Source organism: Nostoc sp. FACHB-190 (assembly GCF_014696905.1).
Lineage (GTDB): Bacteria > Cyanobacteriota > Cyanobacteriia > Cyanobacteriales > Nostocaceae > Nostoc_B.
On sequence record NZ_JACJQW010000018.1, the window covers coordinates 115,344 to 158,289 of the forward strand.

Consider the following 42,946-nt stretch of genomic DNA (forward strand, 5'->3'; position numbering starts at 1 on the left):
CTTGGATTTATCGTCAGCGTCTGGTTTGGTATCGTATTCAAGCAGTATTAGAACAAAGTAGTAATGAATCATTGTGGGTGGTTTTTCATAAGTTCTTCCAGTGGTATATTCCATTTTTTGATGCTTATTCTTTTGAATTAGCTAGATTAAATGAATATGAAGTTGATAGATGTGCAGTGGAAATCACAGGCGTAGAAAATACAGCCAAGGCTTTGATGAATCGCAAGGTAAAAATTAGATTTTTAGAAAATTATTTTTGGTCTAATATTTATCATCAAGTCCAAACAGAAGTTGAGCCGCCAAAAACAAGTTATACCGCCATGCAAACAGCTTTAACTCAGGGAGTACCTCTGAGAGAAGCAAGCATTTATTTAGCGCAATCACTGACGGAAAAAACGAATCATACAGATACTCATCCTTCCCTAACAGAGAGATTACAAGCTTTAGGGTTTATTCCTGGTATTCAAGAAGAATTATCTGTAGCTGCACCAATGTTGATTAGTGCAGCACAAGAATATTTAGGTAACGCTTTTGAAAACATTAGAGATAATTTTAGTCAAGCTTGGTGTGAAAAAATTGCCACACCTTGGCGACAAAAATATGCTGAAGTACAACAATCATTAGCTATCTTAGATAAACTCAATGCCAAAGCTGAAAAACAGCCACTATCATTAGGAGAAGCAACGACAAGAGCGTTGTTAACATTTGAGCTAGAAGGTGAAGAAGCAGTAATACCATTGTTGCGCGAAGTTATTAAATTAGATCATACCCACGCTTCCGCCAATTACCTATTAGGACAAATACTCTTAAAACAACAAGATGCTAGTGGAATAGAACATATTGAAAGAGCGATCGCCAAAGATATCGACATTGCCATTGATGGTTATCAAATAATTTGTTCTTTCCTCAAAAAACAAGGACAAGATGATCGAGCCGAACTATATCATGAGCTTGCTGAAGAACATTATGATTTACTCTTACGTGGTCAAGAAGAACGCGCTAGTTTAAATATAACTGATGACTTTAAAGCTCATAGTCTTTCTGATGAAGAAATAACTCATCTACGTCAGCAATTATCTCGCTATCCCAATATTACAACTGCTTATTTAGTCCAAAAAGTTGTGCAGTATTTCCCCGAAAAACCACTTTATGTCCTGGGAGTAGTGCGAAAATTCAGCTTTTGGGAAAGCAATCACGAAACTGATAACGCACAATTGGTTGATGCACTGTTAAAAGAAATTGAATTGCCCGGAGCAGTATTTTGCTTTATTTTGAATAGTAATCTCAATTTTGAGAAGAAGTTTAAACCAATACCAGATGCTACTATTTACCAACAAAAAGTTAAAAAATGAAACTAAGAATTTAGAAATCAGGAGTCAGAATTCAGAATATTTAGTAACTCTTTGTCTCCTATGTCTATACAATAGGAATACTACAGATTTTTGCGTTAAGTCTAATGAATTCTGATTCTTCCTCATCGCTAATTATTGACGAACAGGTATTTTCTCATTTACCTGTGTTACCGCAAGAAGTAATTGCAGGTTTAGCGGTGTCTGGGGGAGGTCATTATCTGGATACAACTGTCGGTGGTGGTGGCCACAGTCGGTTGATTTTGCAAACTGCGCCGGATGTACAGTTAACGGCTATTGACCAAGATGAGGATGCGTTAGCCGCAGCCAAGAAAGAATTAGCAGAGTTTGGCGATCGCGTAAAATTTATTCAAAGTAACTTTGCAGCTTATCAGTTTCCCGACGCTACTTTTAATGGTATCCTCGCCGATTTGGGAGTAAGTTCTTACCAGTTAGATACTCCCGAAAGGGGTTTTAGCTTTCGCCACACTGCAAGTTTAGATATGCGGATGAATCAGCAAGCTTCCCTAACTGCGGCGGATGTAATTAATGAGTGGGAAGAAGCGGAACTTGCAGATATTTTCTTTAAATACGGTGAAGAAAGATTATCTCGACGTATAGCTAGACGCATTGTCGAACGTCGTCCATTTGATACAACAACAGCATTAGCGGAAGCGATCGCCTCTGCTGTTCCTCCCAAATACCGTTATGGTAGAATCCACCCAGCAACCCGCGCCTTTCAAGCTTTGCGAATTGTGGTCAATGATGAGTTAGAGTCTTTAGAAACTTTTTTAGCCAAAGCACCAAACGCCCTTGTCCCTGGTGGGAGAATTGCGGTAATTAGTTTTCATAGTTTGGAAGACCGCTTAGTTAAACATGGTTTACGCAATTCTCCATTGTTGCGAGTGATCACCAAAAAACCAATCACTGCACAAGAGTTAGAGATTAGTAATAACCCGCGATCGCGTTCTGCCAAACTGAGAATAGCCGAAAGAGTCAATTGAAGATTCAAGCATAATTAAACTAAAAAACCGAGTTAGGAACAATGCACACCCTCTCCCTACAATATCCTGATGACTTACTTATTACCTCTGGTAAATCACCCCAAGCTTTAGAAGCAGAACTCAGGTTTTTGCTTGCTGTTAAATTATTTGAGTTACGAAGACTCTCACTCGGTAAAGCTGCTGCTTTTTGCAATATGAACAAACCCCAGTTTATGTATGAACTAGGACGTTTACAAGTTCCTGTGATTAACCTTGATGATGACCAAATCGCTGATGAATTGAGTGATGACTAACTCTGCCATTGTTGCTGAGTTTCTACTCAGCACTCAGCACTCAGCACTTTTAATATCATTAAAATTTATCTCTCCTTTCATAACGGCGGCGATAGAGTAATTCTAACTGTCCACCATACTCTTGAATCCTTGCCAGTTGACGCTGGTAGAGTCCTCGGAAGGTATTTGCAAACAACAGGGTAAAAATAGCCACGACTAATCCTGATGCGGTGGATACCAAAGCCTCACTAATCCCCGCAGTCACACCTACTGTTGTTGTACCACCGACATCACCAATATTTAGTGAAGCGAAGGAAGTAATTAAGCCTAAAACTGTACCCAACAAACCTAATAATGGTGCAAGGCCGATAATCGTATCAAAAATGTTTTGAAAGCGTTTGAGTAAGGGTATTTCAGCTTGTGCTTCACTTTCTAGCGCCAAACGAAATTCTTCTGGTGTTGGTTCTTCTAATTCTAAAGCGGCGAGAAAAATTCGGGCGATGGGTAAATCTGTATTTTGCTGTAATTTATTTAAAGCACCAACCACATTATCTGAACGATAAAGCTTGAGTACTTCTTTGACAACAGGATTTTGGCGATGGGTAATTCTGATCCAAAATAAAATACGTTCAATAATCAAAGCCACTGCTAACACAGAGAACCCCAGTAGCGGCCACATCACCACGCCACCAGCAACAAATAAATTGCTAATTTGCATTTTAGTCAAGTGTCAATTGTCAATTTTTAATTGTCAATTGTCATTGGTCATTTGTCATTAGTTTTCTTTTTTCATAATTTAGTGCATTGTTGTTGCTACATCTACACCATCACTTTTGAGTATTCCATCTTCCATATAAATGATGCGATCGGCGATATCTAAAATCCGGTTGTCGTGGGTAACTAGCAAAATTGTACAGCCTTGTTCTTTGGCGAGTTTCTGCATTAATTCCACAACATCGCGTCCAGATTTTTTATCGAGTGCAGCTGTCGGTTCGTCTGCTAAGACAATTTTAGGATGACTGACTAAGGCACGGGCGATCGCTACCCGTTGTTTTTGTCCGCCAGACAGTTTCTCTGGGTAATAGTTTACACGTTCGCCTAAGCCTACTGTTTCTAGCATAGCGATCGCTTTGGCATTCATATTTTCATTCAGGTATTCATCATGTAATTCTAATGACATACGCACATTTTCTGTTGCTGTGAGAAATGTCATCAAATTATGCGCCTGAAAAATATAGCCAATCTGACGACGTAGTACAGTTAATTTGCGTTTACTAGCGCCGCAAATTTCTTGTCCTAAAATTTTTAAACTGCCTTCTTGGGCAGAACGTAGCCCTCCTAATAATGTTAATAAGGTGGTTTTACCGGAGCCAGATGGGCCAGTCATAATCACAATTTCACCAGCATTAATCTCTAAATTAATATCAAATAAAACCTGTTTTTTTAAATTACCTTCCCCAAAGTAATGGTTTAATTGATGGACAGTAATTACAGGTTCTAAATTAACCAGTGAGCTGGAAGAATTTACAGGCAGAGATTCTTGTAACATAAAATTTGGATAATTAGAAAATATCAGCAGGGTCAGCAGAAGTGAGTTTACGCATAGCGATCGCACCTGAGCCTGTACACATAATTACTGTTAAAATAAATACGGTGATTGCTCGTTGCGAGTTCATAAATATAGGCAACATAGTGGCGGTGTAGGCTAGTTGATACAGCCCAATAGACAAGAAAAATGCCGGAATAAAACCTAAAAAAGCCAGGAATAATGCTTCTTGGAACAATACTACTAACAAATAGCGATCTGTGTAGCCCATTGCTTTTAAAGTTGCATATTCGGGCAAATGATCAGAAACATCGGAATACAGAATTTGGTAAACAATCACGATACCAACAATAAACCCAACTCCCACACCTAACCCAAAAATAAAGCCAATACCTGTACCACTAGACCAGTAGGCTTTTTCAATTTGGGCAAATTCTTCTGGAGTCAAGACACTGATATCTTTGGGTAATCCGGCAATCAGTTGCGCTTGTAATTTTTTTGGATCTGCGTCGGGTTTGAGAGTAATTAACCCAACTTCAATACTCTCTGCTTTACGTTGGGGAAAGATTTGTAAAAAGGTAGAGTCACTGGCAATCACATTACCATCAGCCGCAAAAGACGCACCATTACTAAACACGCCCTTGACGCTGACATTTTTACTGTTCAATTCTGTTTCAAATTTGCCTGTTTTTTGAAAAATCTCCCCCACAGCGCCGTATTCTGGACGACCGGCTTGGTCGAACAGCACTTGATTTAATTGTTTAATCGGGTCTAGATTGTTTTGAATTTCGGGAAAATTAAACACAGATTTTGCTGGATCAATCCCCCAAACTAAAATGGCACGTTCTAATCTGGTTTCGGGATTGCGCCATTGTCCAGTGCCAATATAAACTGGGCTTACCGACTGTACACCCTCATAACCTAATGTTTGGTACAGTCGCTCTCTGGAAAAGCTTTTAACAGAAAACAGGGTTTGAAATTGGGGATTAATTAATACCAAATCTGCCTGTAAACTGCGATGTGGTTTGATAGCTGCATCAAACAATGCCCCTTCAAACCCCATCTGAATAAATATCAGCATATCGGCAAAGGTAATACCTGCGACTGCTACTAAGAGGCGAGTTCTTTCTTTTAATAATTGCCGCCATGCTAATGGCGTTTTGAGGAATAATTTCATATTTTTTATTTGTCATTTGTTATTTGTCATTTGTCATTGGTGTAACTTTCCCCCATTCCCTATTCCCTACTCCCTATTCCCTAAATTTCAATTGCTGTTTGCACTTGCAAGTTTGTTAAACCTGCAACTTTTTTACTATCTTCAGGATTAAGGCGAATTTTGACTTCTACAACTCGGCTATCTAAGTTTTCTCCGGGTTCGTTGCTAAATACGTTTTGGCGATTGACTTGTAAGCCAACATAGAAAACTTCACCGCGCAACTCGCCGTTAAATGCTGGACTGGTGATTGTGGCTGTTTGTCCGAGTTTGACTTTGCCGATGTCTGTTTGATAAACTTCGGCGACTGCAATCATCTGTTCGGTTTGCGCTAAGTCTGCAATGCCATTTTCACTCATTTTTTCGCCGACTCTGGTGTGAATCTTGAGGATTTGTCCGGTCATTGGCGCTCTAATATAAGCTGCTTGTAGGTCAGTTTGGGCGCGTTTGAGTGCGGCGATCGCATTTTCAACTTCCATTCTGGCGGCTTGCACATCCACAGGGCGGACTTCGGCAATACTGGTGAGTGTGGCTTTGGCTTCGGTAACTTGTTTGTTCCCAGTGGCGTTAATTCGCGCTAAAGAAACTTTCGCTTCTGCTAGTTGTCTGCTGGCGGTGGAGTTAATTCGCCCTAAAACTGCTTTGGCTTCGTCTAATTGTTGTTTGCTTGTCTCAACAATCAAGCGTTTACTGTCAAAGGCAGAGTTAGAAATTGCGCCTTCGGTATATAGTTTTTGATAACGTTCATATTCAGATTGGGCGTTGCGGAGTTCTGCTTCTAGTTTCCGAATGCTGGCGGCTTGGGCAATTCGATCGCCTTCCCATTGCGCTTCAATCCGGGCGATCGCTTCCCGTTGTCCGATAAAATCTCCTACAGATTGAGCCTGCAAACGCTCGATGTTGGCTCTTTGTGCTTGAATTTCCCCAGTTTTGGCACCAGCTTTAACTTGATCCAGTCTGGCTTGGGCGACACGCACTTGTTTCTCGGCTTGGAGTACGGCAGTTTCTAAGCGATCGCGCGAATCTAAAATGGCGATGATCTGCCCAGGTTTGACAATATCACCTTCTTGCACCCGAATTTCCTGGAGGCGATCGCCATCCAAAACCAAAGGCGCAGATAAGCTAATCACTTCTGCTTCTGGTTCGAGTCTGGCTAAAGCTGAAACCTTTGGTACTGAGGCGGTTACAGTCGCTGGTTCTTGAGAAGCTGTACGTCCAATTAACCCAAACTGAGAAACACCATAAACCACAATTCCCCCAGTAATAGCCGTAGCCCCAATCAATAAACCCAGTAATTTTTTATTGGCAGATTTCAATAGTAGATTTTGTCCCATATTCCCCTCTAAAAATTCAATTTACTAATTCTGACTCGTGCTGTTTTGTTGCAAATAAACTGTCAACATTTTTCCCAGCAACGTACATTGCTCAACAAAATCAATACTTTCATCTCCCCATAATTTCTCCAGAATTAATCCATTCACAAAGCTCAAGACAAAAGAAGCTAAAACCTGATCTTGAACCCCCAAAAATCTACAAGCAGCTTGCTGATAGCGTTGATTAGCACGTTTAAAAACACTGCTTTGATGTCGCAGTTTCTCTGAGTCTTGATGTTGACAAAAATCAACCCAAACAAATGTCCACTTAATAAAGTAATCCTCGTTTTTTACTAGATATTTCCCTAAAGCTGTCATTGCTTCTGACAGAGTTTCTTTCCCTTCTAGTTCTGCCAAAGCTGCACTCACATCTTGCTGTGAAATTTCCTCTACTAATTGTTCAAATAAGGCTTCTTTACTAGAAAAGTAGTGATACAAAGTCCCTGTCGAAACCCCCATCTCTTGAGCAATCTGCCGCATAGTCACGGAGCCATAACCTTTTTGAGCAAATAAATCAAAGCATTTGCTGAGAAGTTCTTTCCGGTATTGGTCATGGTCAACAATTTTGGGCATAAGTCAAATGATTATGGATTTGGGATTCTAGGGGCGAGCAAGCAATTTTATTTATATCGAACGTTCGTTATTTATAATTTACCACGTAAGAACATGCTTACACAAGGCATTGATCAAAACACAGACTACACAGACAAAAGAGAAATCTGTTGCTCTGTTGTAGTGTGGCTCAACTATGAATGTGTCGTGAATATGGTCAACCTGCTAAGTCACAGCAGACGATTATTAGTCAATGTTAAATTTACACTTATATACACTTCTTAATCTAAACTTGACTGTCAGTTTATGTCAAGCAGAATAATACTTACACCGAAATTACTCACAAAACTGGAGGCGACTGGCGTTGTCAGGCTTTAAGGGCTTCCCCGTGAGCGTCAGCCGAACGTTGTAGGGGCGTAAAATCACTTAATTCTGCTGATAATTCTTGTGATATTGTTTTTACTTATCCATTCAATTCCATTGCTTGGGTTAACTGTTGTACAAAAGCTTGATGCTCAGGCGAATTCAGCCCTGTCTGTAATACAGTTAATACCTGCTGCATATCACCTGCTAACAATGCCGACCTATCTAACCATAATCCTGGAAAGACTTGGCTTTGAAATATCCCTGCTGGATTTGGTTGCAGATTGACATATTCTCCTGCTTCCAAGCAGAACCAATCAATCTGCTGATCAAAGACTTGCCAGACAATATACTCTTTGATGCCATTACGTCGATAAGCACGCTTTTTGTCACCTAAATCAACTGTGGCACTACTGGCGGCAATTTCGGCGATTAATTCTGGTGCGCCTTCTATATAACCATCCTGGCTAAAACGTGATTGTCCCCCAGCTTGAGCATCAATCAATAACAGCGCATCGGGTTGGGGTTCATTGTCTAAATCAAGGCGCACAGTCGGGTTATCACCGAGGCGTACTCCTGGGGTTGCAATTTTGTAATTCCATAACCAGCCCATTAAGTCGGCGTGGGGTTCAGCATGGGGTTCAAAACGCAGAGGTGAAGCCATGTAGACAGTTCCTTCAATTAATTCAGCTTTTTTTAACTTAGGCATGGCATTGTAACGCCGTTCAAATTCAAAGCGACTCAAGCGATCGCCATTTTCTAAGGGAGGAACTGTCAAACGTAGAACCATAACTATGGCCGCAACCTTTATTTTTATCCTAATACCCTTTCACCCCCACACCCAATCCCTGACAGGTGTAGGTTTTTTACGTTATGCTCCAAAAACCTTGATTTAGGGTGTAAGGGTGTAGGGGTGTATGTATCTAGAACTCTTTCACCCCTAAACCCAACTTCCACAGACAATCTTGGTGCGTAAGTCCTATATATCTATGCAGTTACTTCTTCTGGCTGTTGCTTTGTTTGTAAGGATGCGTAAAGACGATTTAACGCATTAACATAAGCTTGCGCGGATGCAACTATGATGTCTGTGTTGGCTGCATGACCCGAAAATACTCTTGATTCGTAGCGCAGCCGAATTGTGACTTCGCCAATGGCATCAATACCAGCCGTGACTGACTGTACAGAAAATTCAATTAACTGATTGGGTACGTTGACAACGCGGTTAATTGCTTTGTAAACTGCATCAACTGGGCCAGTACCAATGGCGGCATCAGTTAATTCTTCGCCATCTGGAGTGCGGAGAGTGACTGTAGCTGTGGGACGAGCATTGCTACCGCAGGAAACTTGCACCAACTCTACTTTAAACAAATCGGGTGCTTGTTGAATTTCATCATTGACAATTGCTTCCAAGTCCCAATCAGAAATTTCTTTCTTTTTATCAGCCACTTCTTTAAAACGGACAAAGGCTTTGTTTAATTCGGTTTCGGATAATTCAAAGCCCAATTCTTTTAAGCGGGTGCGGAAAGCATTTCTACCGGAATGTTTACCCAAGACAATTTGATTGTCTGTTAAACCAATCAATTGGGCATCCATAATTTCGTAGGTGAGTTTATTTTTTAATACCCCATCTTGATGGATACCAGATTCATGGGCAAAGGCATTTGCGCCCACAATTGCTTTATTGGGTTGTACTAACATTCCTGTCAAACTCGAAACTTGACGGGAAGTTTTGTAAATTTGTCGAGTGTCAATATTTGTTAATGGTTCTTCGGAATCAACGTGTCTACCTAAGAAGGGATTGAAATATTGACGACGGACATGCAGCGCCATGACTAATTCTTCTAAGGCCGCATTTCCGGCACGTTCACCAATACCATTAATGGTGCATTCCAATTGCCTTGCACCATTTTTGACTGCTTCTAAAAAGTTAGCAACTGCTAAACCTAAGTCGTTATGACCGTGAACGGAGATAATTGCTTGATCAATGTTGGGGACATTTTCTTTAATGCCCTTAATTAACGCGCCAAATTCGCTGGGAGTTGTGTAACCTACAGTATCAGGAATATTAACTGTAGTTGCGCCTGCTGCGATCGCCCGTTCTAATACTTGATACAAAAACTCTGGATCAGAACGCCCTGCATCTTCAGGCGAAAATTCCACATCATCAGTAAAAGTCTTAGCATAAGCGACCATTTCTTCGGCGATCGCCACTACTTCTGGCCGGGTCTTTTTCAACTTATATTGCAAGTGAATATCAGAAGTTGCAATAAATGTATGAATTCTGCCCCGTGCTGCCCCTTTAATTGCTTCTGCGGCTGTTTTAATATCGTCGTGTCTGGCTCTAGCTAAACTACAAATAATTGGGCCATCTTCTGTCCCTACAGTTTGAGCAATTTTACTGACTGCTTCAAAATCTCCAGGACTCGCAAAGGCAAAACCAGCTTCAATTACATCTACGCCTAAGCGGGCTAATTGTTTAGCGATCGCCAGCTTTTCATCTATATTCAGCGTTGCACCTGGGCATTGTTCGCCATCGCGGAGTGTCGTATCAAAAATGATAATTCGCTCTGGTTTATTCATCTTTTTGGTTTTTTGTTTAGGTGTAGTTCTTTTATTTTAAATATTTGTAACCTTAGTTGTTTCGCTCTTATTTTTGTAAATAATTATTGCTAAGGTACTTGACCATCCACTTTTTCTATTTGGTCTCTAATATCATTCAAATCTATATATCTGTCCGTAGCATTACGCAGCTCTCGCGCAATCATTCCTTCTGTAGATACTACTGTAATATGTGTATTTTTAGAACGTAATAGTTCAATCGCTCGTTCAAAATCACCATCACCACTAAATAAAACTACCCGGTCATACTGGTCTACAGTATTAAACATATCTACGACAATTTCTATATCTAAATTTGCTTTTTGGGAATAGCGGCCGGAAGTATCATCATAGTATTCTTTGAGAATTTTTGTTCGGACTGTGTAACCTAGACTGATAAGAGCATCTCGGAAACCTCGTTGATCTTGGGGGTCTTTTAAGCCCGTGTACCAAAAGGCATTAATTAAAGTCGTCTCTGATTGCTCGTGTTTGAAATATTCTAATACTCGCCGAGGGTCAAAAAACCAGCCATTTTTTTGTTGAGCATAGAACATATTATTTCCGTCTACAAAAATAGACAGACGATTCATAGGGGAACCCATAAAAATTTACACCTAAAATATAGCAATGAATTTAGATTGAACAATAGATTATAGCAACTCTTAAATCATAAATTTGCTAATAGATGGGAACTAGTTTCCCATGTATAGCCTTTATCTTACCTCTTGCAAAGCATAAATTTGACGCAAACATCAACCCAAGCTGCTGGGTGTGGGATAGTTTAACCTCTAACACTATATAAATATGTCATACAATCAAAATCTACCAATAAAGCTGGCTGAGTAACAGCATTCTTAGTGATATAACTGTCAATTTTACTCCTAAAGAGGTAAGGTATATGTCTGAAAGGAGGATATTGGCTAATGCTCATATATACATACAGTTGAGTGAAGTAAAGTTATCTGTTCTGGCAAATGTAGAAATGTGAGGTAAGTGGGAACTCAAGGAGAGATTTCAAGTATATTAATCCACATATTGGTTTTCCTGTTAACAAAATTAGGAACTTTTTGGCAAATATCACCTGGAGACAATCAGCCGGAGTCATTTTCAATCCAGCTTCCTGGATAATATTTTTATGAGTCTCACATTGAGTCGTCACAGATGACAGTCTGGCCGCTATCCAATGCAGAATATGAATATCCTGACAACAGGAGATGTTTAACTCAGGAGTGGAACCTCAGAAATCAACAATTAATTGTCGATCTCCAACACCTTTATATCCTTACATCATGAAATCAAGTTTCAGCGACCAATTTGCCACAACCTCAGCCTGTACAGTAGGAATTGCCTGGGTTTGACTCCAGTCAAGTAATCATCAATGCTCAAACTCAATCAACAAATAACTCAGACTGTCTTAGATTTGAAGGCCTTTCCCATTTAGATTTGGCATATTATCCAGAGTCAGAGAAGATAGATTACAAATGTATAAGATTTTCATTTAAGTTTTATTTCAATATGTTTTTAGTAGAAACGAGACTAAATCAACCAATTTGTCTGTAAACCAATTATTAACACGATATGGCAGAAGAACCTACATCTACCTTCAGCAAAAAAAATGTCTCTACTGCCAATACAGCTTCAGGCAAACCCACAAAAGTCACATTGACAGCTTCACAGTCTAAACTTGTGGCTCGCTTAAGTCACTTTTTAGTGGCTGTATCTACCATCGGTTCAGCATTGCTGACTACTTCTGGTGTGGGCTGGGTGAATTTGATGGAGAGTCAGATATTTTCAGCGTTTTTTCAACTGCGGGGTACGATCGCACCACCAGCAGATATCGTGATTTTGGCAATTGACGACCAGTCAATTTCAGTTCCCGAACAGTACTATAATTCAGATCCAAAACAGTATGCCTACCTAGAACCACTGAAATCTTTTCCGTTTAAACGGGCTGCTTATGGACAAATTATCGAAAAATTAGTCAAAGCTGGGGCGCGGGCTGTGGCAGTTGATGTAGTATTTGACACACCCAGTAGCTATGGCAGTGAGGACGATCGCCAACTGCAAGCCGTCTTAAAAAAATATGGCAACAAAGTGACTTTAGCCGCGCTGTATGAGGATTTTGAGAGCCATCAAGGGACTTTTACACAGTTGACGCTACCCCAAGAGATGTTTCAAGTTGGTGGAGTGACAGTTGGTTCTGTAAATTTCCCCTTAGAAGCAGATGGCAAAGTTCATAAATTAGCCAGTGAATTTCCCAAGCTGTTAGCAGCTAATGGAATGTTGACAGAGAAAGCACCTGCCTTTGATGAAGCAGTTTTAGGTGCAGCCCAAGTCAAATATCCCCAGCCAAAAGGCGATCGCATTTATTTTTGGGGGTCAGCCGGAACATTTGAGCAAATTCCCTTATGGTATGTTCTCGACCCTCCAAATTGGCAGAACTATTTGCAGCAAGGTAGAGTTTTTCAAGACAAAATTGTTTTGATTGGCTCTACAGATAAACTCAACAATGATTATCACCCGGTAGCGGCGGTGAATCCCCCCCAGAGAATGGCGGGAGTTGAAATTCATGCCAATGCGATCGCCACTTTAATGCAGAATAAAGCGATCGCCCCAGCAATTTCTAGTTCAACATTGCAAGGATTGTTTGTGCTGATTTTAGTTGGCGCTACCGTCTACATTGCCAATAGAAGCAAGAGCAATATTAAACGCTTTGTGATTAGTTTAGCCGCAGCTAGTATTTGGGGAGGAATTAGCTATGTGTGCTTTATACATGGTCAGTTAATTTTTCCCACTGCCATCCCAATGATAGCGATCGCGTTCAATGGATTGTCTTATCTGGGAATAGAAGTTGCTAGAGAAAAATTGCGAACCCGTCAATTAGTCGTAATCTTTCAGAAATATAAAACATCTCCCGTTGTTCAAGAAATTATCAGCCAACAAAACGACTTACAAGACTTACTCCAGAAAAGGGATTTAGCCGTATCTGGCAAAATCCTCGCCGGACGCTACAAAATTGTCAAAGTTCTCGGTTCTGGTGGATTCAGCGAAACCTACATCGCTGAAGATATGCACCGTCCTGGTTATCCACGCTGTGTCGTCAAGCAATTAAAACCAGCCAATACCCAAGCAAAAAGTTTAGAACTTGCCAGACGTTTATTTCATTCCGAAGCCGAAACCCTCGAAAAACTGGGGAATCATCCGCAAATTCCCCAACTTTTGGCTTATTTTGAACAAGATGATGAATTTTATTTAGTTCAGGAATATGTCATAGGTCATTCCTTGATTAAAGAACTACCATCTGGTCAAGGTTTAAGAGAAGCTCAAGTCAGAGAAATTATCAAAGAACTATTACAAATCTTAGTCTTTGTTCACGAAAACGGAGTGATTCATCGAGATATTAAACCCAGTAATATCATGCGCCGCCATACAGATAACAAACTCGTCTTAATAGACTTTGGTGCAGTCAAAGAAGTCTCAGTTCCACAACTAGAAAATTCCGAACAAGCCCCTTTTACAATTGGTATTGGGACAAGAGGCTATGCACCTAGCGAACAATGCTTTGGTCGTCCGCAGTACAGTAGTGATATTTATGCGATCGGGATGATTGGGATTCGCGCCTTAACCGGAATTGCCCCCCATGAAATGAATAGAAATGAGAATGGCGAATGGCAATGGAGAAATCAAGTAATTGTCAGCGATGCCCTAGCTGAGATTTTGGAAAAAACGGTATTAGATGATGTTAAACAACGCTATCAATCAGCCGCAGAAGTGTTAGCAATACTGGATAAATTACCAATTTATCCAGATACGAATCTTTTACCACAAAATGATAATTCAAACTTACCGACTATACCTTGGTTGGAAGATTCGGCAGGGAATTTTTAAACTTCAAAAATAAATATTTTAACCCACAGCATAATCAGTAAACTGACGCATATAAGGCGAATGAAACCCTAAAACAATATCTTGCTTTGGTACACCCAATTCTACTAAATCAGCAGCAATATCATCTTCTGTACCATTCCATTGCAGCCAAATCTTTTCATTTTTAATGTCTAAATGTATGACCGGGCCATAAACACGTCTTCGATTACGCCAACCAACATAAAAAAGCTGATAATGGTCGTGTTCAGTATCAAAAATCAGTTGTACGTCTACATTATCTTCCCCTAAATCTCGCGCTGCATATTCTTTGAGTAATCTTTGGATATACTCTCGATAGATATCTAGCTTTGCCATAGCACAACCTCTTCTTTTTCGTCATCAAAAATCAATAAATTGACTTGACTACGTTGAATGACTGCCTGCACAAATGGCTGTGTCAAAAACTCATCATAAATGAGCCACGGTACCGCTAAGTATAAAACTTGTTCATAGCCAAAGTCAGTTAAAGCATAACGGTAGTTAATATACTGCCCTATAGCTAAATGGAATTCAGCCATCGCAGAAGCACCCAAAAAACTTTTGACTTCAACTGCAATTTTCTGCCCATTGCGTTCAGCTGCAACCAGTTTTTCTGCTCCCAAGTCTATATATAGTTTAGTTGTAGAACTAATCCGAATGCGGAGAGGATCATGTGTAATTAGCCACCCGTCTTTTTGCAGGGCTATTTTAACTGCATCATGAAATTTATCTTTCGCTGACATCCTATGCTAATTGTTGCTTTTAAGAGTATTTTAGCAAAGACCTATAGGGGTAATATTTAATTGAAACAAGTATAAAGGCGGGTGCGGGAATTGAACCCGCTAGTCCCCGGAGATGGTGGAGACGTTAACCGATAACCCTAAATTCTTCGTCCCAAAGGGCAAGTTGTGAACAAGGGATAACCCGCCGAGAAGTGTGAAGTATGAAGTATGAAATTTTATACTTCATACTTCACAATTTTTACAACTCACCTGTCGCTAACATTTGGATGATGCGAGGTGTACCAGGGTCAAATCCTGCTAAATCCCAAGAAAGTGGATCTTGGGGATCTACCAAGGTGATGCGGTATGGTGTCAGAGTGACGTATACAGCCTTGACATTGGGATTGATTTTTTTGCGGTACTCCTTCAAGGCTTGGCTAGGATGCTTGTAACCAGCCCAGCTTTCTGAGTCAGTCCAGAAGCAGACTACATCGGCTTTGAACTTATTTTTCATCATCCAGTCATAAGCTACAGAGGCATCTGTACCGCCGAAGTTTTGATTGCTGGCTTTACGCACCGCCGAACTAAAACTATCTTTAGCAGTGATATCTAAGTTCCGAAATTCATTAGCAAAGCCGCGAATCATGTAGTTTTTCTCGGCTTTGGCTGTGACGAGTGCCATTGTGGTGGCTATTTCACAGCAACTTAGTCCCATGTCTGCAACTAAGCTACCCATCGAACCGGAAACGTCTACAGCGTGCATGAAAACTTTGCCTGTGGGTTCTACGACATCAAAAGACAACTCAACGGCTTTCTCTAAGATGTCTACGATGCGAGGAACGGGAGTCCAAGTTTTCTTACTGCGTCCTAGTCTTCCCCCAGACTCGTAAGTTTTGAGGGCTTTCAAAATATCGATTGGGTGAATGCGACCTTTACGCAGATGTTCTTTATTGTTGAGAACTCCTTCAACACGCTCTAAGTTGGCGCTTTCATCAGCACGTAATACGCCCAGTTCAGTTAGTGAACCGAGGTTTCGTAACATTGCACCGATGGGCATTTCTTGAAATAGCAACTGCCAAGCAGCTTTGTCCATATTGCCGACGGGTGCAGCCATTTCGTGGGTTAAGCGTCCTTGCAAAATGGCTTCCTGGGTTTGCTCAGGGTTGCGCTTGAGCCATTCATACCACCAAATCTGCGCCAATGCTTGCGAGGGAATTTCTGTGGGCAATTCCTCCCAACCTCTGACAACCCATTCAAATAATTGACGGTGATTTTCTGTAGGTGGTTTGACGTGGAATAAACGCAAAGCATCGCGGTGGGTGAAACCTTGGCGTTGTTGATATTTCAAGAGTTGATAAGCCAAACCTTTGACATCTTCTCTTGATAGCCAAGTTTTACCTGCTTCGCGCACCACTTTACCAAAGCCCCGCAGAGATTTGGTGTAGTTTAGCCATTCGTAGAAGTGGCTACCTGTGCGGACAACTTGAGGGAAGATTTCAGCAAAGGCTTGTTTGGCTTCTTTTGTTTCACCCATCGACAGCAAGACCAAAGCCAGGATAGGTGCGCTGTTATTGATAGCTCGTCCATCGCTGGCATAGAGAATTTCTTCCGCAACACGGCTGGGATTTTCGGCAACAGCTTGGTTGACAACCGCTACAAAGTCTTCAGTTAATTCTTGTTTACCAGCATAGTAGGTGCTTTGGGCTGTCCCAACTAACAGACAGCGCCGCAGCATCTTCCATAAGCCAGCATCAAACATCCAGCCACCGGAACGTCCTTGAATCATCTCGGCTTCCCGTCCGGGGATGGGTTGAGTTTGTGGGGTGCTGATTTTGTTTCTGGTAAAGAAGTTGTAGTTCATGGTTTCATCTCCCGGCCCTTGCGGGCAAAAATGAAAGGTGGCAGGGCAGGATTTGTAGACGCGGTGGCGGCTTTCCGAAGGGTACCTGCGACCTCTCGAACCCTAATCGATAACCCTCAATTCTTCGGCCTTTGCAGGCAAAGAGTGAATAAGGGTAAAGCACTCTACCACTGAGCTACCCGCCACATAAGAATTATTTTTAACTCAGCACTTTGTTGGGTGTAGCGGAGCAGGATTTTCACCTGCACCTCCAGAATTTTGTCTCAAGGATGTTTAAGTTATTTGCGATAACCCTTGATGTGTCGGCCTTTGCAGGCAAGGGGGGCGCTCTGGTATTTGAGCTATCCGCTACAGTTTTTGGCTAACTCCTTTGGGAATATCAACTTGTAGTATTAATGTAGTATATGTAATTTTAAACGTCAATAGGTTGAGCCAGTGAGAGATAAATATTTTTAACGTCAAGTGCGCTGAGATTTGTTGAATATAAGATGAAATACTTCTTAATGTTTATGTAAAGTTTTTGTTTTTGCTGAGTTTTTTTATCAGGAAAAAAAATTTTGCCTATTTTTGCCGAAAATTTGGGTTGTTTGGGTTTTAGATGAGGCAAGTTAGCGATCGCATTTCCGCAGTTTTCCGTAATTTTGCCAAAAGATACAAAAACCAGTCCAAATTTTTGCCAATATAATATATTATTTCCCAAAAAATTCGCTTGGCAAAAATCGGCATGAGTGAAAAAACAATGGAAAGTGGCGGGAAAGGTTTTCTCGTTCTACTTTTGCCAATATCGTTTTTAATAATTTTCCTGGTTTCTACCTGGAGATTTTTGCTGGCGCTGGTTGTTTTGATTATTGGTTTCAATATCTGGCAACAATATCAATGGCAACAATGGTGTCAGCGAGTTAACCCGGTTTTCCATCAGTTAGTTCGGGAAAACCAGGGCAAAATTACACCAATGGACTTGGCAATGCGGGGTAGTTTTCCTGGCCCAACAGCAAAACGCTACCTGGATGGCAAAGCTTCAGAGTTTGGTGCAAGTATAGTCAATGCTGGTTCAGGCAATGAAGTTTATTACTTTATTACTGCCAGTATTTTGGGTAATATTCTTGACAGTAGCGAGCCTATCAAAACTTTGTCTGCTCAACCTGTAACAACGGCTGCGCGATCGCTTTTAGCACCGCCAGCAACTCAAACACTATTAGCAGAACCAGAAGTTGAATTAGCAGCGCCAGCAACTCATACAGAAGTTAAACCCAATTTAGCAAAACAGTTAGTTTTCGGTTCACTGATTCAATCGGAATTGGCGAAACGGTTGAATGTTTATTCCAGCACTGTCTACAAACGGCGTAATGATCCAGATTTTCCCGAATGGACTCGCAGCCGTGATCCTGATGGTATTGCTTGGAGTTTCTCGGAAAAAACAAAAGAGTTCTTTCCTTTAGAAGAGTCATGAATGATTAGGGGTGAAATCCAATCAGGAGTCAGAATCCAGAATCAAAAATTTATTCTGACTCCTGAGTTCTGACTCTGAATACTTCAAACTTTTAATCCGATCGCTTCTGTGATGGAGTTTAATTTATTCTGCTCTAACTTGGTCAGCAAACCAGTTAAAATTCGGCGCACCATCAAGGGGCCTTCATAAATCCAGCCTGTATAAACTTGAATGAGGCTGGCTCCCGCAGTGATTTTTTCCCAAGCGTCTTCTGCGGAAAATATGCCACCAACCCCGATAATGGGAATTTGCCCTTGGGTTTGCTGCCAAATAAACTTGATAATTTCTGTGGAGCGATCGCGCAATGGCGCACCACTAATTCCGCCAGCTTCATCTCGCGGGGGTTTCCCAGTTGGGTGAATTAGCTGGGTTTTCAAGCCATCACGGCTGATTGTGGTGTTTGTGGCAATGATTCCTGCTAATTGGTAGGTTTTAGCCAAGCTAATAATGTCGGCGATCGCTTCCCATTCTAAATCAGGTGCTATCTTGACAAATATTGGTTTGTGTGTATTGTTTTCTGTTTGTAGTACGTCCAAGATAGAACTGAGCATAGCGGCATCTTGGAGCGATCGCAATCCTGGTGTATTGGGTGAAGAGACATTCACCACAAAATAATCGCCTAATTCTTTCAGCAAGCGGAAACTGTTGAGGTAGTCTGCGGCGGCTGCTTCTAACGGGGTGATTTTCGATTTACCTAAATTTATGCCGATGGGTATTGTATGAATGAAATCTTTTTGTGCTGCTAACCTAGCAGCCATAATTTCTGCACCTTGATTATTAAAACCCATCCGGTTCAGGACAGCTTGATCTAAAGGTAGGCGAAATAACCTTGGTTGGGGATTTCCTGGTTGGGGGTGAAAAGTCACAGTTCCCAACTCAGCGAAGCCAAAACCAAAGTTAGACCAAATTTTTGCGCCTACCCCATCTTTATCAAAACCGGCGGCTAAACCCAAGGGGTTGGGAAAATTTAGCCCAAACAAATTTTGTTCCAGACGGCGATCGCACAGACACAAAGACTGGTGTAAAGTCTGATTGACTAAACTAGCAGGAGCATGATGATTTTGCGATAACCAATCTAGACTGCGGATAGCCTGCTTATGTAACCACTCTGCATCTGTTTTCAGCAGGTTGAACAGTAGGGGACGAAGGGCAATTTGGTAAATATCCATGTGAAGACGGGAATAGGGGAATTGGGAGTGGGCAATGGGGCTAGATAGGAAAACTTTATCTATGAGTTTTCCCCCTTTCCCCCTGCCCCCTGCCCCCTTGCAGTCTTCATGATAAGTCTTTCACTGAACATGATTAACTTGGGTTGCTTTTCTGGGCATCTTATATATTAAAGAGCGATGTCAACTAAAAATCCAATGGGGCAGCCACAAAGACCGATAGCAGCTGAACATACAATCATTGCTTTGGGACGTGTCCTCCAAACCTTGAGGGAAGAGGATAATGTTGATGTTCTGATTGATACTACGATTGCTTATATTAAAGAGCAGTTTGACTACAACTTGGTTTGGATTGCTTTATATGACCGACCAAAACATACATTAGTTGGTAAAGGTGGAGTTGCGCCTGATGGTGACACTAAATTTTTACGCAAACAAGTGACACTCACTCCTGGCGGACTTTTAGAACAAGTAGTAATTGAACAGCGTCCCTTGGGTGTTGCTGATTTGCGGCTGGAACCTCGTGCAGCTGAATGGCAAGAGATTGGTAAAAAATTTAATATTCAGGGAACGGTTGTTTTACCTATTCGCTATCGAGACTGTTTTTTAGGTTTATTATTATTTGGTTCAGAACGTTGGGGATATTTGTTACCAGGAGATGCCAAAGCTCGTTTGTTAATGGTGTTGGGCGAACTGGGAGCAGTGCTTTATCAACAAGAAGTGAATTTGCAGCAACAGCAAACAAAGCATCTTGATCAGCCGATATTACACTTATTAGAAAATTTACGCACTCTCAATAATATAGACCAAAAGCTAAAAGCTGTTGTCCAAACAACACATCAATTTGTTGCGCCTAGCCGGACAAATATTTACTGGTTTGAGCGCCAAGGGCGTTATTTTTGGTGTCGGATGAGTAATCAACTGGCTAATATTGGTCGGAATAACAGCCAACAGCAACTAGCGGCGGGGATGACAGTCCAGGATTTAAGTGAATTTTATTATGCTTTGTCGGTGAATCAAATTGTTTTGATTGGTGATGAGCGCAGTTCTTTAAAAAGTCATTTTACTGCCAAAGTGTTGGAACGTTTACAGGTGCGATCGCTGTTAGCCGCGCCGATTATGTGGCAAAAAGAACTATTGGGTTTTCTGGCGGTAGAAGCTAATGAACCACGCATTTGGACAGAAGCAGATAAAAACTTTGTTCAAAGTGCGGCTGGGTTAGTTTCTTTAGTTGCGCCTAGCGAAACTATGGATACTACTATCAAGCAAATTCAAGAAGATGCCCAATTAACGAGCCAAGTTGCCCAAGCAATTTATCACGAAGATGACTTGCAAGCAACTTTACGCACCTGTGCCACTAAAGTTTTAACGCGCTTTGCTGCCACTCGTTTTTTACTTTTACAATACAACCCTGATTTAAATAGTTATCAAATTATTTTTCAAACCCAACCCCAAAATCGTCGTCCCCTGACAGTTAGCTTCAGTACGCTCAAAGATATGGATGAGCAGATGTTGAAGTCCGCCACCACAGCCGTAGAAGTGCAGAAAGTAGAAGAAGATTTGCGGTTTTTTAACTGGCGACCTTTGTTATTAGAACATGGAATGCGATCGCTGTTGGTTTGTAACTGCGCTCAAGAGCATACACCAAATGCCCTGTTAGTGATTGCCCACGAAACAAATCGGGGTTGGGCAAGCTTAGACAAAGAATTATTGTGGGCTGTCAGTCAACAAATTGGCGTAATTGTCCGCCAGTGGCAATTAAATGCGGAAGTTGAACAACAGCAAAAAATTCTCCATAGTATTCAGCGATGCTTACGTATTCTCGAAAAAACCCAAAATGACACAACTGAGTCGGGTGTAGAACGTCTAGAACGCACCGCCATAGAACAAATCGCCACTGTTCTCCATTCTCCGTTAGCAGTGTTGTTATCTTGGTCGCCGGGGGATAACTTTGCAGAAATTATTCCGAGTGTGATTCATGATAGTCGATTTGCGGTTGTGACCGATCAACCAGTTCCCATTCACACAGAAGCGATAATTCAGTGGGCATTAGCCAAAGATGATTATGTATGTGTGTATGCTGATGATTTACCAGCAGAAACCAGAAAATGGTTAAATGGGCAGAACATTGGTCAAGTTTTAGCGATCGCACTCCGCACTAGTGCTGATTATGCACCCACAGGTGTAGTTTTGGTTGCCGATTACCGAGAACGTTATTGGACAGAACAAAGTCTGAATGCTACAGAGACTTTGGTGACACAATTAGCATGGTCGCGTCGTCAACAACAAATCACCAAACTGCTGGAGTCATCAAACCAAGAATTGCGCCAACTCAACTGGTACAAACATCGTCGCCTCGAAGAAATTCAACGCACTGCCACACAGTTATTCAGCCAAATTGAAGACTTGGGTATTCCCAGTAATGAACTGACACAGACACGTTATAAACTCTTACTGCGGCAATTAGACCATAACACCGCCGCCATGACAGCCCTAGTTAAACTAGAGCAATGGCAATTGCATCAGAGTTCTGAAACTATGCCCATAGCCAGTTTGTTGAAGCGATCGCTCGAACGAGTGGATAATTTACTCAAACAACGTAAACTTTGGGCAGGAGTGCATGGTTTAGGACAATCAGCGACAGATACAGATTCCGGTAATAGTGGAATCTTCCTCAAAGGATTGCAATCTTCCAGTTATCCCTCATCCTTAGCAATTACAGGCGATATCGTTAAATTTGAATTAGTACTATATGAATTATTGATTGTCGCTTGTAACCGTTCTCAAAGTGGCGGCAGAATTGATATTTGGTGTCGTCGCTTAGAAGAAAAATTGCTAGAAATCTCAATTACAGATCATGGAATGATTGAACCGCCTTTATTAGCGGCACTACAACATCAAATACCCAAAGATATACTAGCCCGTTCTTACCTCAACCAACCACCAGCTTTACACCTGCTAATTTGTCAACAACTCACACAACAGTTAGGCGGAACCCTAGATTTTTATCAGTTACCAGATTATCGGGTAGTTAGTCGTTTAGTTTTACCTTTAGCTGATTGAAGAAAGAAAGGGTGAATGGGTATAGGGGTGAAGGGGTGTATGTATTCAAAACCCTTCACCCTCACACCCCTAAACCCTTCTTAACAAACAACCTTTGTAAATCAGTCTTGTTCCAGCTCTACATTAAAGTTAAATGGATACAAGCTGGATGGGTTTAAGATGGCTGTGAAAACAAAGCATCAATTTTCATTTGAGTGGCAGCAAAAGCGTTATGCGATCGCTTACGATACAGTCGGTCAGGGTAAACCTGTATTGCTGTTACCTGCTTTTAGTACGGTTTCTAGCCGTGGGGAAATGCAAGGAATTGCCGAGAGAATTGCCCACCGCTACCAAGCAGTCACACTCGATTGGTTGGGATTTGGTGAATCTGAACGCCCTGCTTTAGATTATCAACCGGCGCTGTTACAGCAAATGCTTCAGGCCTTTGTCCAACAAACTTTCTCCGAACCAGTGGCGATCATTGCGGCTGGTCATACGGCTGGCTATGCCTTGCAACTGGCTCAAAAACAACCCCAGACTTGCTCTAGCATAATTTTAGTTGCGCCTACTTGGCGTGGCCCTTTACCAACAATGGGCGTACCCAAACCACTAGCAACAGCAGTCCGACAACTGGTCAGATTTCCAGTGATTGGTCAAGGACTTTATCAAGGAAATACAACCAAAGGCTTTTTGCGGCTGATGTATGGTAGGCATGTTTATGCAGATAAATCACACCTCACACCAGAGTTTATTGAGCAGAAACAGCAAATTACTCGACAACCAGGGGCGCGATTTGCCCCAGCGGCCTTTGTGACAGGTGGACTTGATCCAGTGCGCGATCGCCAAGAATTTCTCACATTACTGCAATCTTCACCTGTGCCTGTGCTGTTAATTTTAGCAGCACAAGCCCCTCCCTATTCCAAACAAGAAATGACTGCAATGGCCGCAATTCCAAAAATTCAATCATTAACTCTACCTGGCACATTAGGAATGTCTGAAGAATATGCAGCCGAAGTTGCACAAGCTATATTACCCTTTTTAGATGCTAATATCCCCCATAATTCAGGAGTGAGGAGTTAGAATTTAGTCTCCCATTGAAGAATTCAGGAGTCAGAATCAATCAGGAGGAGATTCAGACTCACCGATGATTGTAGAGTGCAAAATCTTCTATTTTATGGGATCTTTAACCTATAGCAATCCTAAATCATTTGTGAAATTCCTTTTCTTTCCCTTCCTCTCCTTCTTTGCGTCCTTTGCGGTACCCTACCTTTCGGGAACGCCTGACGGCGAACGGGAAGCCGCTTCGCGTCTACGTTAAAAAGAATATTTTTTCACAACTCAGACAGGATTGCTATATAGGAATCATATTTGATTTCTGAAAACAATCAGTACACCCACAAAATGCTCTTTTCTACTCCCGACTCCCGATTCCCCACTCCCAGCTTTTACAGATAATTTCAACAATCAAAGCGGATTCCTAAAGTCATCCATGCGCGGCTGACCACAGAATTTAATTCTGGATTCTGACTCCTGACTGCTGAATTCTGTTTGATAACAAAATGCCAATCGTAGGCTTTACTAGTTATCTTTAAAATTGCAACGATCTACTGAGAAAAATCTTACTGTTCACAATAATTAAACTAAGGGAATAATAAATTTGTTAATGTCTGCTATGCCAATTATGTACTGAGGTATGTGGAAATGAATACACCTGTGGATATAACAGCAAAAATTCCTGGCTACCAACTGATAGAACAAATTTATTCTGGTTCTAGAACAGTAGTTTACCGAGGTATTCGCACAGTAGACGACCAACCTGTAGTAATTAAATTACTCAATCGAGAGTTTCCCAGTTTTAGCGAACTTTTGCAATTTCAAAATCAGTACACCATCACGAAAGAACTTGATTTTTCTGGGATTGTTCGTCCTTTAAGTTTAGACACATATCGAAATAGCTATGCCTTCGTGATGGAAGATTTTGGAGGCTTGTCATTACGAGAATATTTGAACAATCAAAGATTAACATTGCTGGAGTTCTTAATTGTTGCCCTGCAAATGTGTGATATTCTTTATTACCTGTATCAAAATCGTGTAATTCACAAAGATATTAAGCCAGCCAATATATTAATTAATCCCCAAACCCACGAAATTAAACTTATCGATTTTAGCATTGCTTCGCTGTTACCTAAAGAAACTCAAACACTGATTAGCCCGAATATTTTAGAAGGAACTCTGGCTTATTTATCTCCAGAACAAACTGGCAGAATGAATCGCGGAATTGATTATCGCAGTGATTTTTATGCTTTAGGAGTGACATTTTTTGAACTGTTAACCGGAGAATTACCTTTCAACAGTGAAGATCCAATGGAGTTGGTGCATTGTCATATTGCGAAAATGCCGACTAGTCTAGAAGGTAGAAGGGAAGAGATACCAAAAGTTTTAGGCGATATTGTGATGAAACTGATGGCGAAAAATGCCGAAGACCGCTATCAGAGTGCTTTAGGATTAAAACATGATTTAGAAATTTGCTTGTCACATTTGCAAGCAACTGGGACAATTGACAACTTTGAAATTGCTGAGTGGGATATTTGCGATCGCTTCATCATCCCTGAAAAATTATACGGCCGAGAAAAGGAAGTTGAGCAAATTCTAGCAGCATTTGAGCGAGTAGCTACAGTTCACGACTCATCTCGTTTTCGCAGTGAATTAGTTTTAGTTGCTGGTTTTTCCGGTATTGGTAAAACAGCCGTTGTCAACGAAGTGCATAAACCAATTGTTAGACAACGTAGTTATTTTATTAAAGGTAAATTTGACCAATTTAACCGCAATATTCCTTTTTCGGCTTTTGTGCAAGCACTCAGCGATTTAATGCGGCAGTTATTAACTGAAACTGACCAACAATTACAAACATGGCAAGCTAAAATTCTCCAAGCGTTAGGCGAAAATGGTCAAGTAATTGTGGATGTGATTCCCGAATTAGCCAAAATTATTGGTCAACAACCACCTATACAAGAATTATCTGGGACGGCGGCGCAATATCGCTTTAATTTATTATTACAAAAATTCATTCAAATATTTGCAACTCAAGAACATCCTTTAGTAATCTTTTTAGATGATTTACAATGGGCTGATTTAGCTTCTTTACAGCTAATTAAACTCTTAATGAGTGAAGTCGATAGTAGTTTTCTACTATTAATTGGGGCTTATCGAGATAATGAAGTATTTCCTGGACATCCTTTAATGTTGACATTAGAGGAAATTCACAAAAGTAATTCCAGAATTAATCCAATTAACTTACAACCTCTCAGCGAAGCAAATTTCAATCAGTTAGTGGCTGATACATTAGGTTGTACAGCAGAATTATCTTTACCACTGGCTCATCTGATATATCAAAAAACTCAAGGTAATCCATTTTTTAGTACGCAATTTCTCAAAGCTTTACACCAAGATGGACTAATTTACTTTGATTTTAATCAAGGTTTATGGCAATGTTATATTACTCAAATTAGCCAGCGATCGCTAACTGACGATGTGGTTGAATTTATGGCGATGCAGTTACGAAAACTGCCAGCATCTACACAAGAAATATTGCAACTAGCTGCTTGTATCGGCAATCAATTCGATTTAAAAACCTTAGCAATTGTTTGTCAAAAATCAGACCGAGAGGCGGCAGCGGATTTGTGGGAAGCCTTACAAGCAGGATTAATCTTACCCCAAAGTGAAGTTTATAAATTTTTTGTAGGTACAGATAATCAAAATTCAACTGCACAAAACTCTCAATCTGTTACCTATAAATTTCTCCATGACCGCGTTCAGCAAGCGGCATATTCATTAATTCCTGATGAACAAAAGCAAGCCAATCATTTGCAAATTGGCAGACTCTTACTCCAAGATATTGCTGATGAGCAGCAGGAAGAAAGCATTTTTGCAATTGTTGGGCAGCTTAATTTAGGACAGAGTTTAATTACTGACGTAAATGAAAAATTTTTACTAGCAAAATGTAACCTCAAAGCTAGTCAAAAAGCCATCGTTGCCACAGCTTATACTAGTGCTTTGGATTATGCCAGGAGTGGCTTAGAATTATTAAATGAATCTGCCTGGAATGACCAGTATTTATTAACTCTCAATCTCTATAATTTAGCGGCGGAATCAGCTTATTTATCAGGTAATATTACAGCAATGGAGGGTTATGCCCAAGAAATTCAACTAAATGCACAAACCCTCACTGATACTGTCAAAATTACCGAAGTCAAACTCGAAGCTTACACCAATCAAGGTCAATTTGTGTTTGCCATTGAGATGGCATTAGATTTACTGAATAATTTAGGCATTGATTTACCGAAACAACCTGCACCAGCAGAAATTCCCGCCGCTTTTCAAGCGATCGCCCTGCAACTAAATGGGCGATCGGCGGCTGAGTTACTAACTCTTCCACCGATGACTGATGCAATAGCCTTAGCTGCTATGCGGATTTTAGTTGAGGTTGGGGCTGCTACCTATGCTTGTCAGCCAGAGTTATTTCCTCTGGTGACTTTGAAACAACTAGAATTATCACTCCAGTATGGTAATGCCAATACTTCTGTAAGTGGCTATGTTGGTTATGGGCTGTTGTTGTGTGGGGTACTGGAAGACTTTTCCACAGGTTATGAGTTTGGACAACTAGCACTCAACCTCTGTGAACAATTACATGAACAAGAGTTTTATGGACGTACACTCGTTCTTGTCAATTTTTCTATTAAATTCTGCACTCATCATCTCCAACAAACTCTTGCACCCTTACAAGAAGGATACAACCGCAGTCTAGAAGTAGGAGACTTGGTATTTGCGGGTTTTGCTGGGTTTACTTATTGTGCCAACTCTTATTTTACTGGGCAGCCTTTAAACGAACTAATTCAAAATATCAATACATACAGTCAAGGTATCCAACAAATTCATCAGCAAACAGCTTTAAATTTTATCAAAACCTATGAACAAACAGTGTTAAATCTCTTAGGAAATGCGGCTAATCCTGTTGTTTTGACTGGGGAAGCAATGGACGAAGCAAGTATGTTGACAACACTGCATCAACTTGGTGATAACTCAGGATTGTGGTTTTTGTTAACAAACAAAGTGTATTTGTGTTTCCTGTTTGGAGAATATTCTCAAGCTGTAGATGTAGCCCAACAGGCTAAACAATTTTTAGGAGGCGGGGCTGGGACATTCAGTGTAACTCTGTTGTATTTTTATGAATCACTGGCACTGTTAGCGACATCAGGTAATGCTGAAATTATCGCAGCTAATCAAGAAATGCTGCGGAAAAGGGCGTTGCCTGCACCAATGAATTTTCAACATAAGTATGACTTAATTCAAGCCGAACAGCATCGAGTATTAGATCAAAAACTGGAGGCGATGGAATTATACGATCGCGCTATTGCCGGCGCAAAAGCAAATGGCTATCTTCAAGAAGAAGCCTTAGCGAATGAATTGGCGGCAAAATTTTATCTTGATTGGGGTAAGGAAACAGTCGCCCAAGCATATCTACAGCAAGCATATTACTGCTATGCTCATTGGGGTGCCAAAGCCAAAACAGACGATTTAGAACAAAAATATCCCCACCTGCTGCAACATATTCTGCAACAGCGAAGACTTAACCTGAATCTGCAAGAAACCATCAGCAACGCTACTATTGCTACATATACTCAGCAAACTTCTACTTCTCATAGCAGCAACTTTTCTGACAGTCTAGATTTCGGCGCTATTCTCAAGGCTTCAAGGGTGTTATTAAGTGCAATCAAACTTGAGGAATTGATTACAAATTTAATGCAAGTGTTATTGCAAAATTCTGGAGCACAGAAAATAGCATTGGTATTGTCAGAAAATGTCGATTGGGTTGTGGCATCTATAGCAACCATTGAGGATGTCGAGACTTCTATTTTCTCACCCCATGCTCTCGACAGCAGTGATGATGTCCCCATTAAAATGATTTATGCAGCTAAACACACCCTGCAACCAATTATTATTCACAACATCACTAAAGAAAATACCTGGGTGACAGATAGTTATATTCAGCAACATTCACCCAAGAGTATTGTTTGTACTCCGATTATTAATCAGGGTAAATTAATTGGTGTTTTGTATTTAGAAAATAGTTTAACCAGCGAAGTCTTTACTAGCGATCGCATCGAAATTATCAACTTACTCTGCACTCAAGCGGCGATTGCTTTAGAAAATGCCCGGTTGTATCGAGATGCTCAAAACTATGCTCTACAATTAGAACAATCTTTAGCACAACAGCAAGCCAGCCAAGCTCAATTTCGCAATCTTGCAGATAACATTCCTGGTGTGGTTTATAAGTTCCGGCTTGCGCCTGATGGTGCGGTTTCTGTTCCTTATATTAGTTCTGGTTGTTATGAACTGTATGGCGTAGATCCAGAAGAGGTGATGGCAGGTAGACAAGCCCTTTACACTCTACACCATCCTGAAGATGACCCATTTATTGCCCAGGCAATTGCTGAATCTGCCCAAAATTTAACACCGTTTGAGCAAGAATGGCGAATTATTTTACCTTCGGGAACAGTGAAATGGATTCAAGTAAATGCGCGTCCCGAACTGCAAGCCGACGGCGCAATTATCTGGGATGGGGTGGTAATTGATGTGAGCGATCGCAAACTTGCAGAAATCGCACTCAAACAAAAATCTCAGGAATTAAAACAAGCACTCTCTAATTTGCAACAAGCTCAAATACAAATCGTCCAAAGTGAAAAAATGTCAGCGTTGGGTAATTTAGTCGCGGGAGTCGCCCATGAAATGAATAATCCTTTGGGTTTTATTGTTGCCAGCCTCAAACAAGTTAAACCAATTCTTGCAGATATATTTAACCACTTGAAGTTATATCAAGATAGCTTCCCCGATGCAAATCCAGAGATTTTTAAACATGCCGAAGTAATTGACTTGGAATATAGTTTAGAAGATTTACCTAAAATTATAGATGCAATGGTGATTGCCTGCGATCGCTTAAAGAATATTAGCACTAGCCTGCGGACATTTTCCCGCGCGGATCAAGATTACAAAGTAAAATTTAACTTACATGAAGGTATTAATAGCACCATTTTAATTCTCAAGCATCGCCTCAAAGCTAGTAACCAACGTCCAGCCATTGAAGTCATCACTAATTATGGTGATTTACCTCAAATCTACTGTTTTCCTGGGCAATTAAATCAGGTATTTATGAATATCCTGGCTAATGCGATTGATGCCTTAGAAGAAGCAAGTATTGGCAAAACAGTTTCTGAAATTAAAGCTCATCCTAATTGCATTACAATTACGACGGCAATAGTAGATAAATGTGTCAATATTTCCATTGCTGATAATGCTAATGGCATGGGTGAAGACATCAAACAAAAAATATTTGACCATTTATTTACTACCAAAGCTGTGGGTAAAGGTACAGGTTTAGGATTAGCAATTGCACGTCAAATCGTGGAGGAAACCCACGGTGGTAAGTTAACTTGCCACTCCACTTTAAGTAAAGGTACTGAGTTTGTGATTCAACTTCCAGTGTAAATTTCGTCCAAAAACTTAAATAGCTTGCTATATCTGGGAATACTAAATCTAAACATTGTGAGGATTTAAAAGTATGTTTGATACCATTGTGAATATTCCTGGATATAAACTCACCAAAGAACTTTACAATGGTTCCAGAACTCTGGTTTATCGCGGATATCGAGAAAATGACGCATTAAAAGTAGTCATTAAGCTGCTGAAAAATCCTTATCCCAGCTTTCGGGAATTGGTACTATTTCGCAATCAATACACTATTGCCAAAAGTCTTCAGCTACCTGAAATTATCCAAACTTATAGCTTAGAACCTTATCAGAGTGCTTATGCTTTGGTAATGGAAGACTTTGGGGGAATATCTCTCAAAGAGTGGATGGAGCAGCAAGAAAGCAATTTGTCTCTCAGAGACTTTTTGCCTGTGGCAATTGCTATGAGTAATATCTTAAATATTCTTTATCAAAACCGCATCATTCATAAAGATATTAAGCCTACCAATATATTAATTAATTTAGAAACTAAGCAAGTTAAATTAATTGACTTTAGTATTGCATCTCTGTTGCCACGAGAAACTCAAATGTTAATTAGTCCTAACGTACTGGAAGGCACACTTGGTTATTTGTCTCCAGAGCAAACCGGACGAATGAATCGAGGTATTGATTATCGCACTGATTTTTATTCTTTAGGTATCAGTTTTTATGAATTACTCACAGGAGAATTACCATTTCAGTCTGAAGATGCGATGGAATTGGTACATTGTCATATAGCTAAAACTGCACCTTTAGTACATGAAATCAATTCCCAAATTCCACCTGTAATATCAGAAATTGTTTACAAGTTGATGGCGAAAAATGCTGAAGATCGCTATCAAAGTGCATTAGGACTGAAATATGATTTAGAAAAATGCTGGTTACAATTAGAGGACACTGGAAGTATAGAAAGCTTTCCCATTGCCCAACGAGATTTATGCGATCGCTTCTTGATTCCTGAAAAATTATATGGACGAGAGCAGGAAATAAAACTAATTTTAGATACCTTTGACCGTGTTGCTCAAGGAAGCCGCGAATGTATTTTAGTTGGAGGATTTTCTGGTATTGGTAAAACCTCAATTGTCAATGAGGTACATAAACCAATCGTGCGACAAAGAGGTTATTTTATTTCTGGTAAATTTGACCAATTTCAACGTAATATTCCCTATGCTGCTATTGTGACAGCATTTCGCCAACTAGTACAACAATTACTCACAGAAAGCGAAATTCAATTTCAAAAATGGCAAGATAAATTGCAAACAGCTTTGGGTAATCAAGGACAAATCATTATTGAAGTTATCCCAGAAATTGAATTAATTATTGGTAAACAGCCTCCAGTTCCAATATTAGGGCCAATAGAAACTCAGATGCGGTTTAACTCTCTATTTCAACGTTTTATCGGCATCTTTGGCGCTTTTGAACATCCGCTTGTAATCTTCTTAGATGACTTACAGTGGGCTGATATCGGAACACTTAAGCTGATTGAACTGATGATGACGGATGCAAATATCCAAAATCTGTTAATTATTGGAGCTTATCGAGATAATGAAGTTGATGCTGCACATCCATTTATATTACTGGTTGAAGAACTCAAAAAGCAGGGACAAATAATCAACCAAATTATTCTCAATCCTTTAGGCTTAGAACAAATTAATCAACTTGTTGCTGATACTTTATATAGTGATATCGCAACAATTTCATCATTGGCAAACTTGATTATAGCTAAAACAGAAGGAAATCCCTTTTTTGTCAATGAATTCCTCAAAGCATTGTATCAGGAAGAGTTATTAATATTTAATTCTGAGATGAGAATATGGCAGTGGGATATCGCCCAAATTGAAGCTAGAGGTATTACTGATGATGTTATTGAATTGATGATAGGAAAACTGCAAAAACTACCAGAAACAACACAAAAAATTCTCAGTTTGGCAGCTTGTATAGGAGCTAACTTTGATTTAAATACTTTATCAATTATTTGTGAAAAATCTCACCAATATATTTACATTAATTTAGAATTAGCCCTGCAACCAGGATTTATTATCCCCACATCTAAATTAGATGAACAACTATTAATTCAAAACTATTGCTTTGGACATGATCGGATTCAACAAGCTGCTTATGCTCTGATTCCTAGTGAAAGTAGGAAATCAATACATATTAATATTGCTCGGCTAATTTTAAGGAATATTTCGTTAGCAGAAATTTCAGAACGCTTATTTGAAATCACTGATCATTTTAATTCCGGCATTGAATTAATTGATAATTTAGATGATTGTTTACAAGTAGCTCGTTTAAATTTACAAGCTGCTCAAAAAGCTAAAACAGCAATGGCTTATGCAGCAGCCTTGAAATATATGATTGCCGGAATGAGCCTATTAAATGAAGCTATTTGGGAATATGACTCCAATTTAGTAATGAGTATGTATCGTGAACGAGTGGATATTGAATATCTCAACGGGAATTTTGAAAATTCTCTGCAATGGATTGAACATACATTACTAAAAGCTCGGACTGATTTAGAAAAGGCAGATATATACACCCAGCAAATGGTACTAAATGTTCTGGCTGGACGCTACTTTGATGCTGTGCAGATTACTGATCAGGCTTTTGCACTTTTGGGTGTGGATGTTCCAGAACATCAACCTGAATCTGTTGCTAAAGCGGGAATGAAAAAAATCAAAGCCTCCATGTTAGGAAAATCTATTTCATCTTTAATGGATTTACCAATGATGAGTGATCCCGCCAAGAAACTAGCGATGAAACTGCTAGATGAATTGCTACCAGCAACTTATGTTGCTAAACCAGAACTTTTTTCCTGGGTAATTGTCACTATGGTTTTATATTCCCTGGAATTTGGATTACATCCTAGTAGTTGTCATGGTTTTTCTTGTTATGGAATGCTCTTGGTGTTTGAGACGGAAGAATATCAAGATGCCTATGAATTTGGTAATATTGCACTGTTATTAGCTCAAAAATGGAATGAAGCTTTACAAATTAGTCGCACGGCTCATGTTTTAAGTGCATTTTTGATGAGTTGGGTTAAACCTGTGCATTTATCCTATCAACTGCAAGCTCTCGTCAAATCAGACTTAACTTATACCGGATATAGCTACGCCGAATGTTTTGGTAATCGTTTATTTGCTGGACAAAATATTGAAGAATTACTTGCAGAAAGCCAGATTATTCAACTGGAGTTAGAAAAATTTGAGAATAAGTATACTGAGGTTGTAAATGCTGTATTTCGATTTTCTTTACAGGAATTAGCTGGGGAAGCAGTTACAACCATCGAATGCGATCGCCAATTTTGGACAGAAGCAGATTTCATTGCTAGTTGTAAAGCGCAGAATCGATTAGCAGGATTGTGTACACATTACATTTTGCGTTCTTTAGTTTACTATTTGGCAGGCGATTTACCGCAAGCTTATGCACAAACTTGTAAAGCCGCCGAACTCATTTATACACGTAGAGCCGGAATGATTGTTCCTGCATTCTACCTTTATCATTGTTTGATTTTAGCTGCGTACTATTTTACAACTACAGAAGATGAACAGAAGAATATTTTAGAAGAATTACAAACTAGATTACAACAACTGCAAATTTGGTCAAACAATTGTCATGAAAATTTTGAGCATCTTTATTTACTAGTCAAAGCAGAAATTAATCATATTGCTGGTAAAGGTTTAGAAGTTATAGAAATCTATGATCAAGCTATTGCTTCTGCCCATGAATACGGATTTATCCACCATGAGGCGATCGCTAATGAACAAGCAGCAAAATTCTTATTGAATAAAGGTAAGGATGAATTTGCTTATATATATTTAAAAAAAGCTTACCTTGGTTATCAACAATGGAGAGCTAACGCTAAATGTAAGAATTTGGCTTCAGCATATCCGCAAGTTTTTATGACTAATTCCAACCCTCATTTTCATCTCTTGCCAGAAACAACAATTTCTAAAGTTGATACTATTCATCCTTTTATTTCTTCACAATCTACTACTCAAATTAACAGTTATCTCGATTTAGAAAGTATTCTGAAAGCCTCTCAAATATTAGCCAGGGAAATTCACGAAGAAAAATTACTGAAAATTCTCTTACAAGTTATGGTAGAAAATACAGGCGCACAAAAATGTGTCTTGCTCATCTCAGAGTCAGAACAGTTAATAGTAAAAGCTATCTATCAAATTGGCAATTTTCAAATTTTGACTAATCCCGAAACACTAGAAAATACCCAAGAAGTTCCGATTAGTTTGATCAATGTTGTCAAACGCACATTAAAAGATTTAATGATTATTGATGCAACTACTGAACATAAATTTGTTGGTGATTTATATATTGAGAGACACCAACCAAAAAGTATAATGTGTAGTCCGATTCTTAACCAAGGTAAACTCATGGGGGTTATTTATCTAGAGAATAATGTAGCAACTGGAGTATTTACTATTGAACGTCTCCAAGTCATCAATTTACTTTCTTCTCAAGCTGCAATATCTCTAGAAAATGCTCGGCTTTACCAACAAGTGCAAAAATCTCTAGAAGATTCATTACTCAAGCAAATTTCAATTAATCAGGCTTCCGTTGCTGTGTGGTGGATTGAAAAAGATGCTCGTATTTTCTATGTGAATGATGCTGTATGTAAAGATTTAGGATATCTGCGAGAAGAGATAATTGGGAAATATATTTTTGACTTCGATACGACTTTTAAAAAAGAATTATGGGCAGAACATTGGCAAGCAGTTTGTGAAAAAGGCGCATTTACTATTGAAAGTTGTCATCAATGTAAAAATGGGCAAATTTTTCCAGTTGAAATGACGGTTAACTATGTAGATTTCCAAGGTAAAGAATATAATTTTGTCTTTTCTAGAAATATTAGTGACCGCAAACAAGCCGAAGCTGCTGTTCAACGAAAATCCCAAGAATTAGAAACAGCATTGCAGGATTTACAACAGGCACAATTACAAATAGTTCAAAGTGAGAAAATGTCCGCTTTGGGTAATTTGGTTGCAGGTGTCGCCCATGAGATGAATAATCCTTTAGGATTTATTGCTGCGAGTCTCCAACAAGCTAAACCTAATTTGTCTGATATGATTACACATCTAAAATTATATCAAGAAAGCTTACAAACTCCAGAATATACAATTCTAGAACACGCTGAAGAAATTGATTTAGATTATATTTTAGAAGATTTTCCCAAGATGATTGAATCTATGGTTATGGCGTGCGACAGATTGAAAAATATCAGCACTAGCCTGCGGACATTTTCTCGCGCGGATCAAAATTATAAAGTTAAATTTAACTTACATGAAGGTATTGATAGTACCATTTTAATTCTCAAGCACCGCCTCAAAGCTAATAACCAGCGTCCAGCCATTGAAGTACTCACTAATTATGGTGATTTACCTCAAATTAACTGTTTTCCTGGGCAATTAAATCAGGTGTTTATGAATATCCTGGCTAATGCGATTGATGCCTTAGAAGAAGCAAGTATTGGCAAAACAGTTTCTGAAATTAAAGCTCATCCTAATTGCATTACAATTACGACGGCAATAGTAGATAAATATGTCAATATTTCCATTGCTGATAATGCTAATGGCATGGGTGAAGACATCAAACAAAAAATATTTGACCATTTATTTACTACCAAATCTGTGGGTAAAGGTACAGGTTTAGGATTGGCGATCGCCCTTCAAATTATTGAAGAAAAACACGGCGGTAAAATCACCGTTAATTCTGTTGTTGGTGAAGGAACTGAATTTATAATTTCTCTACCCATAGCTTAAGTTATATTGTGTACGCTAAAAGACTTATTATAAAGACCGCAGGGAGCAGGGAGCAGGGAGAAAGGAGAAGAAGAGTTTTGCCTTTTAACTTTTTACTTTTACCTTGCTCCATCAATCTCACGCTGGAATTTCAATCACAAATTCTGTACCTTGTCCTAAAACAGAGTGACAACTTAACTTACCACCGTGGACTTCTTCAACGATTTGCCGAGCAATGGCTAATCCTAATCCGGTACCTTTACCAACTCCTTTCGTAGTAAATAAATGGTCGAATATTTTTTGTTTAATTTCTTCGCTCATACCTTTACCGTTATCAGCAATTGAGATTTTGACAGATTTTTCTACAAGCAATGTTGTAATTTTAATTTGGTTGGTATCAGCTTTGATTTCTGTAAAGGTTCTACCTGTATTTGCTTCTTCTAAAGCATCAATCGCATTGGCGAGAATATTCATAAATACCTGATTTAACTGTCCAGGAAAACATTCTATCTGGGGCAAATCGCCGTAATCAGTGATAACTTCGATCGCGGGACGTTGTTCATTTGCTTTGAGGCGATGTTTGAGAATTAAGATGGTGCTATCAATGCCATGATGAAGATTGAATTGGACTTTGTAATCTTTATCAGCACGCGAGAAAGTCCGCAGACTAGTGCTAATATTTTTTAATCTGTCGCAAGCAATCATCATGGCATCTAGCGTTTTTGGTAAATCTTCTAACAAATAATCTAAGTCAATTTCGTCGGCATGGTCTTGAATTTCAGTACTAGGATTTTCTAGATTTACTTGATAGAGTTTTAAATGTTCTATGATATCTCCCAAATTTGGTTTAGTTTGTTTGAGAGTTGCAGAAATAAAGCCTAAAGGATTATTCATTTCATGCGCCACGCCAGCAACTAAATTACCCAAAGCAGACATTTTTTCACTTTGGATGATTTGCAATTGTGCTGTTTGTAAGTCTTGGAGAGCTTTTTGTAAGTCTAATGATTTTTGTTGTAAAGCCAGTTCAGCTTGTTTACGCTCATTAATATCTCGCATAACAACTACCGCACCAATTTTATTACCCCAAGTATCAAAGATTGCTTGACCACTAGCTAACAAAATTCTCGGTGTACCATTTTTGGGAGCAATTACCATCTCGACGTTTTCGATTTTTTCCCCTTGCAACGCACGAAGTAAAGGAATTTCATGGGTTGATAATGGGGTTTGCCCATCAGGCTGATAAAGGTCAAAATATTCTGCCCATTGTTCAGGGGGTAATGATGCTATTGGTAAGCCATGAAATTCATAAGTTGCTTTGTTAAATAAGGTCAATGTGCCGTTAGCATCACAAACAACAATTCCATCTGTAATATTATCAATGATGATATTTAAAAATTCTCGTTCTTGAGCCAGAGACGCTTCAGTTTGTTGTAATTGTGCCAGGGAAATTTGTAAGGAATGGGATTTTTCTTGTTCTCGCTCATAAAGTCGGGCATTTTCTAGCGAAATCGCCGCTTGCGTACAGAGTAAATTTAACAGTTCGACGCGATCGCTAGTGAAGGCTCCTGTTGCTAAATTATTTTCTAGATATAAAATCCCCAGCAATTTACCTTGATGCAAAATTGGACTACACAAGATACTCTTGGGCTGTTGTCGGACAATATATGGGTCGTTGGCTAAGGTATAATCTGCGACTGCATCCCGTAGGACAACAGTTTGGCGGTTGTGCTTGACTTTGTAAATTAACTTGTGGGGAATTTCTTGACTGTCTTCAACTGGAATCCTCTGCAAGACAACTGGTGGTTTTCCTTCTGTCATCAAGCCTTTGATGAACAGACGCTCATCTCGCAATAACATTAAGACACATTTATCAGCCCCAGAATTTTTCACAACAATCGCCAGCAATGTTGACAGCAATTTTCCTAGTTCAATTTCGCCAGCCAGAGTTTGATAAGCTGTGAGAATCGCTTTTAAATCGAAGGTATCGGAGATATTGCTACTAGAAGTAGGGGAACTGGTAGAGGTGAAAATTCCTGAAGCCAGGATAGTTTCGTTAGTTGTAATCGTCGCACGAGTTGATTGTAATATCGGCGCAAGTAATTGGGGATAGCGTGTTTCTAAATCGGCAATTTTGGCTTTTGCACTCCAATGGGCATAAGCATAATAAGCTTGAATCATGTATTCCTCGGCGATGCGCGGTTTATCCCATTGCAGATAAAACTTGGCGGCTAATTCTTGGGCGAGGGCTTCTTCGTTGATAAATTGATGTTCTTTAGCCAGATTTATCGCTTTGTCATAACACTCACTGGCGGCAAATTTTTCACCCAAAACTCGATGACGTTCCGCCTCGACTAAATACCATTTATGCAAGTGGTTCATCGGCGCATAACCAGCCCATTGTTGCAGAACTGTTTGGTGGCTGGCTGCAACCGCCAGCAGTTCGGCTTGTTCTGTTTCTGGCTGGTTGGGGACAAGTCCTAGATAAGTTAGCGCCGCATAAAAATGGAAAATCGGTACAAAAATCGATCCTGATACTGCCATTAAACAAGGCTTGGCTTGGTCAATATAGTTGCGTGCATTTGTATAATTAGCAAAATAGCAAGCAAGTAGCAGTTTGTAGATATAAGCTTGGGCGATCGCAATGAAGTCATTATCTTGCTGGTGCTTAGTCAGCATGAATGTTTCATTGTAGGTATTACCAATCAAGTAATCTGGTTGGTTGACTGGTTCTATTAAGTTCTCCGCCGCTTGTTTACCCAAATTCAAATATACTTGAGCCGAATATTGTTTTACCTGAGCCAATGCCAGACTATAATCAGCCATCGCTGGAACAAAACGATGCAGTTCTTCACCAGTGAAAAATCTGCCATCACTGTGACCACCCAAAGCAAAACCAGCGTGTAAAAAATCTCCGGTTTCGATACCAGTTTGGTAGGCGGTTAACAACAGAGGGATTGTGGCATCTAATCGCTCTTGGTAATGTTGAATAAAGCAGCCAAACAAAGAAAGAACGACGGATTTATGCTTTTGGATCTGAAATTTTTCCAGTAAATTGATCGCCAACTGACCGAAAGCATAGCCTGTGACTGCATCTTCTAAGAATGCACACAACACCATCCCGTGAATACCATATCCAGTTGTGGATGCTACAGTATTACCTGATTGCAGAGATAAACTCACCATCATCGAACTTAACCAGGGTAATAAACCGGGCATTCCTTGGATGATGGGTGAAAACAGCATTCCCAACACTTCGATTGCGGCTTCTGTAGTGGGATCGGTCATTAATGGCAGATTGAGCAAGTCTGCAATGTTTCTGCCTGCAAGTTGAGTATTCAGGTTTTGTAGGATGTTACCAGTCAAGGCTGGATCAGGTGCTTGTGGCAGTTCGACCCCTAATTGCGCTAATGCTGTTCTGCCAACTGCGATCGCCTCTAACACATTACTTTGTAAAACTTGGGCGGCAATTTGAATTTCATAAATTTTAACTTTATCTAAAATGCTGCGAGCCGATAGCAATACGATGCTTGCTATTTGTTCCATACTGGCAAAGTCACTAGTTAAATAACTCGCTTCCGCCGCCGCAACATAAAGATTTAAAGCCAATTCATACTGCTGAGACCAACAATTTTCTTGTAATAGTTCTAGTCCAGTTTGAAAATATATTCTGGCTGCGGAATATGCTGTAGAATTTCTGGCTTTAGTACCTGCTTTTAAATTGAGTTGTGCTAATTCTTCCTGTGCTTTTGCTTCAGTAATTAACTGAATGCCTTGATTCAAATGTCCAACAATATCAAATATTTTTTCCTCTTGTTCGGTGTCAGATAAATTTTGTTGGAGTAATTGCCCGATTTGGAGATGAGTTGCTTGTTTTCGCTCTTGAGGAATCAGCGAATAGGCGGCTTGCTGTACTCTGTCATGCAAAAATTTATACTTTGCCAATTGTTGATTAGTATTGCTTGATTCTAGGGTCAGGCGATCGCCTTCAATTCCCTGGTAAAATTTATAAACTTCACTAATGGGTAAAATTAACCCTTCTTGCAATGCTTTCCACAAATCAGCAGCAGTTTCTATCTCTGACTGCTGAGAAACAATTGCCAAAGTTGCCAAATCAAAAGAATTCCCAATACAAGCCGCTAATTGTAAGATATTTTGTGTTGATTGTGGCATTTTTTGTAATTGCCATGCCATGAAAGCCACAACATCATCTGTAAGTGCCAGTTGATTGACTTGAGTAATATCACATTGCCAACAACCCAAGTCAAAATCAAATTGAATGAGATTTTCTTGATGTAATGATTTCAGAAATTGGGTGGCAAAAAACGGATTGCCCTGGGTTTTTTGGTAGATTAATACAGAAAGATTCCATACCAAATCTTCGGGTGATTTTAGGGTATCTGATACTAATTGATTTAATTCAATTTGATTTAATGGGGCTAAATAAATAGTATTAATTGGGGTTTGTGTTTTTTGAATTTCATTTAAAGTCAACATTAATGGATCTGCTGGTTTGACTTCATTATTACGATACGCCCCAATTAAAAAAAGATAACCTGTATCAGTCATTAAAAGCTGGATTAAGTTTAATGATGCTGAATCTGCCCATTGCAAATCATCTAAAAATATCACTAAGGGATGTTCAACACAGGTAAATACTTGGGTAAACTTTTGAAATAATAAATTAAATCTATTTTGTGCTGCTGTGCCAGATAATTCTATAGCAGGTAGCTGTTTACCAATAATGATTTCTAATTCGGGAATAACTTCCATAATTACCCCGCCATTTTCACCCACAGCCGCTAAAATTTTATTTTTCCATTGTTGAATTTGTGTATCACTTTCAGTTAAGATTTGACCTATCAAGTCGCGGAATGCTTGCACAAAAGCACCCAAGGGAATATTCCGTTGAAATTGGTCATATTTACCTTTGATAAAATAACCGCGTTGTCTGACAATTGGTTTATGAACTTCATTCACAACTGCCGTTTTACCAATTCCAGATAACCCCGCAACCAGCATTATTTCTGTTGCGCCTTGGCTGACTCGTTCAAATGCTTGTAATAGAGTATCTACTTCCCCTTGTCTACCATAAAGTTTATCAGGAATAATGAAGCGATCGCATATATCCCGTTTTCCAATTTCAAAAGGTTCAATAAAACCCGTTGCTTGGAGTTGAGATAAACACTTTTCTAAATCATATTTTATTCCCAAAGCACTTTGATACCTATCCTCAGCATTTTTCGCCATCAATTTCATGACAATATCACATAAAACTTTTGGTATTTCTGCCCTTCTTCCTCCATTTTGCTCACTGAGCGAAGTCGAAGTCTGGTCACTGAGCGAAGTCGTTCGCGTTAGCGTCTCCGCAGGAGAAGTGAGCCTCCTACCTTCTAAACTAGGCGGCATTTTCGCAATATGACAATGTACCAACTCCATCGCATCATGTGATTGAAAAGGTAATTCTCCTGTGAGTAATTCATAAAAAGTCACACCTAAAGAATAAAAATCAGTCCGGTAATCAATTGGGCGATTCATTCTTCCGGTTTGTTCTGGAGAAATATAAGCAAGTGTCCCTTCTAAGACGTTAGGATTAACAATCGCTGGTGTTTCTCGTGGTAATAAAGATGCAATGCTAAAATCAATTAATTTAACTTGTTTGGTTAAAGGATTAATTAAGATATTACTCGGTTTAATATCTTTATGAATAATCCGCTCGTGATATAAAATATCTAAAGTTCTGCACAGTGAAATTGCAATTTCTAAAAACTCCTCCAGAAATTCTTCCCCATTCTTAGCCTTCCATTCTGGAAGAGAAATGCCACCAAAATCTTCCATGATTAACGCATAACCATTTTTGTATGCTTCTAAGCTATAGGTTTGAATAATTAGCGGTGAGTTGAGATTTTTGGCGATGCTGTACTGATTGCAAAAAGATAAAAGTTCACTAAAACTAGGATAAGAGTTTTTCAGCAGTTTAATGACTACAGGTAAATTGTCAGCTTCTCTGACTGTCCGGTAAACTACAGTTCTAGAACCATCATAGATTTGTTCGCTGACTATATATCCGGGAAGACTGACTGGAGTGCTAATCATAACTGCGTTCAGACTGGAGAATGTGTTATTTAGTGTTCCCAAAATTGCTTAGAGGACTTCAAAAAGCAAAAAAGTTGCTCTGAACTGTTTTATATGATGTATGTAGGGGAATAATAATCAAGTATATTTAGTAACTCATTAGTATGCTCAGTCTTCCCAACTACACACTCACCGAAGAACTATACAATGGCTCCAGAACCATAGTTTATCGAGGATATCGAAAAACTGACTCATTAAAAGTAGTCATCAAATTTCTGAAAAATCCTTACCCAAACTATCAGGAACTATTATCATTTTGTAATCAGTACACTATTACAAAAAATCTCAATTCTCCTCTCATTATTCAAACCTATAGCCTAGAATCTTATCAAAACAGTTATGTGCTGGTAATGGAAGATTTTGGTGGCATCTCTCTCAAACAATGGCTACTGCAACAAAACCAAGCATCTCTACAAGAGTTTTTAGAAATCACAATTTCACTATGCGATGCACTTGATTTGCTCTATCAAGAGGGCATCATCCATAAAGACATTAAACCCAGCAATATTTTAATAAATCCCGAAAGCAAACAAGTAAAACTAATCGACTTTAGCATCGCAACATTACTCCCAAGAGAAAGCCAAACTCTAGTTAACCCCAATGTCTTAGAAGGAACCCTAGCCTACATTTCCCCAGAACAAACAGGAAGAATGAATCGGGGTATTGACTACCGCACAGACTTCTACTCCTTGGGAGTAACATTTTACGAACTACTTACAGGAGAACTACCATTTCAATCAAACGATGCAATGGAATTGGTACATTCTCACATTGCGAAAATGCCACCTAGTCTAGAAAACAGGAGGCTCACTGAGCGAAGTCGAAGTGAGCAAAATCCAGGAGATACAAGAGAAGAAATACCAAAAGTTTTATGCGATATTGTCAGCAAACTAATGGCGAAAAATGCCGAAGACAGATATCAAAGCACCTTGGGATTGAAATATGATTTAGAAAAATGCTTGCGTCAACTCAAAGAAACAGGTGAGATAGAGAATTTTATCATTGGACAGAGGGACTTGTGCGATCGCTTCCTCATCCCT

The 42,946-nt window shown here is 39.6% G+C and carries 24 protein-coding genes and 1 tRNA gene (1 of these 25 running past the window's edge); 10 read left to right on the forward strand and 15 right to left on the reverse strand.

Features of this window, described 5'->3' with window-relative positions:
- From H6G28_RS19775 to H6G28_RS19785, 3 genes are all read left to right on the forward strand, one after another.
- Positions 1-1,352: the 3' portion of a M48 family metallopeptidase gene (locus H6G28_RS19775; RefSeq protein WP_190673374.1), read on the forward strand. The gene continues 559 nt to the left of window position 1, outside the view; only the last 1,352 of its 1,911 coding nucleotides appear in the window; its start codon lies off the left edge, out of view; it ends in the stop codon at positions 1,350-1,352.
- Between the two features lie 104 nt (positions 1,353-1,456).
- Positions 1,457-2,353 carry a 16S rRNA (cytosine(1402)-N(4))-methyltransferase RsmH gene (rsmH, locus tag H6G28_RS19780; RefSeq protein WP_190590790.1) on the forward strand — a complete coding sequence of 299 codons (897 nt, stop codon included), beginning with the start codon at positions 1,457-1,459 and terminating at the stop codon, positions 2,351-2,353.
- Positions 2,354-2,394: 41 nt separating this feature from the next.
- Positions 2,395-2,646, forward strand: a complete 252-nt coding sequence (locus tag H6G28_RS19785; RefSeq protein WP_190673377.1) for a UPF0175 family protein — start codon at positions 2,395-2,397, stop codon at positions 2,644-2,646.
- A 58-nt stretch (positions 2,647-2,704) separates the two neighbouring features.
- Here the strand turns inward: H6G28_RS19785 and H6G28_RS19790 are convergent, their stop codons facing one another.
- The 8 genes from H6G28_RS19790 to labA all read right to left on the reverse strand — a co-directional run bounded on the left by H6G28_RS19790 (position 2,705) and on the right by labA (position 10,872).
- Positions 2,705-3,343 carry a MotA/TolQ/ExbB proton channel family protein gene (locus H6G28_RS19790; protein WP_190673428.1) on the reverse strand — a complete coding sequence of 213 codons (639 nt, stop codon included), beginning with the start codon at positions 3,341-3,343 and terminating at the stop codon, positions 2,705-2,707.
- 78 nt (positions 3,344-3,421) lie between these two features.
- Complete coding sequence (locus H6G28_RS19795; protein WP_190673380.1) at positions 3,422-4,174, reverse strand: DevA family ABC transporter ATP-binding protein; 753 nt, start codon at positions 4,172-4,174, stop codon at positions 3,422-3,424.
- Between the two features lie 13 nt (positions 4,175-4,187).
- Positions 4,188-5,348, reverse strand: coding sequence for an ABC transporter permease DevC (devC, locus tag H6G28_RS19800; protein WP_190673383.1), 1,161 nt, complete (start codon positions 5,346-5,348; stop codon positions 4,188-4,190).
- 80 nt (positions 5,349-5,428) lie between these two features.
- Positions 5,429-6,718: an ABC exporter membrane fusion protein gene (locus tag H6G28_RS19805; protein WP_190590795.1), complete on the reverse strand. Its 1,290-nt coding sequence runs from the start codon at positions 6,716-6,718 to the stop codon at positions 5,429-5,431.
- A 24-nt stretch (positions 6,719-6,742) separates the two neighbouring features.
- Entirely contained in the window at positions 6,743-7,330 is a 588-nt protein-coding gene (locus H6G28_RS19810) for a TetR/AcrR family transcriptional regulator (RefSeq protein ID WP_190590796.1), read from the reverse strand.
- 442 nt (positions 7,331-7,772) lie between these two features.
- On the reverse strand, positions 7,773-8,462 hold the full coding sequence (locus H6G28_RS19815) for a Uma2 family endonuclease (protein ID WP_190673385.1): 690 nt from the start codon (positions 8,460-8,462) through the stop codon (positions 7,773-7,775).
- A gap of 197 nt (positions 8,463-8,659) precedes the next feature.
- Positions 8,660-10,252 carry a 2-isopropylmalate synthase gene (locus H6G28_RS19820; RefSeq protein ID WP_190590798.1) on the reverse strand — a complete coding sequence of 531 codons (1,593 nt, stop codon included), beginning with the start codon at positions 10,250-10,252 and terminating at the stop codon, positions 8,660-8,662.
- Positions 10,253-10,341: 89 nt separating this feature from the next.
- Complete coding sequence (gene labA / locus H6G28_RS19825) at positions 10,342-10,872, reverse strand: low amplitude/bright protein LabA (RefSeq protein ID WP_015114631.1); 531 nt, start codon at positions 10,870-10,872, stop codon at positions 10,342-10,344.
- Positions 10,873-11,848: 976 nt separating this feature from the next.
- On the opposite strand from labA, the gene H6G28_RS19830 reads away from it, so the two are divergent.
- Positions 11,849-14,158: a CHASE2 domain-containing serine/threonine-protein kinase gene (locus tag H6G28_RS19830; protein ID WP_190673388.1), complete on the forward strand. Its 2,310-nt coding sequence runs from the start codon at positions 11,849-11,851 to the stop codon at positions 14,156-14,158.
- Between the two features lie 18 nt (positions 14,159-14,176).
- Here the strand turns inward: H6G28_RS19830 and H6G28_RS19835 are convergent, their stop codons facing one another.
- The 5 genes from H6G28_RS19835 to H6G28_RS19855 all read right to left on the reverse strand — a co-directional run bounded on the left by H6G28_RS19835 (position 14,177) and on the right by H6G28_RS19855 (position 17,459).
- On the reverse strand, positions 14,177-14,512 hold the full coding sequence (locus H6G28_RS19835; RefSeq protein ID WP_190590801.1) for a XisI protein: 336 nt from the start codon (positions 14,510-14,512) through the stop codon (positions 14,177-14,179).
- Positions 14,500-14,919: a XisH family protein gene (locus H6G28_RS19840; RefSeq protein ID WP_190590803.1), complete on the reverse strand. Its 420-nt coding sequence runs from the start codon at positions 14,917-14,919 to the stop codon at positions 14,500-14,502. Before H6G28_RS19840 ends, H6G28_RS19835 begins: the two co-directional genes overlap by 13 nt.
- 238 nt (positions 14,920-15,157) lie before the next feature.
- Positions 15,158-16,759, reverse strand: a complete 1,602-nt coding sequence (locus tag H6G28_RS19845; RefSeq protein ID WP_190673391.1) for a TROVE domain-containing protein — start codon at positions 16,757-16,759, stop codon at positions 15,158-15,160.
- Positions 16,760-16,796: 37 nt separating this feature from the next.
- Positions 16,797-16,944 (reverse strand) — tRNA-OTHER (locus H6G28_RS19850).
- Between the two features lie 227 nt (positions 16,945-17,171).
- Positions 17,172-17,459, reverse strand: a complete 288-nt coding sequence (locus H6G28_RS19855; protein ID WP_190673394.1) for a hypothetical protein — start codon at positions 17,457-17,459, stop codon at positions 17,172-17,174.
- A gap of 24 nt (positions 17,460-17,483) precedes the next feature.
- Here H6G28_RS19855 and H6G28_RS19860 point away from each other — a divergent pair, with 24 nt between their 5' ends.
- Positions 17,484-18,209, forward strand: coding sequence for a hypothetical protein (locus tag H6G28_RS19860; RefSeq protein WP_190673397.1), 726 nt, complete (start codon positions 17,484-17,486; stop codon positions 18,207-18,209).
- 83 nt (positions 18,210-18,292) lie between these two features.
- Here the strand turns inward: H6G28_RS19860 and H6G28_RS19865 are convergent, their stop codons facing one another.
- Positions 18,293-19,417 carry a quinone-dependent dihydroorotate dehydrogenase gene (locus tag H6G28_RS19865; protein WP_190673400.1) on the reverse strand — a complete coding sequence of 375 codons (1,125 nt, stop codon included), beginning with the start codon at positions 19,415-19,417 and terminating at the stop codon, positions 18,293-18,295.
- A gap of 195 nt (positions 19,418-19,612) precedes the next feature.
- Between H6G28_RS19865 and H6G28_RS19870 the strand changes: the two genes are divergently transcribed.
- From H6G28_RS19870 to H6G28_RS19885, 4 genes are all read left to right on the forward strand, one after another.
- Positions 19,613-22,477, forward strand: coding sequence for a sensor histidine kinase (locus H6G28_RS19870; RefSeq protein WP_190673442.1), 2,865 nt, complete (start codon positions 19,613-19,615; stop codon positions 22,475-22,477).
- Positions 22,478-22,636: 159 nt separating this feature from the next.
- Positions 22,637-23,536 (forward strand): alpha/beta fold hydrolase, encoded by a 900-nt coding sequence (locus tag H6G28_RS19875; RefSeq protein WP_190673403.1) that lies wholly within the window; start codon positions 22,637-22,639, stop codon positions 23,534-23,536.
- Between the two features lie 621 nt (positions 23,537-24,157).
- Complete coding sequence (locus tag H6G28_RS19880; RefSeq protein WP_190673406.1) at positions 24,158-29,998, forward strand: ATP-binding sensor histidine kinase; 5,841 nt, start codon at positions 24,158-24,160, stop codon at positions 29,996-29,998.
- 73 nt (positions 29,999-30,071) lie between these two features.
- On the forward strand, positions 30,072-35,795 hold the full coding sequence (locus H6G28_RS19885) for an ATP-binding sensor histidine kinase (protein ID WP_190673409.1): 5,724 nt from the start codon (positions 30,072-30,074) through the stop codon (positions 35,793-35,795).
- Positions 35,796-35,912: 117 nt separating this feature from the next.
- Here H6G28_RS19885 and H6G28_RS19890 read toward each other — a convergent pair whose 3' ends face one another.
- Positions 35,913-41,867 carry an ATP-binding sensor histidine kinase gene (locus H6G28_RS19890; RefSeq protein ID WP_190673412.1) on the reverse strand — a complete coding sequence of 1,985 codons (5,955 nt, stop codon included), beginning with the start codon at positions 41,865-41,867 and terminating at the stop codon, positions 35,913-35,915.
- Between the two features lie 143 nt (positions 41,868-42,010).
- Here H6G28_RS19890 and H6G28_RS19895 point away from each other — a divergent pair.
- Positions 42,011-42,946: serine/threonine protein kinase (locus tag H6G28_RS19895; protein WP_190673415.1), on the forward strand; the 936-nt coding region annotated here is incomplete at its 3' end.

What these genes read in the sequence shown, in the direction of transcription:
- rsmH (WP_190590790.1), top strand. Translation starts at nt 1,457, where the DNA reads ATGAATTCTGATTCTTCCTCATCGCTAATTATTGACGAACAGGTATTT.
- H6G28_RS19785 (WP_190673377.1), top strand. Translation starts at nt 2,395, where the DNA reads ATGCACACCCTCTCCCTACAATATCCTGATGACTTACTTATTACCTCT.
- H6G28_RS19790 (WP_190673428.1), bottom strand. Translation starts at nt 3,343, where the DNA reads ATGCAAATTAGCAATTTATTTGTTGCTGGTGGCGTGGTGATGTGGCCG.
- H6G28_RS19795 (WP_190673380.1), bottom strand. Translation starts at nt 4,174, where the DNA reads ATGTTACAAGAATCTCTGCCTGTAAATTCTTCCAGCTCACTGGTTAAT.
- devC (WP_190673383.1), bottom strand. Translation starts at nt 5,348, where the DNA reads ATGAAATTATTCCTCAAAACGCCATTAGCATGGCGGCAATTATTAAAA.
- H6G28_RS19805 (WP_190590795.1), bottom strand. Translation starts at nt 6,718, where the DNA reads ATGGGACAAAATCTACTATTGAAATCTGCCAATAAAAAATTACTGGGT.
- H6G28_RS19810 (WP_190590796.1), bottom strand. Translation starts at nt 7,330, where the DNA reads ATGCCCAAAATTGTTGACCATGACCAATACCGGAAAGAACTTCTCAGC.
- H6G28_RS19815 (WP_190673385.1), bottom strand. Translation starts at nt 8,462, where the DNA reads ATGGTTCTACGTTTGACAGTTCCTCCCTTAGAAAATGGCGATCGCTTG.
- H6G28_RS19820 (WP_190590798.1), bottom strand. Translation starts at nt 10,252, where the DNA reads ATGAATAAACCAGAGCGAATTATCATTTTTGATACGACACTCCGCGAT.
- labA (WP_015114631.1), bottom strand. Translation starts at nt 10,872, where the DNA reads ATGGGTTCCCCTATGAATCGTCTGTCTATTTTTGTAGACGGAAATAAT.
- H6G28_RS19830 (WP_190673388.1), top strand. Translation starts at nt 11,849, where the DNA reads ATGGCAGAAGAACCTACATCTACCTTCAGCAAAAAAAATGTCTCTACT.
- H6G28_RS19835 (WP_190590801.1), bottom strand. Translation starts at nt 14,512, where the DNA reads ATGGCAAAGCTAGATATCTATCGAGAGTATATCCAAAGATTACTCAAA.
- H6G28_RS19840 (WP_190590803.1), bottom strand. Translation starts at nt 14,919, where the DNA reads ATGTCAGCGAAAGATAAATTTCATGATGCAGTTAAAATAGCCCTGCAA.
- H6G28_RS19845 (WP_190673391.1), bottom strand. Translation starts at nt 16,759, where the DNA reads ATGAACTACAACTTCTTTACCAGAAACAAAATCAGCACCCCACAAACT.
- H6G28_RS19860 (WP_190673397.1), top strand. Translation starts at nt 17,484, where the DNA reads ATGAGTGAAAAAACAATGGAAAGTGGCGGGAAAGGTTTTCTCGTTCTA.
- H6G28_RS19865 (WP_190673400.1), bottom strand. Translation starts at nt 19,417, where the DNA reads ATGGATATTTACCAAATTGCCCTTCGTCCCCTACTGTTCAACCTGCTG.
- H6G28_RS19870 (WP_190673442.1), top strand. Translation starts at nt 19,613, where the DNA reads ATGGGGCAGCCACAAAGACCGATAGCAGCTGAACATACAATCATTGCT.
- H6G28_RS19875 (WP_190673403.1), top strand. Translation starts at nt 22,637, where the DNA reads ATGGCTGTGAAAACAAAGCATCAATTTTCATTTGAGTGGCAGCAAAAG.
- H6G28_RS19880 (WP_190673406.1), top strand. Translation starts at nt 24,158, where the DNA reads ATGAATACACCTGTGGATATAACAGCAAAAATTCCTGGCTACCAACTG.
- H6G28_RS19885 (WP_190673409.1), top strand. Translation starts at nt 30,072, where the DNA reads ATGTTTGATACCATTGTGAATATTCCTGGATATAAACTCACCAAAGAA.
- H6G28_RS19890 (WP_190673412.1), bottom strand. Translation starts at nt 41,867, where the DNA reads ATGATTAGCACTCCAGTCAGTCTTCCCGGATATATAGTCAGCGAACAA.